Here is a 54,279-nt window from a genome sequence, read left to right as displayed (position 1 = left end):
GCACGCCGCATCGAGCCGGTCCGCGAGACGGACCGCCGGTCGCTGGAGCTCGGCCGGAAGGTTCAGCGCGTACACGGCATCGATCCCCGCGTCGGGGGGAGCCTCCGCGTCGGGGGAAGCTTCCGCGTCGGGGGAAGCTTCCGCGTCGGGGGGAGCTCCCGGGTTACCGATATCGACCGGGAGCGAGGCGATCGGGTCGGCCGCGTCCGCGAGACGAACGACATCGCCACGACACGTTCGATACGGTCGGTCCGCCGTCGACTCCGGCTCGACCGCCGCGTCGTCGATGTCGATGGCGATCACCTCGCAGCCGCGCGTTCCGAGCGCTCGTGCCACCGCCGGTCGGCGTCCGATGCCGACCTCGAGAAGACGGTCGAACGTTGCGAGCTCCGAGACGACGGCACGGTCCGACGGTGACATCACGGCGCGGGGTTTATGCGTTACGGGTTCAAAAACCGTTTCATGCTCGTGGACATCGTTCCCGTCGGGGAGGTTACCCCACGCGTGAAGCGTGAGGCCTCCGACGTGCTTCGGTCGGTGTATGACTGTGACGTCACGGTCCACGACGACCAGCCCGTACCCGAAACCGCCTACGACGAGGGGCGTGGGCAGTATCGGGCCGAGGAGCTCATCGAGACGGTGAGCCGGGTCGGCGGCGGCGAAAAGAACATCGGGATCACGCCGCGTGACCTGTACTACCGTCGTCGCAACTACGTGTTCGGGCTGGCGTACCTCAACGGAAGCGGGTCGGTGATATCGACCCATCGGCTCCAGACGTCCTCTGACGGCGGCATCTCCACGAAACCCTCCGTCGACGTGTTCGCCGACCGCGTGCGCAAGGAGGTCGTCCACGAGATCGGCCACACGCTCGGGCTGGAACACTGTGACAACTCGAAATGCGTCATGTCCTTTTCGCCGACGGTTCGCGAGGTCGACGTTAAAGAGGAGAACCTCTGTGGCTCCTGCTCGCGGCTGGTTCGGTGACGCCTCGTCGCGAAACGACTCGAACCGCCGGTAGAGGTAAACCCCGCCCGACCCATATCCACGAACATGGCCGCGAAGCCGGAGTTCCGTGATCGGTCCGACGTCGAGGTCGCCCTGCTCGACGCGTTGGTCGACCGCGGAGAGGAGGGGATGACGGTGCTGGAGCTTCGGGCGGCGGTCGATGCCGACATCGACGCCGTCGAGGAGGCGCTCGAATCCCTGAAAGCCGACTCGCTCATCACGGTCGAGCGCCACGACCGCGTCCGCGTGTACCCACACGACCAGGTCGTCCCCGATCCTGAGGCCGACGGCGGCCGGCCGGACCGAAGCATCATCGACGTTATCCGAGACCGTATCGGCCTGTGACCGCCACACCCGACCGTATCAACTCGTAGCGACCGAGCAACGCTGCACCCAAGACGACCAGCCCACGCCTCCCTCGGAGATCCCTGCCCGAGTGCGTTCGCAACGACTCGGGGCGTCCCGAGCCGAGTTCGTGCGCAACGACTCTGACCGACGCGTATCCAGCGACCTTTTGACGCTGCCGCGACTTCGTTCGGTATGACTCTCGTCTCCGACGCCCACTCGGACCACGGGGCGACGTACAGGGACCGCGGCGGCCGCGAGGTCGTCGACCACTACCGAAAACCCGAGCGCGTCGGGCGGGCGGTGCGGAACGTCGTGGGCGCGATCGAGATGGGGTACGGGATTCTCGCCGTCACCGGCGCTGACCGCGTCGAGTTCGTCGACAACGCCGTCTCCAACCGCGTGCCGGCCGAGGACGGACGGGGCGTGTACGCGCTCCTCCTCGACCCGCAGGGAGGCATCGAGACGGATATGTACGTGTACAACGCGGGCGAGCGACTGCTCGTCTTCTGTCCGCCCGAGCGCGCCGCCCCGGTCCTCGAGGACTGGTCGAGCAAGGTGTTCATCCAGGACGTCGAGATCCGCGACGCTAGCGAGGAGTTCGGCGTGTTCGGCGTCCACGGCCCCAAATCGACCGAGAAGGTCGCGTCCGTCCTCAACGGGGCGGGCGCACCCGAAACGCCGCTGTCGTTCGTCCGCGGATCGATGGTCGACGCCGGCGTGACCGTGGTCGCGACTGACGCACCCCTCGGCGAGGAGGGGTACGAGATCGTTTGTGCGGCGGCGGACGCCCCCGACGTGTTCGACACGCTGCTCAACCGTGGGCTCAACGCCGCCCCGTTCGGCTACCGGACGTGGGACGCGCTCTCCGCGGAGGCGGGTACACCCCTCTTCGAGTACGAACTCGACGGCACGGTGCCGAACGTCCTCGGGATCCGAAACGCACTCGACTTCGAGAAGGGGTGTTACGTCGGACAGGAGGTCGTCTCCCGCGTGGAAAACCAGGGGCGGCCGAGTCGGCGACTCGTCGGCCTCGAACTCGAGGGGCTCGGCGACGCAGTCGGCGACATCGACGGCGACGCCACCCCCGAGCGATACGATGAACTGCTCCCGGCTCCCGGGGCTGCCGTCTTCACGGGTGACGAGGCGGTCGGCGAGGTGACCCGGTCGGTCGTCGGCCCGACGGCCGGCGAGCCGATCGCGCTCGCACTCGTCTCGTTCGACGCCGGCATCGACGACTGTGCCGTTCGCGTCGACGGCGCGGAGACGGCTGCGCGCCGAGTCGATCTCCCGTTCGTCGAGGGGAGCGCTCGGTCGGACCGGCTACCGACGTACGACGCGGACGACTGACTTCGGCGGCACGCGGGGGCCGTCCCGCGCCGGCCTACTCCTTCTTTAAGAAGATCCGGTAGAGCCCGTCGCCGGATTTCCACACCTTCGCGTCTGCAGCGTCGCCGACCGCCTTTGGGACGTTCTCCGTGCTCGGAACGTGGTCCGTCTCCTGAACGAGCCACTCGCCGGGATCGAGCCCCTGAATCGCCTTCTTCGCTTCGACCTGCGGATACGGACAGACCTCTCCGGTCATATCCTGCGTCTCCGCAGCTCCCTCCAGCAGCGTCTCCGCCGTGTCGTCGTCAAGCTCGTCGGGAATCTCCACGACGTCTTCCCAGGATGCGTTCGACATGGACGGGAGGACGCTCTCCGGACCCCTTGTCGCGTCGGTCGGGACAGTATTCTCCCCTATCTCGGAGATGTATCCGGGCCGCACAACCGCTGAGACGCGGGAAGACTCGGTTTCGGTCTGTCGAGGAACCGCCGATTTCGTCGGAGTAATACGCACGCGCGCCGAGCCGTCACGTATGAACGACTTCGTCGTCGACGAAGCGACGATCTTCGAGACGCCGCTCGTCAAGCTCGAGTTGGATCTCTCGGTCGACGCCGACGTGTACGGCAAGGTCGAGTGGTTCAACCTGCACGACGCACCTTACGGTGGCGGGTCGGTGAAATCCCGGATCGCCAAGGAGATGCTCGACGGCGCGGAAGCGCGAGGCGAGCTCGACGGCGACGCCACCGTCATCGAGCCGACGTCGGGAAACACCGGCAGCGAGGTCGCACGCCTCGCCGCGGCTCGCGGCTACGACGTGGAGATCGTCATGCCCGACAACGCCTCGGGGGGGAAGATCGACGCGGTGCGGGACGCGGGCGCGGAGATCCACTTCGTCGACGCCGATCGCGGCTACGACGCCGTTATCGAGCGCTGCGAGGCGCTCATCGCTACCGACCCCGACCGCTACTACCGACCGAACCAGTACGAAAACCCCGACAACCCGGGGGCCCACGAACGGACCACCGCCCCGGAGATCTGGGATGCGACCGACGGCGATGTCACCCACTTCGTCGCCGGCGTCGGCACCGGTGGCACGATCACCGGCACGGGCCGCGGGCTGACGGGGCTGTCCGACGGCGCGGTCGAGGTCGTCGGCTTCGAACCGGACGAGCCGCTCCACGCCATCGACGGGCTGAAGTTTCTCAAAACGGGCGACCACTACCACCCCGACACGTACGACGAGTCGGTGCTCGACCGCAAGGTGTACGTCTCGACGTCGACGGCGTACGACCGGGCGCGCGAGCTCCGCGACCGCTACGCCGACCGCGACCCCGCCGTCACGGACCCCGGGCAGCACGATCCGGAGACGATCGAGACCCGCCTCCGCGTGGACGGCCAGTTCGTCGTCGGCACCTCCTCGGGTGCCGGCGCGCAGGCGGTTCACCGGCTCGACGAAGCCGATCATCTCGACGACGACTCCGTCGTCGTGTTCATGCTGTGTGACCGCGGCGACAAGTACGCGGACATCCCGCTGTGGGACGCGTACCTCGACGTCGAGTGACTACGTGCAGATCGGAGTGCGGGGCAGAACGGGGGCGAAACGGACCGGGGGACCGGACCGCGCTGAACGCCTGAGTCACGTCGTTGCAACACTGGGATTATGCTCCGATGCGTTTCCTGAGTGCATCCGTGTACGCGCCAAGATACATCCGGAGTGCTTTGGAGCCGTTTTCGAGAAGAGTGTACGCTCGCGGATATCGGCGACGAACTGGAGATCGATACCTCGACAGGAGCACGATCCTGCGGCGCGGCCAAGCACGCATCGTCAAATCCTACCTCGTAGGTGCGATCCTCGCCGGCCCGCAAGATACGCTTCGAACGGAGTCGACGACTGCTACTCCACGCGAACCGTTTCCTGCTCGAACGTCTCCGCCTCGCCACGCCAGCGCCACGACCCGACGAACGGGTAGCCGTCGAGCGCGCAGATGACGTACGAACGGTCGGGCCACGTCGCGCGTGCGGCGTCGGTCTCGCTCGGGGTCGTGCCGCCGGTCGGGTGCGAGTGGTAGAAGCCGACGATCTCCCGGCCGGCGTCCTCGATCGCCTCGACGATCTCGAACTGCTCTTCGGGGTCGATCCGATAACGGATCTGCGGCGTCTCGGCGACGTTTTCCGCGCGGTGCGTCGCGAGGACGCGACTCGTTTCCTCGCCGTACTCGCCAGCGAGCACGCCGCACACCTCCTCGTCGTCGCCCTCGTAGGCGTGGTAGACGATCTCGTCGTACGCCGCTCGGCTGATCTCGATCATGGAGACGGGGTCACGCCTCGTCGGATTCGAGGTCGAACTCCCACTCTCGGTAGCCGCCCTCCATGCTGGCGACCGTCACCGAGTCGTCGACCCCCTCGTAGCTTTGGATCAGCTTCGCGGCCTGTATCGACGACTGGCCGACCGGACACGCACACACCACGTCGGTGTCGTCCCAGTCGATCTCGTCGACGCGGGCGGGCAGCTCCGTGAGCGGCACGTTGAGCGCGCCGGGGATGTGTCCACGCTCGTACTGCTCGGGCGGTCGCGTGTCGATCACGCGAACGTCGCCGTCCTCGACGCGCTCGTTGACCTCCGCCGGAGTGAGCTCTTCGACCATCGTTACACCGACCCGTCGTCGGCGACCGTCCACTCGCCGGGTTCCGTCCCACCGCTGGCGGCCGGAATGATTCGGATCTTCGCGTCGTCGTCGACCTCGACATCGAGGCTCTCGGCCGGGGAGCCGTCGACGTACACGTTGATGAACTCCTTGATCGCTCCGTCCTCTATCACGCTGTCTCTGAGGTCGGAGCCGTGTTCCGTCGCGTGGTTGTCGAACACCGCACGGACCGTCTCGCCGTCGACGTCGATGCGTTCCGTCGCCGACCCGTCCCCGAGCACCGCGGGGATCTTGATCGTTGGCATACCTTCATCGTGGGCTCGGCCATGTATAAGCCGCGTGTCGACGGCAAGCTCGGGCGCAAGCTCTGACGACCGTGGGTGCGAGAGCGTCAGTGATACCGGCAGAAGCTACCCGTCGGAGCGAGGTTATGCGTCCGGAGCCGTTTCATCACGGCATGAGCGGACTCGATCTCGATCCGACCCAGCTCGACCGGTACTCGCGACACATCATCATGGACGACGTGGGACCGGACGGACAGAGCGCTCTGCTCGACTCGCGCGTGCTCGTGCTCGGCGCGGGCGGACTCGGCTCGCCGATCATCCAGTATCTCGCCGCGGCGGGCGTCGGAACCCTCGGCATCGCCGACGACGACGAGGTGGAGCTGTCGAATCTCCAGCGACAGATCATCCACGGCGACGACGACGTGGGACGCAAGAAGGTACGCTCGGCCAAGGAGTACGTCAACGGGCTCAACCCGGACGTGGACGTCGTGACGCACGAGCTGCGAGTCACGCCCGATACCATCGAAGAGCTGATCGCGGACTACGACTTCGTCGTCGACGGGACGGACAACTTCGAGACCCGATATCTCGTCAACGACGCGTGTACGCTCGCCGGCGTTCCGTTCTCGCACGGCTCGATCCTCCAGTTCGAGGGCCAGATCACGACGTTCGCGGGCACCGACGACTCGCCGTGTTACCGCTGTCTGTTTCCCGAAGCGCCACCGGCCGGGATGATGCCGAACTGTGCGACCGCCGGGGTACTCGGCGTGCTCCCCGGCACCGTCGGCTGTATTCAGGCGACGGAGACCGTGAAGTCGCTCATCGGGGCGGGCGAACTGCTCGACGGCGAACTGCTGTTTTACGACGCGCTTAACATGGAGTTCGACCGTGTCGAGATCGACAAGCAGGACGACTGTCCGGTGTGTGGTGACGACCCCGAGATCGAGTCCGTCCACGACGTGGAGTACTCGGCGTCGTGTGCGATCGACGTGAGCGGCGAGGACGAGACCGAAGCGGACGCCATCGAGGCGAGCGACTGATACCGAACCCCGCGATCCCGTTGATCGTCCCCGCCAGCGCGACGACCGCGGCCACGAACAGAACGCTCTCCGGCGACGGGTCGACGACCATACGCGACCGTCACACGGCCGGAGGTTAAAGCAGGGTCGCCGATGCGCCTCCCGCGCACGGCCGGAGAGCGATCCATCGCCTGGCGGGATTTTTCGCTTACGTCGGCGTGTCATCGACCCGTTGTCAGGGTGTGTCCGTGACCGTATACCCGGCTCAACTGTGCGACGCTGCTTGGGTCGTGATCGATCTCGGGCGTACGTCTCTTATTAGGGTGACTGGGTTGTTTATAACGAATCATGTAAGGGGATCGGATTTGGTTTATAAGTGAGTCGCGGGAGCGATAGCTCCGCGACGAACGATCTGAAAGCCCCAGCCGCGACGGCTCGCGCGCCTTGCTGCGCTCCTCGGTCGCTCGCGGTGCTCGCTCCCTGTGGTGCTTACAGCGGCGGGCGTCGCCCCACCGGGAGACTGCGTCTCCCGAGCCCCCGCTCGCTCCGCTCGCGGGGATCACGGCTGCCCCTTTCAACCCCACCCGACCGCACCGCAACCGCACCTCACGCCTCCCCAGCCTCGCGGTTCGCGCTCTCCGAGCGCTCACCGCGTCCCTCGCACGCGCTCCTCGCGCTCTTTCCAGAGCGCTCGGAGGCGCGCGCCGACCGCCCGCCGTCACCTGATAACCGAACAATGCTCTGCTTGTGGTTGCGGTGGCGCGCGCCGCGAGCGGGCCTTCGGCCCGTGAGCGAGCGCGCGAGGGAGACCGGAGGGGCCGCCGAGCGTTCCGGCGGCCCCTCCGGTCGAGGCTGGGGCGGTCCGAGGCTGCGGTGCGGGGCGGGACTGGAAGGGGCAGCCGCGAGGGCGACGCACGGCGAAGCAAGCACTGCAAGGAGCGAGCGAAGTGAGCGACTGAAGCGCGCAGCGAGCCGCGCGAGCCGTCGCGGCTGGGGCTTCCAAGTCGGTCTCTGCCTCACCGCTCACTTATATACCACTCCTCACCACGCTGAATACACCTTTATAAACCACACATCGATTCTCGTATGCGCAATATACGCCCGATATCGATCACTACGGTGGCTGCACTGCGCAGTTCCCGTGTATGTGTGTGAACCGTTCTATGAGCGCCATCAGCGTACGGTTGGTGCTCCGGCGAGCGAGAGGTGCTCCGGTATGGGCGGATCGAGGTCGCGGATGGATGATCGGTCGTCCGGTGTGAATCCTTGGGGCACTGGGCGAGTCGTCCGTACGCTTTCGCAAACACCTTATACGTCGCTCGTGCAGGTTATCACGATTAGAGAGTATGGCGAGACCAGAGGTGCTCGACCGGATCAAAGAGGCAGAACGAGAGGCCGAGGAGATCATCGACGCGGCGGAGGCCGACGCCGACGAGCGCCTCGCCGAGGCTCGGACGCGCGCGGACGAGATCCGTACGGAGGCCGAGGAGGAGGCGGCAGCCGAGGCCGAAGCACGGATCAAGGCGGCCCGTGAGGAGATCGAGGAGCGTCGCGAGGAGATCCTCGAGTCGGGTCGCGCCGACCGCGACGAGCTCGAACGCGAGGCTCGCGACCGCATCGACGACGCCGTCGACTACGCGGTCGAGCAGTTCGAGGAGGCGATCAGAGAACGCGCAACGGAGGCATGAATGGGGCTTAGACCCGAGCAAATGAGCAAGGTGTCGGTGACGGGCTCGAAGCGCGTCATCGACGACGTCATCGAGGCGGCGTACGACCACCATTCGCTGCACGTCACGGACTACGACGAGCGGTACGAGGGGTTCGAGCCCGGATCCTCTCTCGACGGCGCCGAGACCGTCAACGAACGGCTCGTCACGGTGCGGGCGCTCGAGAGCATTCTCGACGTCGAGGGCGATGAGGTCGACGCCGCGGAACCGGTCGACGATTCGGAGCTGACCGCCGAGCTGACGCAGCTCCGTGACCGCGTCAACGACCTCAACGACCGCGGGGACGAGCTCCGTGCGTCGATCCGCGACCGACAGGACGAGATCGATCGCATGGAGCCGTTCGCCGACCTCGGGATCGACCTTGATCTCCTTCGCGGGTACGACTCGCTGGAGGTCGTCGTCGGGCAGGCGAAACCCGACGCGATCGAGACGGCGCTGGCAGACGCCGAGGGGATCGAGGCGTTCGAGACGTTCGCGGGCGGCGACGTCGTGGCGGCGTTCGCCCGGCCGACCGCGGATGCCGACGACGGCGTCGTCCAGGACGCGCTGGTCGGCGTCGACGTCGCGCTCCTCGAGGTGCCGGAGGCGAGCACGACGCCGACGGAGTACGTCGAGGAGCTGGAGCGCGAGCAGGCGGAGCTCCGTGCCGACCTCGAGGAGATCGAGTCCGAGCTCGACGCCATCAAGGAGGAGGCGGCCGGCTTCCTGCTGCGTGCCGAAGAGCAGCTCACCATCGAGGCGGAAAAGAAACAAGCGCCGTTGTCGTTCGCGACGACGGAGAACGCGTTCATCGCCGAGGGGTGGATCCCGACGGAGACGTATCCGGCGTTCGAGGCGACGCTCGACGACGCGGTCGGCGACCACGCGGAGGTCGAGGAGCTCGAACGGGCCTCCTTTACCCCCGACGGCAACCACCACACCGAGGCCGTCCACGACGACGATGGCGCGACGGTCGCCACCGACGGCGGCCACGCACACGACGATCGGGACGAGCCGCCGGTCGTGCAGGACAACGGCAGCGCGTCCGGCCCGTTCGAGCTGCTCGTGCAGGGGTTCGGACGACCGAAGTACTCGGAGTTCGACCCGACGCTTCTCGTCTTCCTCACGTTCCCGCTGATGTTCGGGTTCATGATCGGCGACATCGGCTACGGACTGCTGTACGCCGGCATCGGCGCGTACCTGTATCGCTCGTATGACGGCGCGATGCGCGAGATGGGCGCAGTCGCGATCTGGGCCGGCATATTCACGATCCTGTTCGGGATCTACTACGGTATCGACGTGTTCGGCTACCACGCGTACCCGTGGTTCGGCATCGAGGCCTGGGAGGTCTCGAAGGGGCTCTCGCCGGGTGCCACCGAGTGGGCGCTGGCGTGGCTCGTGGTGAGCGTGCTGTTCGGCATCCTCCATCTGAACGTGGGGTACCTGCTCGGCTTCGTGAGCCGCTACCAGCAGCACGACCTCAAACACGCCGTCTACGAGGGTGCGTCGTGGCTGCTGCTGCTCAACGGGATCTGGATCTGGATCTTCAGCCAGCACGTCCCCGGCCCGAAACCCGAGTTCATCTTCGAGTCGGTGTCGGTCCTCACGTTCGGCGCGGTGAGCTTCGGTGGCTTCCCCGCTGCGGTCGGCATCGCCGGACTCGTCGCCGCCGCGGTCGGCGTTCTGCTGATCGCGATCGGCGAGCCCGCGGAGCTCCCCGAAGTGCTCGCACCGGTCGTCAACGCCGTGTCGTACGCCCGTATCATGGCCGTCCTGCTCGCGAAGGGGGGGATGGCGCTGGCCGCGAACCTGCTCGCGTTCGGTGCGTACATCGACGACGGCGGCGCCGGGAGCTTCAACTTCATCTTCACGCCGAGCAACCTCGCGAACGCACAGGAGCGTGCTGCCGCCGGCGAGGTCGAGCTCGTCTTCGCCGGTATGACGACGAGCCCCGACTTCACAGCGATCGGCGTCGTGGCCGGGATCCTCGTCGCCATCATCGGCCATATCGTCGTCCTGCTGCTCGGCATCACGGCCGCCGGCATTCAGGGGATCCGTCTCGAGTACGTCGAGTTCTTCGGCAAATTCTACGAGGGCGGCGGGGACGAGTACCGGCCGTTCGGCTACGATCGGACGTACACCGCCGACGAGTAGACCGGCCTCCCCGCAGTCCGGTGGTCGACCGAGCCCGCGGCGATTCCCGTCCGGTGGTCGACCGAGCCCGTTTCGATCGCGCCGCAGAGATGGATCGACCGCTCGGTCCGCGGGTGGCGCTTTTATATATCCATTCGTCCGTGATCGGACAGGCGATCGGGTGTGAAAACGACCCATAGACCGAGGTTTGCGCCGGCCTCACGGTCGTTCGCGTTCGTTCGTTTTGGGAAGCTTTATGTCCGCTGTGGCAGCTACTACGCACTGTTCGGAGACGAGCAACCGCAACTACTACCAATGCTTGAAGCTACCAACGAACTCGGGAACGTCGTACTGCAGGAAGGAACGCTGACCGACGGTGAGGCCGCGGCCGCGCTCGCGGTCGGGCTCGCGGCGCTTGGTGCGGGTTACGCCGAGCGTGGGATCGGATCCGCCGCCGTCGGCGCGATGGCCGAGGACGAGGATCTGTTCGTCAACGGTCTCATCCTGACGGTCCTGCCCGAAACGCTCGTTATCCTCGCGCTGGTCGTCGTCTTCCTGGTCTAACCAGCCTCCCTTCCAACAATGAGTTTGGACACCGTCGTTGAGGACATTCGAGACGAGGCCCGCGCGCGTGCGGAGGAGATCCGCTCCGAGGCCGAGGCACAAGCCGAGGAGATCCGCTCCGAGGCGGAAGCCGACGCCGAGCGGATCCGCGAGGAGCGGCTCGCGGAGGCCGATCGAACGATCGAACAGGAGCGCGAGCAGACGCTGTCGTCGGCCAAACTCGAGGCGAAACAGGCGCGGCTCGGTGCACGCCGGAACGTCCTCGAGGACGTCCGTGACCGCGTCGAGGAGTCGATCGGCTCGCTCGAGGGCGACCGTCGACGCGAGCTCACGGAGACGCTTCTGGACGCGACCCTCGCGGAGTTCGACGACGATAGCGTCGCCGTCTACGCTCGCCCGGAGGACGCCGACATGGTCGAGGAGCTCCTCGAGGACCGTCCCGGCGAGCTCGACGGCGAGGTCGACTGCCTCGGCGGTGTCGTCGCCGAGAGCGACGCCTCCCGCGTTCGCGTGAACAACACGTTCGACTCGGTGCTCGAGACCGTCTGGGACGACGAACTGAAGAACCTCTCGGAGCGACTGTTCGACCAATGAGCGCCGTCGGCAGCTCGAACCCGGAGTACGTCGTCGCGCGGGTTCGCGCCCGCCGCGGCTCCCTGTACGGGGACGAGGAGTATCGCAAGCTGACGCGGATGAGCGCCGCGGAGATCGCTCGCTTCATGGAGGAGTCGACCTACGAGACGGAGATCAACGCGCTGGGTACCCGTCACGCCGGCGTCGACCTGATCGAGTACGCGCTGAACCAGAATCTCGCGAAGCAGTTCGAGGAGATCCTCGCGTGGAGCGAGGGCGAGCTGTACGAGCTGATCGCGCGGTACCTCCGTAAGTTCGACGCGTGGAACGTGAAAACGGTGATCCGGGGCGCGTACACGGATGCGAGCCGGGACGCCGTCGAGACCGACCTCATCCGGGCCGGCGAGTTCGACGACCGCCGGATACGTCGGCTGCTGGAGGCCGACTCCATCGAGGCCATCGTCGAGGTGCTCGAGGACACGATCTACGGCGACCCGCTGCGTGCGGCGTACACGGAGTACGAGGAGACGGACGTGCTCGTCCCGCTGGAGAACGCCGTCGACCGCGCCTTCTATGAACGTCTACTGGAGAATCTGCCGAGCGACGAGCCGACACAGCAGTACGAGGCGTTTCTCAAAGCCGAGGTCGACTTCCGAAACGCGGCGAACGCGCTTCGGCTGGCGCGTTCCGGCGCGGAGATCGACCCGGCCGAGTACTTCATCGAGGGCGGCGAGCTGTTCACTCGCGACGGACTGGCCCGGCTCGCCCGCAACCTCGATGAGCTCGTCGAGTACATCGCGGACAGCCAGTACGGTGACGACCTCGGCCCGGCGTTGCGCGACCTCGAGGAGGCGGACAGCCTCATCGCGTTCGAGCACGCGATCGACGCCGCGCTGTTGGCGTACGGAGACCGACTCGGAACGATTCATCCGGTGTCCGTGACGCCCGTCATCTCGTACATCCTCGCGAAGGAGCGCGAGGTGGAGAACATCCGGGCGATCGCCCGTGGCAAGGAGGCGGGACTCCCGGCAGCCGAGATCGAAGAGGAGCTGGTGATAACATGAGCCAGGAGATAGCCGTCGTCGGCAGTCCGGAGTTCACCACCGGGTTCCGGCTTGCCGGCGTCCGGAAATGCGAGAACGTTCCGGACGACGAGAAGCCGGAGGCGCTCGACGACGCCGTCGAGCGCGTGCTCGACGACGACGACACCGGTATCGTCGTGATGCACGACGACGACCTCGAGTATCTCTCGCGGGGGACCCGCGAGCGAGTCGAGGGAAGCATCGAGCCCGTTCTCGTGACGCTCGGCGCAACGGGCGCCGGCAGCGGCGGGCTCCGCGACCAGATCAAACGAGCCATCGGGATCGACCTGATGGAGGAGGACGATTAATATGAGTAAGGCAGAATCCACGGAGACCACCGAAGACGGTGTGATCCAGAGCGTGAGCGGTCCGGTCGTGAGCGCCCGCGATCTCGACGCCCGCATGAACGACGTCGTCTACGTCGGCGACGAAGGGCTCATGGGGGAAGTGATCGAGATCGAGGGCAACGTTACGACCATTCAGGTGTACGAGGAGACCTCCGGCGTCGGCCCCGGCGAACCCGTCGAGAACACGGGCGAGCCGCTGTCGGTCGACCTGGGTCCGGGGATGCTGGACGCCATATACGACGGCGTGCAGCGCCCTCTGGACGTGCTGGAGGGCAAGATGGGCAGCCCCTACCTCGACCGCGGCGTCGACGCGCCCGGCATCGACCTCGAGACGGAGTGGGAGTTCACTCCCGAGGTCGAGGTCGGCGACGAGGTCGGCCGCGGCGACGTCGTCGGGGTCGTCGAGGAGACGGTCACCATCGACCACAAGGTGATGGTGCCGCCGGACGCCCTCGACGAGGGCGAGACTGCGGAGGTCGTCGCCGTCGAGTCCGGCTCCTTCGACGTCACCGAGACGGTGGCCGAACTCGACAACGGCGTCGAGGTGAGCATGCACCAGGAGTGGCCGGTGCGCGAGCCGCGCCCCGCCGAGAACAAAAAGACGCCCCGGACGCCGCTGGTGTCCGGTCAACGGATTCTCGACGGGCTGTTCCCGATCGCGAAAGGTGGGACGGCCGCGATTCCGGGGCCGTTCGGCTCCGGGAAGACGGTCACCCAGCACCAGCTCGCGAAGTACGCCGACGCGGATATCATCGTCTACGTCGGCTGTGGGGAGCGTGGCAACGAGATGACCGAGGTTATCGAGGATTTCCCCGAGCTGGAAGACCCGGAGACGGGCAACCCGCTGATGGCGCGAACGTCGCTCATCGCCAACACCTCGAACATGCCCGTCGCGGCGCGTGAGTCCTGCATTTACACGGGGATCACGATCGCCGAGTACTACCGGGATATGGGGTACGACGTCGCGTTGATGGCCGACTCCACCTCGCGGTGGGCGGAGGCGATGCGCGAGATCTCCTCCCGGCTGGAGGAGATGCCCGGCGAGGAGGGGTATCCGGCGTACCTCGCAGCGCGGCTGGCGCAGTTCTACGAGCGTGCCGGCTACTTCGAGAACGTCAACGGGACTGAGGGCTCCGTCTCCGCGATCGGCGCGGTGAGCCCCCCCGGCGGCGACTTCTCGGAGCCGGTGACCCAGAACACGCTGCGTATCGTCAAGACGTTCTGGGCGCTCGACGCGGATCTCGCCGAGCGTCGCCACTTCCCGTCGATCAACTGGAACGAGTCGTACTCGCTGTATAAAAACCAGCTCGACCCGTGGTTCCAGGAGAACGTCGAGGAGGACTGGCCCGAGAAGCGCCAGTGGGCGGTCGACGTCCTCGACGAGGAGACGGAGCTGCAGGAGATCGTCCAGCTCGTCGGGAAGGACGCGCTCCCGGACGACCAGCAGCTCACGCTCGAGGTCGCTCGCTATCTGCGCGAGGCGTACCTCCAGCAGAACGCGTTCCACCCGGTCGACACGTACTGCCCGCCCGAGAAGACGTACCTCATCCTCACGACGATCCAGACGTTCCACGACGAGGCGTTCGACGCGCTCGAGGCTGGCGTCCCGATCGAGGAGATCATCGACATCGACTCCGCGCCGCGGATCAACCGTATCGGCGTTCAGGAGGAGTACGAGGAGTTTATCGAGGAGCTAAAAGCGGCAATCACCGACGAGCTCCGGAGTCTGTACTAACATGAAAGAGTATCAAACCATCACGGAGATCAGCGGCCCGCTGGTGTACGCCGAGGTCGACGAGGCCATCGGCTACGACGAGATCGTCGAGATCGAGACGGCACAGGGCGAGACGCTGCGCGGCCAGGTGCTCGAATCCTCGGAGGGCGTCGTCGCCATCCAGGTGTTCGAGGGCACCTCCGGTATCGACCAGCAGGCGTCGGTTCGCTTCCTCGGCGAGACGATGAAGATGCCCGTCACCGAGGACCTGCTCGGGCGCGTGCTCGACGGCTCCGGGCGACCGATCGACGACGGCCCGGAGATCGTTCCGGAGGAGCGTCAGGACATCGTCGGCGCGGCGATCAACCCGTACTCCCGGGAGTACCCGGAGGAGTTCATTCAGACGGGCGTGTCGGCGATCGACGGCATGAACACGCTGGTTCGCGGGCAGAAGCTCCCGATCTTCTCCAGTTCGGGCCAGCCACACAGCGAGCTGGCGATGCAGATCGCCAGGCAGGCGAGCGTGCCCGAAGAAGAGGAGGGCGACGACGAGGAGGGGTCGGAGTTCGCCGTCATCTTCGGCGCGATGGGGATCACCCAGGAGGAGGCGAACGAGTTCATGGAGGACTTCGAGCGCACCGGTGCCTTAGAGCGCTCCGTCGTGTTCATGAACCTCGCGGACGATCCCGCCGTCGAGCGGACGGTCACCCCGCGGATGGTGCTCACCACGGCCGAGTATCTCGCGTTCGAGAAGGATTACCACGTGCTCGTCATCCTGACGGATATGACCAACTACTGCGAGGCGCTCCGCGAGATCGGCGCGGCTCGCGAGGAGGTTCCGGGTCGGCGTGGCTACCCCGGATACATGTACACCGATCTGGCGCAGCTGTACGAGCGCGCCGGCCGGATCCAGGGTCGTGAGGGGTCGGTCACGCAGATCCCGATCCTCACGATGCCGGGCGACGACGACACGCATCCGATCCCCGACCTGACCGGATACATCACGGAGGGACAGATCTACGTCGACCCCGACCTGAACAGTCAGGGGTTAGAGCCGCCGATCAACGTGTTACCCAGCCTCTCGCGGCTGATGGACGACGGGATCGGCGAGGGGCTCACTCGCGGCGACCACGCGGACGTGAAAGACCAGATGTTCGCGGCGTACGCGGAGGGCGAGGACCTCCGCGACCTCGTGAACATCGTCGGTCGCGAGGCGCTCTCCGAGCTCGACAACAAGTATCTAGACTTCGCGGACCGGTTCGAGACGGAGTTCATCGACCAGGGGTTCGCGACGAACCGCGATATCGACGAGACGCTCGAGATCGGCTGGGACCTGCTCTCGATGCTTCCGAAGGACGCGCTCAACCGCATCGACGAGGAGTACATCGAACAGCACTACCGCGAGGACGACTCCGAGCGCGAGATCATCGAGGCGGCCGACTAACGACCATGGCAAAGGACGTCAAACCCACGCGCAAGAACCTGATGGAGATCGAGGACCGTATCGATCTCTCCGAGCGCGGCCACGACACGCTCGAGCAGAAGCGTGACGGGCTCATCATGGAGTTCATGGATATCCTCGATCAGGCGCAGGACGTCCGGTCGGATCTCTCCGACGACTACGAGCGCGCCCAGGGGAAACTCGATATGGCGCGTGCGATGGAGGGTGACGTTGCCGTTCGCGGTGCGGCGGCGGCGCTGAAAGAGCATCCGGAGATAAGTACGCGCTCGAAGAACATCATGGGTGTCGTCGTCCCGCAGATCGAGTCCTCGAAGGTCCAGAAGGACCTCGACGAACGCGGATACGGGCTGCTCGGCTCCTCCGCGCGGATCGACGAGGCGGCCGACGCGTACGAGGAGCTACTGGAGACGATCATCCTCGCGGCCGAGGTGGAGACGGCGATGAAGAAGATGCTGGAGGAGATCGAGACGACGAAGCGTCGCGTCAACGCCCTGGAGTTCACGCTGCTTCCGCAGCTGTACGAGAACCAGGAGTACATCGAGCAGAAGCTGGAAGAACAGGAGCGCGAGGAGATATTCCGGCTGAAAAAGATCAAGGGCAAAAAGGAAGCCGAGGAGAAAGCCGAACGCGAGGCCGAAAAAGAAGAGGAGGCGGACGCGGAGTCGGCAGAGACCGCCTCCGCCGACTGAGCTCGCCGATCCATCGATCTTCGGCCGTTCGTTCGGGTCGACCGTTTTTGTTTCGGCAGGTCGGTAGCTCCGGGTATGGCCTGTCCACGCTGTGGATCGTCGGTCGTCGCGTTCGTCGTTCCTGACGAGCTTCTCGAGCACGCTCCAGCACGCGAGACGGCGATCTGTACGCGGTGTCTGTCGACAAGTCCCGCGAACGCGGCCGGCGGTAACCGCAACGGGAGAGCGCCCGCCGATCTCGCCGCGGTCGATGCCGCGTTTCCGGACGGCGAGGCGGGGGTCGCGCTCGCGCTCGCATGTGGCTTGCTGGGGTCGTTCGCGCTGCACCGCGCGTCGATCGAGACCCTGCTGGAACATGCTGAGCGGAACGGCGCGGACGTGTTCCTCTTCGTCGACCGACTCGACGCCGACGACGCCCACTTCGATCTGGAGCGCCGCCGCGCAGCGCTGCTCGACATCTTATAAGCGAGCTCGTCTGGTCGCTCTTTACTGGAGGACGATGGACCGGGAGTCCCGGAGCACAACCGTGACCGCATCTTCGATCCGGGGTACTCACGAACCGCCGACGGCACCGGCTTCGGGCTGGCGATCGTCTCCGAGATAATCGACGCCCACGGCTGGGAGATCGATCTCACTACGAGCCATAGCGGCGGTGCACGCTTCGAGATATCCGGCGTCGAAACCGTCGAGTGAACCGTTCGAGCATCGCTGCCTGCACAGCAGTCGGGGGCGGACGTCGGCCTTTCGGTCTCGACCGTTCCCACCTCGCGGGAGTCGAGCGAGAGGCTTTTCGTGCGAGAACTCGAACGAGAGTTCATGGCGCAAGCGACCCAGGAGTTCGGCGAGTGGCCCCTCAAACGGCTGATGACCGAGGTGTGTGGCTCCGGTCACAAATCCGCTGACGATCTGACCCGTGCCCAGGCGACGGAGGCGTTCGAGCGCATCCTCGCTGACGAGCCCGACCACACGACGCTCGGTGCGTTCTGGCTCGCTAACCGCTGGAAGCGAAACAACCCGGAGGAGCTGGCGGCGTACACGGACGTGATGTGCGACCGCGTCGAGTACGCCGAACCCGACTGTGATCCGGTCGACTGCGGCGCGAACTACGACGGGAAAGGCCGGTCCGCGATCCTCGGCGTCGCCGCCGGCGCGGTCGCGGCCGCGGCGGGCACGCCCGTCGTCGTCCACTCCGGGGACCGCGTTCCCACGCAGAAACAGGACGCGTACAAACACGTCCTCGACGAGCTCGGCGTGGCGACGGAGCTCACCCCCCGCGACTCCGCCGCGATGGTCGACGAAACCGGCTTCGGCTTCTACTACCAGCCCGCGTTCAACCCCGCGATCGACGACCTGTTCGAGCGCCGCGACATGATGGGCGTCCGTACGTTCGTCAACACGATCGAGACGCTGGCGAACCCCGCCGGAGCCTCGACGCATCTCGGCTCGTTCTATCATCTTCCGTTCGCCAAGAAGGTCACCGACACGTTCGCGGAAAGCGAGTTCCACGACCTCGACCGCGTGCTGATGTTCCAGGGAATGGAGGGGTACGACGACGTCCGTCCCGGCTACACGAAAGTCGCCGAGTGGGACGCCGACGGCGACGACGGCGAGCCCGCGTTCGACGACTTCGAGATCGAGACCGCGGAGTACGGCATGGACTTCGAGACCGAGGATCTCGGCGTCGACGACGTCGCGGGCGACTCCGCGCGGATCACCGAGGCGGTGCTTGCTGGCGAGCGCGACGACCGGTTCGCGGACGCCGTCGCGCTCAACGCGGCGCTCCGGATCTACGCGGGCGAGGACGCCGACTCGATCGAGGAGGGCCTCGAGATCGCCCGCGAACACCTCGCTGACGGCTCCGCCCACGACGTGCTCGACGCGATGCGCGCGTTCTAGGCCGCCTCTCGCGAGCTCGACGCGGCATTCTCTCGTGAACTCGACGCGGAGTCGCTACCGCTTCGGCGCTGGCGGCATCGACCGTTTGTGAGCGCTCCGCTCGTACAGCTCCACGACCCGATCGACCGCCTCGGCCGGAACGTCGAGCTCGCGGACGGTCGCATCACGGGAGAGCCCGCCGTCGACGTGAACCGCGAGGATCGCGTCGACGGTGTCGTAGTCGAGCCCCATCTCCTCTGCGTCCGTCTGTCCCTCCCACATGCCGGCGCTCGGCTCCTGCATCACTACATCGTGGGGAACGCCGACGTGGGCGGCGAGCTGGCGCACCTGCATCTTGTACAGATTTCCGATCGGATTACAGTCGACGGCCTGGTCGCCGTACTTGGTGAAGTACCCCGTCATCGCCTCCGCGCGGTTCCCGGTGCCCAACACGACGCGGTTCTCCGCGTTGGCGACGAAGTAGTTGAGCACCGCGCGCGTCCGCACGAACACGTTCCCTTTCGCCATCCGGTCCGCCGCGGCGTCCGGAAACGTCTCGAACACGGCGTCGGCGATCGGCTGGATCTCGACGACGTCGTACTCGATATCGAGCGTCTCCGCGACGCGCTCGGCGTCGCTCATCACGTCGGGGTCGTTCACCTCGGAGGGCATCGTGATCCCGTAGAGCCCGTCCGTGCCGAGCGCCTCGACCGCGAGGTACGCGGTGAGCGTCGAGTCGATCCCGCCCGAGAGGCCGAGCACGGCCCCTTCGGCTCCCGCCTCGTCGACGATGTCGGCGATGAACGAGACGATCCGCTCGCGGGTCGCCTCCAGCTCCGCTTCGGACAGTCGCAGGTCGAGCGGGGGGTCCTCGGACAGTAACACCGACTGCTCCGTGGTTCGGCTCATGAACGGATGGAGGGGCTCGGACGACTAATACCTCCCCGTCTCCCCGCCGAACTGGACGTGCGTACGGTTATTCCGGATGCGAGAACCTGTTCGTATCATCGTCGCGGCGGTTCGACGGTTCGTGTGTGGGTTCGCCAGTTCGTGTGTGGGTTCGCCAGTTCGTGTGTGGGTTCGTGAGACGTTCGACGGGTCGTGAGGCGGTTCGAGTCCACTCACGTCGTGTCACGCGTTTCCGCGTCGATCCGCTGCCGAAACCGCACGAGATGCGCCGCGCGGAGCCCGCCGTGGACGGCGAGCGAGGAGGCGAACGCGATCGTTCCGAGCTTTCCGCCGGACCCGGAGAGGTACGGCGCGGTGAACACGACGAGCACCCCGACAACGACGCCAGTCACGGCGAGCCAGCGCTCGTCGGGGATCCGAGCCGGCTCGGTCATACCGGCGAACGACGCCGCGAACACGACGGCCGCGACCAGCCCCCCGCCAGCGCCCAGCACGACCGGCGCGGCGACCCCGCCGACGAGTCCCACCGCTCCGGACGCGAGGACCGGACTCGCCCCGAGACGAGCGTGGACCGTGAACGTCACGGCGGCCGCAACGCCGCCGGCGACGACGGCGATCGTCGCGAGCTCGGGGCCCGCGATCGAGCCGCCCGGGAAGGGTCTCGACGTCGAGACCGCGGTGAGGACGACTCCGACGAACGCGCCGCAGTACGCGGGTACCGCCCGCGTCGGCATCGCGAGCGCGGCGACGACGCCGACCGCCCCAGCACCGACGATCGGTGACGCTCCGCCCTCGACCGCCAGTCCGTACGTCACGAGCGCGCCGCCGACCAGCGCCGCTCCGACCGGCGCCGCCTCGGCCGGATCGAACCGTTCCCGTGACGCGGTCCCGCGAGCTGCCGCTCGCGCCAGCGACGTCCTGAGCGCCCACCACTCCGCGCGGATCCCCACAGCGAGCGCGCCGAGCGTCCCGACGAGCGTGACGCCCGAGACGAGGAGCGCGACCGTCGCGACGACGGATGTGACCCCGGCGACGTCCCGAGTAGCCGCCGGGAACCCGAGGACGACTCGGTTCGGCCCGCCGGCGGTTCCCGTCGTCACCGTGCCGGCGATCCCGAGCGCGACGAGCAAGAGCGCAGGAACCGCGAGCGCGACGAACCCGGCCAGCGTCTCGACACCGACCGGGTGTCGCAGCTCCGCGCTCTCGCTGGATGGTGGGGTCTCCGTGCTCTCGCTGGATGGTGGGGTCTCCGTGCTCTCGTCGGACGGTTGCGTCTCCGGCTTCGTCATCGCCCACGAGACATCGGGTTACGGAGAATCGAGGAGAAAGCCTCGCGCTTCAGCGCGGGGATGAATCCAACACCTCCTTTCACACCCCACCGGTCGATGGCACAACTGGATATTCCACGCTAGCTCCAACCCAAGCCTTCAAGTAAGTTTGTCTACATAGGTTACGTGTGGCGAAACAGGTCGTTACTCGCACCTACACTGCTTCCATTCGGAACCAGTCTCGGGTGCAGGACGATCTTGATTCGCTCGGGTTCGCCGCCTCAAAACTCTGGAACGTCGGACGGTGGACGTGCAGTCGGATCTGGGATGAAATCGATCACATCCCTAACCACAACGAACTCACCACGTACCTCAAGAGCCACGACCGCTACGATGACCTGCATTCGCAGTCAAGTCAGCGAGTCCTCCAAGAACTCGCTGAGGCGTTCAACGGCTGGTACGGCAAACGACAAAACGGAGACCAGCGGGCGAACCCGCCCGGCTACCGCAAACACGGCGACAACCACCCACGTTCCACAGTCACGTTCAAAGCCGCTGGGTTCAAGCTCGACACCCAATACCACCGCGTTCGACTCTCAAAGGGGTCGAATCTCAAGGACTACTGGTCGGACTTCATCCTCTGTGAATACCAGACTCGCCCCGACGTTGACCTCTCCACCGTGGAGAACGTCCAACAAGTTCGGGCAGTTTGGACGGGTAACGAGTGGGAGCTGCACTTCGTCTGCAAAATCGAGATCGATGTGGCCGACACACCGGGGGAAAAGACGGTGGGTGTTGACCTCGGCATCAACAACTTCGCGGCACTCGCCTACGAGGACGGCCACGCCGAACTGTACCCGCTCAACTGTCTGAAGCAGGACGACTACTACTTCAGCAAGCGGATCGCTCAGTGTGACGACTCGAACTCCAAGCAGGCCACGCGGCTGAACCACAAGAAGTCGGCTCGCCGCACACACTACTTCCACACGCTCTCGACGCACATCGTTCAACGATGTGTTGAGGAGAGAGTCGGAACTATTGTGACCGGTGACCTTTCCGGCATCCGCGAGAATGAGGAGACCGACGAGGCACAAGACTGGGGCAAACACGGCAACCTTGACCTCCATTCGTGGGCGTTCGACCGATTCATCGACCTACTCAAATACAAGGCCGAGATGGAGGGCATCGCGGTCGAAGAAATGCCCGAGCGAGATACCTCGAAATCGTGTTCGTGTTGTGGTCGCAAACGCAAGGCGAATCGTGTTGAACGTGGGCTGTACGTCTGCGATGAGTGTGGTATGGTGGCGAACGCAGATGTGAACGGTGCGGAGAACATCCGACAGAAAGTAACTCCGAGTCCCGCTACGGATGGCGGCGATAGGAGTACCGGCTGGTTGGCACAGCCATCGACGTTCCTGTTTGACAAGGAAACTGGTGCATTCGCACCTCAAGAACAGGTACCGTCGTAAACCACAATATCCCAACCCAGCGGTGCGGTACCGTGGGAATCCTCGCGCTTCAGCGCGGGGAGGATGTCAAAGCAGCCCCTCGCGCTCCGCCAGAAGCAGCCCTTCGAGCGTCGCGTCGTTCGTCGGCGGCTCGCGGGCGACGTCGATCGCGTCCTCGATCGGCACGGTCCGAGGGACGAGAAACTCGTTGTCGTCGAGCTCCACGTCGACGGGGTCGAGCCCCTCGGCGAACACGTAGCCGCGCCGATGCCGGAGCACGCCGGTCGAACACCACACCTCCTGTACGAGCGTCGTCGAGCTCGGCTCGAACCCGGTCTCCTCGGCGAGTTCTCGCGCGGCCGCGGCGGTGTACGACTCCCCCGGCTCGACGATCCCGGCCGGTAGCTCCATATCCGTCTCTCGGATCGTGGGCCGGTACTGCTCGACGAAAAGCACCGCGTCGTCCGCGACCGCGACCACGACCGCCGCGGGTGGCAGCTCCGCCCAGTAGTAGCGTTTCAGGGATCCGTCCGGCTGCTCGACCCGGTCGTAGCCGCCGACGTACCAGTCCGTGTCGTACTCGACGACGACCTCTCGAACGGGCCACTCCGGCTCGCCCGGCAGCGAGTGGGTCCGTCCGTCGTCGAACGCCGGATGGCTCCGGAGATCGCTCGCAGCGGTCTCGTCGTCCTCGTCGCTCATGTCTCCGCTTGCGTCACCTCGGCGTAATACGTTTCTCCATCGAACTCGACGCGGACGCCGTCGTCGGTCCCCGCCTCGGGGACCTGCTGTGTCAGCGCGTCGACCTCGTCGAAGGGTGTGTGTGTGAACCACTCTTTGATCCCGTACGGGCCCATCCGATACCCCTCCGAACGACCGTCGTCGCTCTCGAGCGCGCCGGTGAGGTACGGGTACCGGCGCTCCGAGACGTCGTCGACGTTCGCCGCCGGCTCGTCGGTTTCGATCGACTCGACGGTGAGGTGGTAGGGGTCGCCGCTTCCGAGATAGCTCGGCAGCGCACCGAGCGCGAGCAGCGCGACGAGCACCAGTGCGATGACGACCAGCAGGTTTCGGGCGACCGGGCGCATATCCGAGGTAGGGACCCCCGCCGAATACCCGTTTCGACCGCGATGGTGATCGAGATGGCGATCGAGAGCCTCGTCGCCGACGCGCTTTAGCGCCTCGCGCCCGTCGCCCGCACATGGAGTTCCGGTTCGAGCTTGCGTTGTGTGCGGCGCTCGAATCCCCGGACCGGATCGTCGCCAGACAGCTCGGTGCGGGCGTCACCCGCCCCGGCGGTCGGATCGTCGACGTCTGTGTGCTCGCCCCCGGACCGGGGTTCGATCGGCGGGCGGCGATCACTCCCGAGCGGATCCCGGCTCCGGCGGTCGAATCCCCGGTCGGTCCCGGCGAGGCAGTTCCGGTCGCGGACGCGTTCGACCTCCCTCCGGAGCGTGCGGCCGCGGTCGTCGACGCCGCCGTCGAGGCGAGCTATCTCGAACGGGAGCGTTGGGACGGCCGGCCGGTCGTCCGCGCGACCGCCCGCTATCCGGACGATTGGATTGGATCGCTCACGGCGATCGAGAACAAGCCCGATCTCGCCGAACCCGGCGGTCTGCGCGCGCAGCTGCGGTACGATGTCGCGCTCGGGCTGTTCGACGAGGTGATTCTTGCGACCGCGTCGTACGTCACCCGCGCGCACCTCAACCGGATCCCGGACCCGGTCGGAGTGTGGCGATTCGATCCGGAAACGGGCGACTGCGAGGTGGTTCGGGAGCCAACGCCGCTCGATCCGACGGTGTCCGGCGTGGAGATCCGCGAGGAGCGGTCGCTGCGCACGGACGTCTCGTTGGTCGATCCGGACGCCAAGACGCGCAAGCGACGACGGATCGCCGAGCGTGCGTACGGGAAGGGATGGCGGCCGGAGCCGCCCGGCTGCGCCCATGCGACGGCGACGGACGACGGCCGCCCCTACTGCGAGCGGTTCGACCGCGTCGTCGATCCCGGCCGCGACTGCGGCGCCGACTGTGGGGAGTACGAGCCCGCCGATCCGCCGACGGTCGACCGCGACGGACTCCGGGACGATCGGACCGCGTGGGTCGCGGAGTCCGGCGGCGGCCCGCGGCGGCAGTCGGGACTGTCGCGGTTCCAGTGAGGGCGGGCCGTGAGCACGGCCAGCCGCGTTCCTGTCGCTGGAAGAACCTGACGATCCGGAAGCGAACCGGGCGTCGGACGATACGTGGTTGAATATACCACGGTAACCCTTATATCCCGGGCGAAAAACCGTCCAGTATGGACGACATCGAGGATATCTTTGTCGCACGACTGATGACCACCGATCTCCACACGGTAACGCCGGACACGCTCGTCGAGGACGCGGCCGCTGTCCTGCTCGACAACGACATCAGCTCCGCGCTGGTCGTCGAGGACGACACGCTCGTCGGGATCCTCACGACGACCGACTTCGTCGACATCGTCGCGAAGAGCCAGCCGAAAGCGGAGACGACCGTCGAGCGGTATATGAGCACCGACCCGGTTACCGCGGAGGCGCAAGACACGGTGACGTCGGTCGCGGCGCTCATGGTCGATCACGGCTTCCACCACGTCCCCGTCGTCGACGACGACGGCACCGCGATCGGGATCATCACCACCTCCGACCTCGCCGCGTACGTCTCGACCGCCGAGGCAGAAGCGTCAGCGTAGCGGAGTTCGTGTGCAAGCCCGTAGCCGGTGCGTCGAGTCGGCCCCATCCAACGAGTTAAACCGGATCCGGACCCAATCGCGTCCAATGCAACCGAGTTCGCTCTCCGGGCTCCCCGCGGGCGTCGGCGAGGCGCTCGAGTCGGAGGGCGTCACCGAGCTGTACCCCCCACAGGCGGCCGCCGTCGACGCGGGCGTCCTCGACGGTGAGAGTCTCGTCGCGGCGGTGCCGACCGCCTCCGGGAAGACGCTGATCGCCGAGCTCGCCATGCTCTCGGCGGTCGTCCGCGGCGGCAAGGCGTTGTACATCGTCCCGCTCCGCGCGCTCGCCTCGGAGAAGAAGGCGGCGTTCGAGCGGTTCGAGGAGTTCGGCGTCACCGTCGGCGTCTCGACGGGCAACTACGACTCCGACGGGGAGTGGCTCGCTACGCGGGACGTCATCGTCGCCACGTCGGAGAAGGTCGACTCGCTGATCCGTAACGGCGCGCCGTGGATCGACGAGCTCACCTGCGTCGTGAGCGACGAGATCCATCTCGTCGACGACGCCTCGCGCGGCCCGACGCTCGAGGTGACGCTCGCGAAGCTCCAGCGCGTGAATCCCGGACTGCAGACGGTCGCGCTCTCCGCGACGGTCGGCAACGCGGAGACGATCGCCGACTGGCTCGACGCCGAACTCGTCGTATCCGACTGGCGACCGATCGACCTCCGGATGGGCGTCCACTACGGCGACGCGATCAACTTCGACGACGGGAGCCAGCGGGAGGTTCCCGTCGATCGCGGCGAGGACCAGACGGCGGCGCTCGTCGCCGACGCCCTCGACACGGAGGCGGACGGACAGGGCGGCTCCTCGCTCGTGTTCGTCAACTCCCGGCGGAACGCCGAAAGCGCCGCCCGGAAGCTCACGGACGTGACTGGTCCCCGACTCACCGACGACGAGCGGGACCGGCTCCGCGAGCTGGCCGACGACCTCCGGGACGTCTCCGATACGGAGACCGCAGCGGATCTCGCGGCCGCAGTCGAGGCCGGGGCCGCGTTCCATCACGCCGGGCTGCGCAGCGAACATCGGAGCCGCATCGAGGCGGCGTTCCGGGACCGGCTCGTCAAAGTCGTCTGTGCGACCCCGACGCTCGCGGCCGGGGTCAACACGCCAGCCCGTCGCGTGATCGTCCGCGACTGGCGGCGCTACGACGGCTCCTACGGGGGGATGAAGCCGCTCGACGCCCTCGAGATCCACCAGATGTGTGGTCGAGCGGGCCGCCCCGGGCTCGATCCGTACGGCGAGGCGGTCCTGCTCGCGAACGACGCGGAGACGATGGACGAGCTGTTCGACCGGTACGTCTGGGCGGATCCGGAGCCCGTCAGATCGAAGCTCGCCGCCGAACCCGCGCTCCGGACGCACGTCCTCGCGACGGTCGCTTCCGGCTTTGCCTCCACGCGTGGAGGACTCCTGGAGTTTCTCGAGAACACCCTCTATGCGACCCAGACGGACGACGAGGGTCGGCTCGCCACGGTCACCGACGCCGTCATCGACTACCTCGTGGTCAACGGCTTCATCGAGCGTGACCGCGACGGCGGCGTGGAGAGCCTCGCTGCGACCGGGATCGGCCACACCGTCTCCCGGCTCTATCTCGATCCGATGAGCGCCGCGACGATCATCGACGGACTGCGGGACGCCTGTACGACACCGGGCGAACGAACGTTCGAGCGGTCCGTCGAGGCGGACGAGGCCGGGGACGACGGCGAGCCCGAACTCGCGTTCGGCACGTACAGCAAGGTCGATGGCGACGGGAGCGGAGGTTCGGACGGGGACGGGAGCGGAGATTCGGACGGCGGACGCGAGGATCAAGATGACGCCGACACCCCCGATCGCGAGATCACGTCGCTCGGACTGTATCACCTCGTGTGCCGGACGCCGGACATGTATCAGCTGTACCTGAAATCGGGCGACAGAGAGACGTACGAGGAGATCTACTACGAGCGCGAGATTGAGTTTCTCGGCGACGCGCCGTCGGAGTACGAGGACGTCCGATTCGAGGAGTGGCTCGCCGCGCTCAAAACCGCGCGCCTGCTGGAGGACTGGGCGAGCGAGGTCGACGAGGACCGGATCACGGAGCGGTACGGCGTCGGCCCCGGCGACATCCGCGGGAAGGTCGACACCGCCGAGTGGCTGCTTCGGGCGGCCGAGACGCTCGCCCGCGACGTCGAGGCGGTCGACGGAGACGCCGTCCTCGCCGTGCGGGAGGCGCGCAAACGGGTCGAGTACGGCGTTCGCGAGGAGCTTCTGGATCTCGCGGGCGTTCGTAACGTGGGCCGAAAGCGTGCGCGTCGACTGTACGAGGCGGGCATCGAGAGCCGAGCTGATCTCCGCGAGGCCGAAAAGGGCGTCGTGCTCGGCGCGCTTCGTGGTCGGGAGCGCACCGCAGAACGGATCCTCGAGAACGCTGGCCGGGAGAACCCGTCCATGGACGGCGTCCGCGCGGACAGCTCGGCGTCCGCCGCGGCGACCGCGGGAAGCGATCCCGATGGCGACGACGGCGAGGGACAGGCGAGTCTGGGTGATTTCCAGTGACCGAGAGGGCCGATGGATCGGATGTAGAACCCGATCCGAGTCCGCGAGTCGAGCTCGTCGAGGGGACGACGCGGATCGCCGACCTCGACGAGTTCCTCGACGAGATCGGGACGATCGGCGAGGAGACGGCTGCAGTCGTGCAGGCGTTCGACGCCGACCTCGTCGTCTCCGCGGACCAGCTTCGACTCGCGACCCGGCTGGCCGCTCGCTCGATAGCGAGAGACGAGGCCGTCGCTCGCGATCCGGCCGTCGAGATCCTGCTGTACGCGGCGGGTGACCGACAGATCGAGCGTGCCCTCGAGCTCGGCGTCTCCGAGGGCGACGCGCGGATCGTGGCGGTCGTCGCTGATTTCGGCGCGGTGTCGGGGCTGGACCGGCCGGTGGCCGACCTCGATGCCGCGGTCGGGTCGCTCGAGGCGCTCGTCGATCCGGCCGAGACGCTCGGGACGTTCGACGAGACGGCGGTGCGAGCGTTCTACGGCGTCACCGACCGCGAGCTGGCGGCAACGGTCGGCGACGTGACCGACGCAGTTCGGGAGCGAGTCGCGCTTCTCGACGTGGAGAAGTGAGCGGCTCGCCGTCGTCCCGTTCACTCCCGTTCGCGTTCGGCCTGTAGTAACTGAAGTGCCTGTCGCACGTGATACCGGCCCTGCTCGTCGTCGATTGCGCCGAGCGCCGCTTCGAGATGCTGCTCAGTTTTGACGAGTTCATCGTCGGACTCCGATGACGTCATCGGCCTCTCACGCACCGTTTTCGTACGGGAACTCCCCCCGTTCGTTCGCTACGTTGGCTCACGTGATCCGATGGTTCGTTCTCATTGATAAGTTGTGGGTCCGATCGACCGGGCTGGAGCGCGGGACGGCTCGCATCGAGAAACCCCTTCGTTTCGCATGGAGACCGTGTTATAGCAGGCGATTATGACTCCAGTTGAAACAAAGGTGTGGATGAGACCGGTCGAGGAGATATCGAGACACTCGTGACGATGCCGACGCGAGGAGTAGTCCATCCTGGATTCGAACCAGGGTCGTTGCCCCCAGAAGGCAACAGGATTGGCCACTACCCCAATGGACTGTGCACTTATTCGTACTCCGTGGGTGTTTGTAAGCGTTGCGCGTCGGCGTCGCCGTGCTACGAGTTCACAGATCCGCCCGCTGGCGTGTGTCAGGATCGTCGTCAGTCCAGCCGGCACGCGGTTGCCGTTCGTCCGCTCTCCGCAGATCCGGATCGACGAACGTGCGCATATCGGCGCTTTTAAGCGCGCGAATAGCCACGGTCGTGTATGTACATCGGTCGCTTCGTCGTTGTCGGCCCCGGAATCGGTGCGTATCGCGTCTCCTCCCGTTCGTTTCCGAACCGTCGTGTCGTCGACCGTGACGGCATCTTGACCGTCGGGCCGACGCCGGACGCACCCGAGACGGATAATCCGTACATCTCGTACAACTGCGCACGCGCGGTCGACGCGCCGACCGGAGAGGCGTTCGCGGTCGTCGGCAACGGCTCGCACGTCGATCCGATCGCGGAGAAGCTGGAGCTCGGCTATCCGCCTCGCGACGCCCTGGCGACGCCGCTTCTCGCGCTCGATTTCGAGAAGGACGACTACGACACACCTCGGATCGCGGGAGTCGTCGGCGCGGAGTCGGCGACGATCGGCACGGTCCGACGGGACGGGCTCCACGTCGAGGCGGTTTCGGAGCCGACGCTCGTCGCCACCTACGAGATGGACAGCCCGGAGCCGTACGAGCTGTCGGCGACTGACGCCGAATCGGCAGCAAGCGAGCTGCTCGGAGCCGACTTCGAGCACGCGGTGTGTGCGGCAGCCGCGACCGTCGACGACGGCGGCGTCACACTCGCGTTCGACAACGACGAGGCGTAACGAGACACCCGCGGACGGCTCCGGCTTCAGACCGCTTTTGAGGCCGGCGACCGAGTGACGGGTATGCAGCGCGTCACCGCCGCCGACTACCACGACATCGCCACGCCCGCCGACCCACGGCTCTCCCCTGATGGCACCCAAATCGCGTTCCTCCGTGCCCAGCCGCTCGACGACGAGACGTACGAGTCGACCGTCCATCTCGTCGACGCCGACGGTGACGACGACCCGCGGCGGCTCACGCTCGCCGAGGGGCGCGACGCCGAGCCCCGGTGGAGCCCGTCCGGTGACCGGATCGCGTTCGTCTCCACGCGCGGGGAGGACGACGACCGGACGCAGCTCTGGGTGCTCCCGGTCGACGGAGGGGAGGCCCGTCGGGTGACGGACGTGGTGGGTGGCGTCTCGGATATCGTCTGGTCGCCGGACGGCGAGCGGATCGCGTTCGTCCAACCGGTCACGTCGGCGGACCGCGAGGCCGACCGTGACCTGCGCGTCCCGGACGAGTACGAGCCGGCTGACCACCCCGATCCCCGGGTGGTCGAACGAACCGTCTACCGGTCGGACCAGCGCTATTTCGACGGGCGGCGACCGGGGGTGTATCTCGCCGACGCGGACGCGGCGGTCGACGGGGCCCGTGCGGACGAGGAGCCCGCAATCGTCCGCGTCACGGACCGCGAGGCCGACTTCGGCGGACCGGAGTTCGGCGACGCCGACACGCTGTACTACTGGGAGTCCGTCGGCGAGGACCCCGACGACTCCGACGAGGTCGCGATCCACGCGCTCGACCTCTCCGCGGCGCTACACGATGAGGCTGTCGACGCCGATTCGTCCGCCGTCGATCCCGACGCAGCCGAGCGGATCCACACGACGACCGCGTGGCAGCCGTCGCTGTCTGCAACCGCCAACGGTCGGATCGCGTTCCCGCATATCGAGCCGGATCGGGCGTCGCTCCAGCAGACGGACCTGCACGTGTTCGACCGTGACTCCGGATCTGTAACCGACGTCACCGCCGGGGTCGACCGCGGCCTCGACGTGGCAACGACCCCGCAGTGGGGACCGGACGCCGAGACGCTGTACTTCGCCACGCCGGACGAGGGAATGACCGCGCTGTGGCACGCGCCGGGTGACGGCTCCGTTGCCCCCGAGCGGCTCCTCCGGGAGGGAACGGTGTCGAGCGCAACGGTCGGCGTCGACGCGAGCGCCGGCTCCGACGCCACCGCCGACGCCGACGCCGTCCGCCTTGCGATCGCGCGAAGCGAGTGGGATCACCCCGGCGACGTGTTCAGGTACGACGCCGCAACCGACGAGAGCACCCGACTCACGGAGCTGAACGAGGCGTATCTCGCGGACCGGCACGTCGTACAGCCCGAGGAACTGTGGTTCGAGTCCGCCCAGGGGCCGGTCCATGGCTGGGTGTTGACGCCGCCGGAGTTCGACGCACACGGCGATGAGCGGATCGATCCAGAGGCGAACGACGAGACGGACGAGGAGTACCCCCTCGTGGTGGAGATCCACGGCGGCCCCCACGCGATGTGGTCGACATCGGGAACGATGTGGCACGAGTTCCAGACGCTGGCCGCACGCGGCTACGTCGTCTTCTGGTCGAACCCCCGCGGATCGACGGGGTACGGCGAGGCGTACAAACGGGCGATCGAGCGCGACTGGGGCGAGGTGACGCTAACGGACGTGATGGCCGGCGTCGAGGAGGTGGCTGCCCGCCCGTACGTCGACGAGTCGAACGCGTTCGTCACCGGCGGCTCGTTCGGCGGGTTCATGACCGCGTGGACGGTGGGTCACTCCGACTACTTCCGTGCGGCCGTCGCCCAGCGCGGCGCGTACGACCTCACCGGGCTGTGGGGGACGACCGACGGGGCATACAAGCTGGTCGAGGGTGATTTCGACACGACTCCCTTCGAGGAGGCCGGATGGCTGTGGGAGCAGTCGCCAACCAGCCATGCCCACGAGGTCGACACCCCGACGCTGCTGATCCACGCCGAGGACGATACGCGGACCCCGGCCGCCTCCGCCGAACTGTTCTACCGGATCCTCCGCAAGAACGGCGTCGAGACGCGGTTCGTCCGGTACCCCCGTGAGGGCCACGAGCTGTCGCGGTCGGGCGAGCCGGGTCACATCGTCGACCGCATCGAGCGTATCGTCCGGTGGTTCGACGGCTACTCCGACCATCACGACGCCCCGAAGGCGCTCGACCGCCCCGATGACGACGGGCTGACGGCGAGCGCCGCCGACGACAAGTAAGGTGTGCAGACGAGCGGTCTCGTTACTCGACCAGTCGTTCTATCTCGGTGACGAGGATCCCGGTCGCGCCGACCGACTTCAGCTCCGCGATCGCCTCGAACACGTCGCGCTCGTCGACGACGGCGTGGACCGCCACCATCCCGTTACCGTTCTCGTCGGCCTCGACGTCCATCACCGTCGGGCCGCCGAGTCCGGGGATCACCTCCTTTACCGCGTCGAGATTCGCCTTCGGCGCGTTCATCATCAGGTAGCGTCGGCCGTCGGCGGCGAGCACGGACTCGAGAGCGGTGCGAACCTGATCGACTTTCGGGTCGTCGACGACGTCACGGCGGGCAAACAGTCGCACGGAGGAGTCGAGCACGTCGTCTATCACCGCGAGCCGGTTCACTTTCAGGGTCGTTCCCGTGGAGGTGATGTCGACGATCGCGTCGGCCATGTCGACGTGCGGCGTGAGCTCGGTCGCGCCCGTCACGGTGACGATGTCGGCGTCGACGCCGACCCGCTCGAAGTACGCGCGGGTGACGTTCGGGAACTCCGTGGCGACCGTCGCACCCGCCAGATCCGCGACCGACTCGACGTCGCCGTCCTCCGGTGCGGCGAGCACTAACCGGCAGGAGCCGTACTCCAGATCCAGCAGATCGACGAGGTCGTCGTCGGCTGCGCTGGCGACGTCCGCCGCGACGCCGCCGGACTCCTCTGCCTGGTCGAGCCCCGTGATCCCGAGATCGGCCGCGCCGTCGCGGACGTACTCCGGGATGTCCGCCGCCCGTGCGAACAGCACGGAGACGTCGGGGTCGACCGTGTCGGCGTACAGCTGGCGGTCGGCGGTGTTCTCGATGTGTAACCCTGCGCGTTCGAGAAGCGACAGCGTCGGATCGTGGAGACGGCCCTTGTTGGGCACGGCGATTCGCATACGTGAGCCTCCGCGGGCGGCGCGGGAAACGTTTTCGTCCGCGCTCGCTCGTGGCTCACGCGCCGGGGATCCCGAACGCGCCGATTCCGAGCCGAAACACCGTGTTGACGGCGAAGAGGATGACCAGCGCGGCGAGCCACGCGACCACGCCGATCTTCGCGGCGCTCACCCAGCCGCCGGGGTATCGCCAGTTGATGACGCCGACCCAGACGACCAGTGCGACCACGGTCCCGATCAGCGGGATCCACGACGTCAGCGCCCACGCGACCGCGCCGATGAGCGCCGTGAGCAGCGCTCGCCCGTAGTCGTCGACGTCGGCGATCAGCCGAGCGCTCACGTATATCGCGAGCCCGCCGACGAACAGGGCAACGAGGAATGCGACGATCGAGCCGAGGAACGGAACTACCATGGATTCGTCTCTTCCGCTAGCCGGGTAGTAGTACCGGCTCGGGTCGGGCCGCGGTCGACACGGCACTCGAGTGGTTCGCAACGGCGTCCGACGTTACGCGTCCGACGCCTCACCATCGTCGTTAGCATCGGTGTCGTCCTCGTCGTTAGCATCGGTGTCGTCCTCGTCGGTCGCCTCCTCGTCACCGAGCAGGTCGCTCAGCAAGTCGCCGAGGCGGTCGATCGATCCGTCGAGGTACGCGTCGATCGTCTCGTGGATCTCGGTCACGCGATCGGATGCCTGCTCCGGCAGCCCATCGCTCGGTCCGACTCCGTCGGCGTCGTCGTCGGTTGCATCCGCCGGGGCGTCTGCCTCGTGTGCGTCCGTCGCGTTCTCGTTCGCCTGGTCGGTCGGGGTGGCCGCACCGACCGCCGCCACGCCGCCGATCAGGAACATCGCCGCGACCGCTATCGTGACCAGTCGTTTCGTGTTCATTGCGGTCCGTGCTCCGCTCGCCGACCCCTTAACAGGGCAAAACCGTACTCCCGAGTTCCGGGCTGTTTGAGCGCTTTCGTCCCCGATTTCGTCCGAGTTGGTTCCGGATTCATTCGGGTTGTGCCGCGCCGTCCAGCTCATCGCCGACGGACGCGCGGACGTCGGCCGACGAGCGCGCGGACGACGACGGCTCTCCTCGTTCGGTGCGGAGTCCGTGACGAACCGACCGGCTTAATCCGCACCCGAACCACCGGCTCACGTATGAGCCAGTTTCCTTCCTTCGAGGTGATCCCTGCGGTCGACGTGCAGGACGGCGAGGTCGTCCAGCTCGTCGGCGGCGAGCGCGGCACCGGCAAGCGCTACGGCGACCCGGTCGAGGCGGCAGAACGCTGGATCGAGGCGGGGGCGTCGACGCTTCACCTCGTCGATCTCGACGGCGCGTTCGAGGGCGATCGCGTCAACGCCGCCGCGATCGAGGCCGTCGTCGGCGCGGTCGGCGAATCGACCGCGCTCCAGCTCGGCGGCGGCATCCGCACGGCCGAGGGCGCTCGCGACCTGCTCGAGGCCGGCATCGACCGCGTCATCCTCGGCACGGCCGCGGTCGACGACCCGGATATCGTCGCCGACATCGACGACACCCACCCCGGAAGCGTCGTCGTGAGCCTCGACGCGAAAGAGGGCGAGGTCGTCGTCTCCGGGTGGACCGAGGGGACCGGACTCGACCCGGCCGAGGCCGCCGCCCGCTACGAGGCGCTCGGCGCGGGCGCGATCCTCTTCACCAACGTCGACGTCGAGGGACAGCTCGAGGGGATCAACCGCGAGGCCGTCGCCGCGGTCGTCGACGCCGTCGACATCCCCGTGATCGCCTCCGGCGGCGTCGCGAGCGTCGACGACGTGGTCGCGTTACAGCAGGCGGGTGCGGCCGCGGTCGTCGTCGGCACCGCCCTCTACGAGCGCCGGTTCACGCTGCGGGAGGCGCAGGCGGCCGCGGATGACGACGTCTGAGTCACCGACGCGAGTCGCTCTCGACGATGCCCACGTCGACGCGGTCACTCCTCCGACTCCTCGTCGGCCTCCGGACGCTCCCGCTGCACGACGAGCACCGGACCGAGGAACCGCTCCGCGACCTGTTCGGACGGCATGCCGAAGACGAACGTGGTGACCGTGGGGTCGGTCTCGCCCATGACGACCGCGTCGTGTGTCTCCCCGAGTTCCGCGATCGCGTCGATGGGGCTCCCCTCGGTCGGCGTCTCGATACGCACGTCGATGGCGTCTCGATCCATCCCGCGGTCGACGAGCTCGCTCCGCACCCCGTTCATTAGCGTCTCCGCGTCGTCTTCGAGCTCCTCGTCACCGAGAATATGGTACAGCGTGACATCGACGCCGGTTCCGGCGAACAGTCCGGCGACGACGCGCGTGTTCCGGCCGATACCGACGGTTCCGCGCACGGCGACGAGGACGGAGTCGAGGCGCTCGACGCTGTTCGGCACCAACACCGCGAGACAGTCGTACTCGTAGATGAGCCGGTCGATCGTGGTCTGCTCGTCGTGTGTGAAGACGAGCCGTTTCTCGACGGTCGATCCCGCGTCGGCGAGCGTGTCCGCGAACCCGGCGAGCTTCGTCATCGCTTTTTCGCCGAACTGCGCGCGTGCCTGCTCGGCCGCCGTCTGTTCCGGAATCACGTGATAGCCGAGCAGGACGACGCGGGCGTTCGCGAGGAGATCCGGCGTCCCTGCGGGAAGCGACTCCCCTTCCAGCACTTCTAGCGGCACGAGCACCGTCGGGCGTTCGGGGTCCCGATCCGGCTTCTCCCGGTCCGACTCCGCCTTCGGCTCCCGTCCGCCGTCTGTCATCGGCTGTGCGTCCGTCGTCCGTGTGTGTGTCGGTGTCATCTCAGAACTCTCCCTTGAGGTCGACGTCGGTCGCGTAGTAGCGGTACCACGCGTAACTCAGCGCCATCACAACGAACCCGATCACGATCGAGGCCGGCTGCATGAACGCGATCAGCGCGAAGCTCGCGACCGCGCCGACCCCGGCGACCGCAAACCCCGCCGGACAGCGGAACGTCGGCGTGTACCAGTCCGGTCGCTCGCGGCGGAGCTGGATCAGCGCGACGCAGATCAGTCCGTACATCACCAGATGGAGAAAGGAGGCGACCTCCGCGAGCAGCTCCACCTGTCCGGTCGCGGTGAGCACGACGATCGGGCCGCCCGCGAGCCCCAGAGCGACGTGCGGCGTGCCGTATTTAAGGTTGATCCGGCTCGCCCGCTCGGGGATGAGGTCGTCGCGGCTCACCGCGTACACCGCCCGCGACGCGCTGAGGATCGATGCGTTCGCGCTGGAGAACGTCGCGAGCAGGCCGGCGATCAGGATCGCGATCGCGCCGGGGAAGCCGACGAACTCGCGGGCGACCTCCACCATCGCCGTCTCGCCGAACTCGCCGAGCTGAGCGCTGCCGAACGCGCTCGTCGCGACGAAGATGGTGACGACGTAGAACACGCCGACGATGATCACCGAGCCGACCATCGCCAGCGGGAGGTTTCGACTCGGCTGCTTGATGTCGCCGGCGACCGTCGCGATCTGCGCGAAGCCGAGGTACGAGGTGAACACGAGCGCCGCGGTCTGGAGCACGGGGAGCATGCCGCCCGGCGGGAAGAAGCGCTCGGGGGTCGTCTCCCCGCCGAACACGCCGAGCGCGTCGAGACTCCCGTAGCTCAAAAACAGCGTGAGAATGACCAGAAGCAGGATCACGATCCCGTTCTGCAGCGACGCCGTGTTCTCCGTCCCGAACAGGCTGAGAACGGTGAGACCGATTCCGAACGCGACGCCGAGCGGGACCGCGGGGCTCACTGGGAGGGCGATCCCCGCCTCGGCGAACACCTGTCCCGCGTAGCTGCCGAGCCCGACGAGGTAGAACGCCGACGCGAACACGAGCCCGAGCCAGAGTCCGAGTCCGACGATCGCGCCCGATCCCGTCCCGAGCCCGCGGGAGATGAAGAAGTAGCCGCCGCCGCTGCGGGGCATCGCCGTCGCCAGCTCGGAGGTCGGCAGCGCCACCAAAAGCGCGATCACCGCGCCGATCGCAAAGGAGAGCGCCGCGGCGGGGCCGGCGTTGGCGGCCGCGAGACCGGGAAAGACGAAGATCCCCGCACCGATCATCGTCCCGATACCGATCGCGAGGCCACCCGTGAGCCCGATCGTCCGTTCGAGCTCTCCCTCCCCCTGATCGACGTCGTGGTCGATCGGTGGCTCCGTCGTGTCAGGGGGCTCATCCGGAGGATCGACCGATCCTGTCGGAGACTCGTTCGACGGTCCGCCGTCGGATGCCATGCGAGTACGTCACGTCGGGCGGCTGAAATAGCCACCGCCCGCAACCGCCTTAAGAGTCGCCCACGAGTGGCCGGTATGAGCGACACCGATCGGAGCGCGGCCGTCTCCCGCGAGACCACGGAGACGACGATCGACCTCACGCTGGCGCTCGACGGCGACGGCGACAGCGAGGTCGACACGGGGATTGGCTTTTACGACCACATGCTCGCATCGTTCGCGAAACACGGTCTCTTCGATCTCACCGTTCGCTGCGACGGCGACACGCATATCGACGACCACCACACGGTCGAGGACGTCGCGATCTGTCTCGGCGAGGCGTTCGCGGAGGCGCTCGGCGAGAAGCGCGGCATCCGGCGGTACGCCGACCGGCGCGTGCCGCTCGACGAGGCGGTCGCGAGCGTCGTCGTCGACGTCGCCGGCCGCCCGCACTACGAGTTCGCCGGCGAGTTCTCACAGGAGCGGGTCGGGGAGTTCACGAGCGTCATGGCCGACCACTTCGCGATGTCGCTCGCGCACAACGCGGGACTCACGCTGCACGTCGAGGTCGAAACGGGGGAGAACGCCCACCACGAGGTGGAGGCCCTATTTAAGTCGCTGGCGCGCGCGCTCGACGACGCGACGCGGATCGACGACCGACGGAGCGACACGCCGAGCACGAAGGGGACGCTGTAGCGCCGCGGACGTTCCGTCCGGGTCGCCCGGAGGCGTTCGTTCATCCAGTGTCGATGTCGAGGATGGCTCCCCGACCGATCCGGACGGGTATTTACTTCGCCCGGCCGAACGACCGATCATGCACGTCGGTGTCGTCGTAAATCCCATCGCGGGGATGGGCGGTCGAGTCGGCTTAAAAGGGACCGACGGGAAGCTGGCTGAGGCGCTCGAGCTGGGCGCGGAGCCTCGCGCACCGGACCGCGCTCGCCGCGCGCTCGGTCGCCTCGTCGAGATCGATATGGAGATCACCGTCTCGACGGTCCGGGAGCCGATGGGGGAGCGACTCGTCCGCGAGGCGGGACTCGACCCGGTGCGTGTCGTCGACCCGTTCGAGGCGGCTATCTCCGGGACCGAGTCCACCGCAGATGATCCGACAGGCCCCGCCGAGAACGAGTCGACAGGCCCCGCCGAGAACGAGTCGACAGGCCCCGCCGAGAACGAGCCGGATCGCCGCTCCGCCGTTCCCGACGTGCGATCGCTTCGCGCCGAGCACACGAGACGCGCCATCCGCGCGTTCCTCGACGGCGATGATGGTGTCTCGGCGGTCGACGTCGTGCTGTTCGTCGGCGGCGACGGCACCGCGGCCGACGTCGCGGAGGCACTCGAAGGCACGGAGACGCCGATGCTCGGCGTTCCCGCCGGGGTGAAAGTGTACTCCTCGGTGTTCGCGGTGTCGCCCGAGGATGCAGCCGAGGTCGTCGCGACGTTTTCACGGACGGAGCGCCGCGAGGTGATGGACATCGACGAGGACGAGTACCGCGAGGGGGAGGTGAACCCGGAGCTGCGGGCGGTCGCACACGTTCCGGTGGCGGAGTCCCTTCAGTCGTCGAAACAGACCGGTGGGGGAACGGTCGAGTCGATGGCCGAGGGGGTCGCCGAGGATATACGCGCACGCGAGGGGGCGGGCGTCACCTACGTGCTCGGACCGGGGTCGACGGTCGGCGCGATCAAGGACGCGCTCGGGTTCGAGCCGTCGCCGATCGGCGTCGACGTCTGGCGAGATGGCGCGGTGGTCGCCCGGGACGCGACGGAGTCGGAGATCCTTTCGACGCTCGGGGCCGAGAACGTGATCGTCGTCTCGCCGATCGGCGGACAGGGGTTCGTGTTCGGTCGGGGAAACCCACAGCTCTCGCCGGCCGTGATCCGGGAGTGTGACGTCCGGATCGTCGCCTCACGAGAGAAGCTCGACGACGTCCGAACCCTCCGCGTCGACACCGACGACCCCGAACTCGACGCTGAGCTCGCCGGGTGGGTCAAGGTTCGCGTCGGCAAGTTCGAGACGCGGATGATGAAGATCGCGTGACTCGTCCGGTCACCCGGAGCGGTCGATCGCGTCCAGCAGCTCCCGTTTCGTGTACGGCTTGACGAGGAACGCGTCGACGCCGATCGCCTCCGCATCGGATCTGACCGTCTCGGAGACGACGGCGGTGCTGAGAACGACTCCGATGGCCGGCCGCTCCGCGAGGATTCGCTCGCTCGCCTCCAATCCGTCGATCCTCGGCATGTTCACGTCTAGCACGGCAACGTCAGGATCGTGTTCCCGTACCAACTCGACCGCTTCGGCGCCGTCGCTGGCGCTTCCCACGACCGTGTGCTTCGGCTCGATGAGACCACGGACGAGGGCTCGTTGGAGATCGGTGTCCTCCGCGATGACGATATCGGCCATCTGAGTGGGTCCCCCGAAGACGGGATCGCCTCCGGTGCGGATCGATCACACTGGCGTTCGGTTATGAATGTCGCGTTCCGCTTTCATTTTCATGGGCCGAGCGCGGCGGCGAGTACGGACGCGACGCTGACGACGCTACATCCTCGTTCGACGGTGTCGGTGCCGACGACCTCGTCGACCCCCGCGGCCCGTAGCTTCGTCACCGCGTTCGCGACCAACATCGGATGGACGCAGGCGGCGACGATCCGATCCGCTCCTCGGTCGGTTAACACACCGACCGCCTCGCTCATCGTCGACCCGGTGGCGATGATGTCGTCGACGACGACGACGTCGCGGTCGACCACCGGCGAATCCGAGGGCGTGATCTCGACTGCACCCGTCTCGCGGTCGCGATGTTTCTCGAAGAAGTCCGTCTCGCCCGCTCCGTACGCCTCGCGGACGGTTTCGGCGATCCCGATCGCGCCCTCGTCCGGCGCGAGGAACAGCGGATCATCCAGCTTCGGCAGCGCTTTTGCGAGCACACCTGCGGCGTCGACGGTGACCGTCGGCACCTCGTAGTAGTCGGTGACGGTCGCCTCGTGTGGGTTCACGAGCACGACGCGGTCGGTGCCGGTGGAGATCGCTTTCGCCATCGCTCGTGCGGACACCGGCTGGCCGGGTTCGAACGCCCGGTCCTGTCTGGCGTACCCCATGTACGGGATCACGGTCGTCACCTGCTTTGCCCCGGCCTCGCGAACGGCGTCCTGTAGCTGGAGCAGTTCCACCCACGCTTCGTCGGAGTCCGTCGTCGCGACGACGACCGCCTCCGTTCCCTCGAACCCGGGGGCGGCAGCCAGTCCCTCGCCGTCCGGGAATCGGTCGTACGTCACCGTCGCCAGCGGTCGCCCCGTCTCGTCGGCGAGTGCGGCCGCGAGCGTTTGGGAGCTCGACCCGGATACGATCATGGGAGTCCGTTTCCGAGACTCGGATAAACCAGTTTCCTTAGCTCCCGGCGAGCATCTCCGCCTCGACGGTGGAGGTCCGGATGCGACGATGACCCGCGGGGTCCCCGCGACAGCGATCCGCACACGACGGTCACAGGGGCGGATATTTACGCGCGCGGCGGGAACGACGCCGTATGACTGAAACCGGAGACCGGGTCGGTCTCGCCTGTCCGTCGTGTTCCCCTGGCGAGCCGACCGTCCACGAGGTGTTGCGGCCGGGCGGGCAGGCGACCGTCCGCTGTACGGAGTGCGGGCACACGCATAAAACCGAGATCCCCGAGACGGAAACCGTCCCGCTGCGAATCGTCATCTCCCAGGACGGCGAATCGTTCACGACGGAGATGGACGTCCCGATCGACACGTCCGTCTCCGAGACCGAGGAGTTCGTCGTCGACACGCCGGACGCGCTGATGCAGGTGCGGATCACCGGCATCGAGGTCGGTCCCGAGCAGCGCGTCGAGGAGGCGGGCGTCGAGGACGTCGAGACGCTGTGGACCCGCGCGGTCGACAACGTCGGCGTCGACGTGACGCTCCACCCGAAGGACGGCGACGCCGACCGCACCAGGTCGCTACGCGTGAACGTCCCGGGCGACTACGAGTTCGAGGTCGGCGAGACCGTCGAGTTCGGCGACGAGGAGTTCACGATCGAGGGAGTCCAGATCCGTGACGACGCTCCCGAGTACCGGCACGGCAAACTCGATCATCCCGGCGACATGGCGTACGCGAAGGATCTCAAGCGGGTGTACGCCCGCGACGAGACTCTCACCGCGTGGTCGGCGTGGTGAACCCGTTCCGACGCGAACTCCTCATATAAGCGAGCGGCCAGGGCGTCCACCACCACATTCCGAGCCGGTCCGACTACCGGATCCGCACGAGCACCTCACGTCGCCCGCGTTCAGCGGCGAGTCCGACGCCGAGAAGCACGAGACCGGCGGCGACGAGCGCCAGCGGCCCGGAGACGACGTCGACCACGGGACCGACGAGGAAGGCGAGCACTCCCGCCACGAACCCGAGCGTCGCGACGTTCACCAGCGCGGGCTCCCCGAGCCCGACGGCCGCGACGACGAGCGCGAGGAGGAGGACGAGCAGCGACGCGAGCACGATCAGGGCCGCCCCGACCTCCCCGACCCCCGCGGCGTCGACGCCCCACGCGACCGCGAGGGCGGCGAGCGCGGCGGGAGCCGGGGCGCTCGCGAGGCGCGCGCGTCGGTCGTCCCAGGCGCTCCCGACGGCGACCGCGGCGGCGACAGCCGCACCGGCCGTGAGGAGGAGCGTTCCCGGCTCGGTGTCTGCCCACGGCGGTGCGCCGGCGGCGGCGACCACCGCGAGCGTACCGACCGCGAGGAGCGCGCCGAGCCAGCGCATCGTGGCTGCCACTCGCGGGGCGACCTCACCCGACGTGGTCCGGCCGCCGCGTGCGGACTCCCGTGCGCCGACGAGCAGTCCGGCGACGTGCGTGAGCACCCCGTACGCCCCCGCGAGCAGCGCCGGATTCGGTGGCTCGACGGCGGCCACGAGCGTCGCGAGTCCGAGGACCGTCGCCACGCCTCCGATCGGTCGGGAGTCGATCCACGTCGCGAGCGCGATCGCCACGGCGGTCCACGAGAGCCAGAGCCACGCCTCGATGTCCGCTGCGTCGGCGACGGAGAACAGCTCCGCGAGCTGGAACAGCGTGACGCCGGTGAAAATCGCGGCGAGCAGCCACAGGCCGTGTGCGGTGCGCGGGGCGCGGCCCCGGAGTCGACGTGCGCCGGCACCGGCCGCGAGCGGCACGCCCAGGAGGATGGCGGCGCGGATGACGACGGGGATCGACTCCCACCGCTCGAGGAGGAACGTGCCGACCCCGACCGCGACGAGCGCGCCGCCCATCAACGCCACGGCGACGACGACCCGCCGATCCGTCAGAAGGTCGCCATCGGAGTCGTCGGTCTCGCCATCGCGGGCGCTGGCTTCGCTATCCGATCGGTCAACCCCGTCCGGTTCCGTGGTCGGGTCGAGCCCCTCGAACTCGCGGATCTGGTCGGCGGTCCGGTCGTCGATCACGGACTCATCGGTCCAGCGACGGAGGGCGTCGCGGAGGTCGTCGGGGTCCATACGTCGACCCACCGGGGCCGGTTCAAAGAGCGTTGCCCCGACGAGCGTCGGAGCGATTCACAGGCCGGCGACGTCCTCGATCGCGTCGGTGAGCTCCTCGACGCTCTCGACGGTGTGTTCACCCATGTGGCCGATCCGGAACGTTTTCTCGCCGAGCTGTGAGCCGTACCCGTTCGAGAACACCATGTCGTACTCCTCGCTCACCTCCTCGATCGTCGCGGCGACGTCGATCCCCTGCGTGTTCTCGATGCAGGCGACCGTCTGGGACTCGTACCCCTCCTCGGGAAACATCGCGAACTGTTCGTCGGCCCAGTCGTGGACGTACTCCATCATCTCGCGGTGGCGCTGGTCGCGTGCCGCGTGACCCTCCTCGAGCATGCGTTTCATCTGCTTGCGGTACGCTAACATGACGGGGATCGCCGGCGTCGAGTGGGTCTGCCCCTTCCGGTCGTAGTAGTCGAGACAGCGCCGAAAGCCGCCGTACCACGAGGAGTCGCCCTTCTCGACCTCGCGGTCGTAGGCGTCCTCGCTGACGACACACACCGCGAGCCCCGGCGGCATCGCGAACGCCTTCTGGGTGGACGCAAAGATGACGTCGATCCCGTGTTCGTCGATGTCGACGTAGTCGCCACCGAGCGCAGACACCGCGTCGACGACGAAGTACGTGTCCGGGTACTCCGCGACCACGTCGCCGATCTCCTCGATCGGGTTGCGGACGCCGGTCGAGCTCTCGTTCATCACGGTCGCGACCACGTCGTACTCCTCGTCGCTGGACTCGAGCGCCTCGCGGATGTCCTCGGGTTTCACCGCGTTGCCCCACTCGTACTCCAGCCGGTCGACGTTCTTCCCGAGCCGTTCTGCGACGTTCGCGTGGCGTTCGCTGAAGCTGCCACAGGTCGGCACCAGGATGTTCTCGTCGACGAGGTTGAGCGTCGACGCCTCCCAGAACTCCGTCCCGGAGGCGGTGAGGATGATGACGTCGTTGTCGGTGCCGAGGAACTCCTTCGTGTCCTCGACGATGGTGGTGTAAAGATCGGTCATCCGATCCATCCGATGGCCGAACATCGGCTCGGCCATCGCCTCGATCACGTCCGCTCGCACTTCGGTCGGCCCGGGAATGTACAGCGTCTTCTCCGGATAGTCGCCGGTGTATTCGCGTTTCTTCGTCATGGGAGCTCTCAACGGATCGATACCGCGTAGCGAGACGGCAAGGCCCTTTTGATACCGCCGCGTGGCTGGCTCGTCTCGACACCCCGATATCGGGGGTGACGACGGTGACGGGACGCGTGCCGTGTGCCGTCACCCCCAGTGCCAGAACGAGCCGTCCTCCTCCTCGACCGGGTCGGTTCGGGCTCGGAGCGCCTCGACGTCGTCGGCGGTCGGCTCCCGTTCCTCGGGAAGCCGCTCCATGCAGTCGAAACAGAGGAAGAACTCGGAGCCGTCGACCAGCTCGAGGGTTAATCCCTGCGTCGACTCGAACGCGAAGTTCCACAGGTCGCCGATACCGCCGGCGATCCGCACGTTACGCTCGCAGACGTCACACGGCTCCGAGGCCATACCATCCGTACGGGACGCTCGCTCATAAGAGACCACCCGTGCGGGAATGGTCACTGATAAGACACTACTCGCGGGAACGATCATTCAGACGTGTCGACGACGTGCGCGTCCCACGGATCGAACCCGACGGCGACCTCGCCGGTCACGGGTTCGCGGGTCCGGACGAGCAGCTCTCGGCCGCCCCAGTCGAGATGGACCCGGGTCGTCTCGCCGAGGAACTCAGCGCTCTCGACGGTCGCACGCAGCGCGTTCGGCCCGCCCTCAACGCCGACCCGGAGCGCTTCCGGGCGCACGCAGAACGTCACCCGATCGCCGACCCCACCCCCCTCGCTCCCGTTCGGTTCGTCGCCGACGCCGATCCGGAGGTGGTCCCCGTCGAGGTCCACGACCGCGATCCTCGGTTTCGCCGCCCGATCATTAACCCCCTTCGTTTCTTGTGGAGATTCGCCACCAGGACGCGTTTTGTCCCTCTCGATCGTCCGATCCGTTCCAGTCGAAACGTGGCTCTCGACGGACGAACGATCTCCATCCGAAGCGTCTCCTCCACCCGAAACTCGATCTGCAGTCGAACCACTGGAGCCGATTGGTCCGGGCGTCCCGCTCGGTCCCCGACGTTTCTCCTCGGCGGTTGGCTGCCGGTTCGGCTCCGTGATCTCGGTGACGGTGCCGTCGAACACGTTGTTGTCGCCGACGAACTCGGCGACGAACCGGGTCGCCGGGCGGCGGTACACCGTACGCGGGGGTGCGACCTGCTCGGTCGCGCCGGCGCGCATGACGGCGACGCGGTCGGAGACGGCGAGCGCCTCCTCCTGGTCGTGAGTGACGTAGACGGTCGTGATCGCGAGCTCCCGCTGGATCGCTTTGATCTGTACGCGGAGCCGCTCTCTGAGCTGTGCGTCGAGCGCGCTCATCGGCTCGTCCAACAGGAGCACGTCCGGTCCGGGCGCGAGCGCTCTCGCCATCGCGACCCGCTGTCGTTGCCCGCCCGAGAGACTGTCCGGATCGCGGTCGGCGGTTCCCGCAAGATCGACCAACTCGAGCAGCTCGCGGACGCGCTCCTCGCGGGAGACCCCGCCGGGCGGGTCGGTGAAGTTGAGTCCGTACGCCACGTTCTCTCCGACCGTCATGTGGGGGAACAGCGCGTAGTTCTGGAAGACGACGCCGACGTCGCGGTCCTCCGGCGGAACGCCGGAGACGTCCGCGCCGTCGAACCGCACCGTCCCCGCAGTCAGCGACTCGAACCCCGCAACCAGTCTGAGCAGCGTCGTCTTCCCGCAGCCGGACGGGCCGACCAGCGTGAAGAACTCCCCCTCGCGCACCGCGAGGTCGACCCCGTCGACCGCAGTCGTCTCGCCGTATCGCTTTCGCACCCCGTCGAGCTCGACCGCGACCGGCGCGTCCGAGGCCAGCTCGTCCGAGGTCGGCTCGTCCCGCTCCTCGTCGCCGTCGACGCGCCGCCCGCCGCGTCGCTCAGAGCCCATCGTACTCACCACCGAGCCGATCGATGACGACGAAGCTGAGACTCGTCACGACGAGCAGGACGACACCCATTGCGGTCGCCGGTCCGAGCCGACGACCGATGAATCGTTCGATGGCGACCGGCATCGTGTACGCGTCCGCGCCGGTCGCGAGGACGACTGTCGCCGAGAACTCCCCCATCGATATCGCGACGACGAACGCCGCCCCGGCGACCACGCCGGGCCACACGAGCGGGAGCTCGATGTCGCTGACGACCCGCGAGCGCGACGCGCCGAGCGCGCGAGCTGACTCGACGAGCGAGCGATCGAGCCCCTCCAGCCCGGGTGCGACCGTCCGTACGACGAACGGGTACCCCGCGACCGCGTGCGCGGCGACGATCGCGAGCGCCCCCGCGACCGTGATCCGCCATCCGGCGATCTCCACGCCGAAGACGAGCCCGCGAAGCAGCCCGAGTCCGACGATGATCCCCGACACCGCGAGCGGGGCCATCGCGACCGCGTCGACGAGCTTCCGGCCGCGGTAGCGCCGCGTCGTCAACACGGCGACGACGACGCCCATCGGCAGCGCGACGAGCAGCGCACCGGCGGCGAAAAGCAGGGAGTTACGCACTGCCGGCCACGGCTGCACCTGAAACGCGGCTCCCGTACGCTGGCGCTCGGCGAGAAATCGATAGTGGTCGAGCGTGAGCCCGCCGTCCCCGCCCGTGACGCTCGCGAGAAGCATCGAACCGATCGGCGCGAGAAACACGACCGCGGCTACGACCGCGTACGCCCCGAGACCGACCCGCGGCAGCAGCTCCCGGGGGGTCCACACGGGCGGGCGGATCGGGCGGCGCGGGAGCGTCCGGACGCCGCGGGAACGCACCGTGTGTCGTGCCTCGTATCGGAGGTACGCTAGCAGGATCGCAAGCGAGATGACGAGCTCGATGATCGCGAGCGCGGCCGCCTCGCCGTAGTTGAGGTCGCGGACGAGCCGGTAGACGAACACCTCGACGGTCGCGAGCTGGAACCCGCCGAGCGCCAGCACGATGGGGAACGTGCCGAACGTGAACACGAACGTCAGCGCCGCGCCCATCAGCACCGCGGGCGTGATCTGTGGGGCGACGACGTCGCGAAACGCCCGGAGCGGGCTCGCACCGAGGCTCCGGGCGGTTTCGACCGCCCGCGCGTCGACCGACTCCCACGCCGCCGTCGTCACGCGTGCGACGAGCGGGGCGTTATAAAACGCGTGAGCGATCACGATCGCCTCGAGCGTGAACATCAGCTCGACGGGACCGAGCCCGACCGCGCCGAGCGCCGTGTTCAGGGTCCCGTTCCGGCCGAACGTGGCGACGAACCCCACCGCGACCATGATCGACGGGAGCACGAACGGGAGGATCGTGAGCGACCGCAGGGTGCGCCGGCCAGGGAACTCGAAGCGTGCGAGCAGGTACGCGGCCGGGACGCCGAGCGCGACGCTGGCGATCGTCGACAGCGCCGCCTGGTACGCGGTGAAGCCGACGATCCCGAGCCGGCGGTCCGGGCCGAGGAGGTCCCGGACGACGGTCGGCGGCGACTCCCCGCGCAGCAGGCGAGCGAGCTCGCCGAAGTAGAACGGGTCACGGAGGATCTCGGCGAAGACGCCGAGCGTGACGACGCCGTCGACGACGACCGACTCCACGAGCACGGTGCCGACCGGGTAGTAGAAGACGACGGCGAGAACCCCGATCGTCGCGGCCGCGAGCCCGGCGAGCGCGTGCCGCTCGACCCCGCGGATCGTCCGGCGACGGGCGTCCCGACCGGAGCCTTCCCTCGCGTCGGTCACGGGGCGGCCTCAGTTGCTCGCGAACTGCCGCTCCCACTCGTCGATCCATCCATCGACCGCCCCCTGGAGCTCCTCGTAACTGAAAGTGACGGGGTCGTCCGGCTCCTGGGCCAGCTCCGCGTAGTCCGCGGGGAGGTCGGCGGTGTCGGTCGCGGGGAACTGCACGTTGCGCTGGGCGATCTCGCCTTGCACCTCGGGGTCGAGCAGGAACTGGACGAACTCCCGGGCGAGGTCGGGCTCGTCGGCGTCGGTGAACACCGCCGCAGCCTCGGGGTTGGCGTACGCCTGATCGTTCAAGAAGCGGACCTGATGCTCCGCCAGATCCGCGCCCTCCATGTCGGCGAACACCTGGTCCGTGGAGTACGAGACGACCATCGGGGCCTCACCCCCCGACCACGCGGCGTACGCGTCGTTCCACGACCCCAGCACGCGCACGTCGTTGTCCTGGAGGTCGGCCCAGAAGTCGAGGTAGTCGTACTCGTCGTCGCCGTCCGCGCCCCCCAGGTCGTCGGCACCGAATCGATGGACAGTGTGGAGCAGGAACGCACGGCCCGTCGTCGACGCGCCCGGGTTCTGGGTGATCAGCGCGCCGCGGTGCTCCTCGTCGAGGAGCCCCTCGAACGTCGCCGGCGCGTCCGTCTCCGTACCGTCGTACACCAGACTGATGTAGTTGGTCGCGTACGGGACGGCGCGGTCGCGGGGGTCGAACCACAGCCCCTCGCGGACGTCGTCGAGGCCGTCGATCCCGTCGAGCCCGCCGGTCGCGAAGAGCTCGTCGTCGAGGCGGTCGTCGATCCGGACGAGATCGTCGGTGTTGAGCCCGACGAACAGGTCGGCGTCGACGTCGACACCCGAGGCTCGACGCTCCACGTAGTGGTTGAGGCCGTTGTCCGGCGTCGCGAACTCGATCTCGACGTCGAACCGCTCCTCGAACGTGTCTTTGAGCCACGGACCGGGGCTGGTCGACGGAGCGTCGACGAACGACTCGTACGTCGCGACCGTCAGCGTCGGCGTCTCCTCCGTGTCGCTTTCCGCCTCGTCCGCCGTCGGCTCCGTGTCGTCCGACTCCTCGGCGTCCGACCCGGCGTCGTCATCGTCGGTCTGCTCGGCGGCACAGCCCGCGAGGGCGATCGCGCCGGTCACGCCGGCCGCGGCGAGGAAGGCACGGCGCGAGCGGTCGGTGTCGTCCGGCTGCGAGCGGTCGGTGCCGTGCGGCCGTGAACGCTCGGGACGCGTCGCGGTCGACGCCTCGTCGTCGGGTCGGGTCTCATCAGCCGTTTCACGTGGAGTAGTCATTACCGAGTGAAACAACTCGGTAGTTATAAGCGCTCCGTGTCGGATCGCTTCCGGGGTCGTCACCGTCGTGATCGGCCGGACCGACGCCGATGGAGACGCTCGGACCGACGCCGATGGAGACGCTCGGACCGACGCCGATGGAGACGCTCGGACCGACGCCGATGGAGACGCTCGGGGCGACGCCGATGGAGACGCTCGGACCGACGCCGATGGAGACGCTCGGACCGACGCCGATGGAGACGCTCGGACCGACGACGAGTATTTAAAACGCGACGGCATCCGGATCCGTATGCACGAAGGAGAGTCGGACTCGGCGGACAGGGGCGTCACGCGGCGGGGACTGCTGGCGACTGGTGCGACCGCCGGCGTCATCGCCACCGCCGGCTGTCTCGGCACGCGTGACGGCGCGGTCCCCGACCCGGTCGTGACGGACGACCGGATCGACGACGGCTGGCGGCTGATCGACGACTCCGCGGGCGTCGCGTTCGAGGAGTCGTTCGGGCCCGTCACCGTACGCGCGCTCGAGCGTACCGACGTGTACGAGTACGTCGACCTCGCGGAGGCGTTGACCGAGACGTTCGACGCCGAGGGGTCGCCAGTGGTGTTTTTCGCCTCGCGGATCGACCTCCGGCCCGCGATCGACGGGTTGCCCGGCGGTATCGGCCGCGACCGCCTCATGGAGGAGATACGTCCCGCCGCGCGCGACGCGTTCCGTGAGCAGCTCGCGGCCAGCGGACTGTCGGACGTCGAGCGGGTCGACGCCGAAACCGTCGAGGTGACCGGCGGACACGCCGCCGCGGCCGACCGGTTCACCGCACGGTTCGCGCTCGAAGGGGAGACCACCCTCCCCGACGGCACCACGGACCCGATCGCCGACGTCGTCGAGACGGAGGCGCGTCTCGCCGTCTGGCACGACGGCACGGACGTGTTGCTCTCCGGTGGCGCGTACCCGACCGAGCCCGTGAGCGACGTACTCGACCGGGCGCTCACCGGTCCCGTCGACGCCGACGACGCACTGGCGGAACTGACCGACGGTGACGACGCCGAGATCCTCGCGACGGAGCCCGAAACGTTCGCCGAGGAGGTCGACGCGCTGCTCGTCTCCGTGGAGTGACGTGGGCGTCGCAGCTCACGGAGATTTCGCGGCGGTTCGACGGGCCGGGAGGGATTCGAACCCCACTCACACGTTCGCCTCGCTTCGCTCGGCGCTGCGTGTTCCCTGGTTCGAATCTTCCCTCATTCGACGGCACCGCCGCTCGCGAAATGCTCGCGGCGGTTCGACGGGCCGGGAGGGATTCGAACCCCCGACCGTCCGGTTAAAAGCCGGACGCTCTCCCTAACTGAGCTACCGGCCCGCACCCGTTGTTAGCGCCACGGCCCTGATAAACGTTTAGAAACCCCGGCCGTGAGGGCGTCGTCTCGGAACTGGCGACCGCCTCCCGTCGCGCCCGCCGGTTCGGTGGCCGCTGCCCGCGAACGCGACGCTCCCGGTCCGTGAGGCGGTACGGGATCCGAAGACGTTACGCCGGGTGCCGTCGTTCCGGGGAGCATGCAGTTCGATCTCCGCGAGTTCACCGACCGGCTCTGTCGGTTCCGGTCGACGGCGGGCCGGGAGGCGGTCGCCGCCGAGTGGGTTCGCGAACGACTCGACGCGCTCGGGTTCGAGACGTACGCCTGGGACGCCGACGCGGAACTCCTCGCCGGCCATCCATCGTTTCCCGACGACCCGGCCGCGATCGACGTGGACGGCCGTCGAAGCGTCGCCGGCGTCCTCGAACTCGGTCCGGCCGGCGCGGACGCTCCATCCGCATCGGACGACCCCGCCGTCGGGGATGCGTCCACCACCGAACCCGATCACCCGACCGTCGTGTTGAACGGCCACCTCGACGTCGTCCCCGCGGAGGCCGACTCGTGGTCGAGCGACCCGTTCGAGCCGACGCGGCGGGGCGGTGAGAAAACGGCCTCCGGAAGCGACGACGGGGAGACGCTCACCGCACGCGGCGCAGCCGACATGAAATCCGGACTGGCGGCGTGTGTCGGAGCCGCACTCGACGTGCGCGACGCGGTCGCGGACGGAGCACTCGCGACGGACGGAGCGGTTGCGGCGGACGAGTCGCCGGGAGTGAGAGTCGTCGTCGAGGCGGTCGCGGGCGAGGAAGACGGTGGCTACGGCGCGGCGACCGCCGCGCTCTCGAACCCGTACCCGTTCGACCGTGACGCCGCCATCGTCGCCGAACCGACCGATCTCCGTCCGGTGGTCGCGACCGAGGGGAGCCTGATGGTTCGGCTCGAGTTAACCGGCCGGAGCGCCCACGCCGCGACGCCCTGGCACGGCGAGGACGTGCTCCCGCGGTTCGAGCGTATCCGCCGAGCGTTCGCCGACCTCGAAACCGAGCGCGGCGAGCGCGTCACCCACCCCCTCTACGACGCGTTTCCCGTCCCGTGGCCCGTCGTCTGCGGCACCGTCGAGGCGGGGTCGTGGACATCGACGGTTCCCGCGTCGCTGACCGCGACGTTCCGAATCGGCGTCGCCCCCGGAGAGACGGTTCGATCGGTCGAGTCGACGTTCGCCGATCGGCTCGCCGAGGTCGTCGACGCCGACCCGTGGCTCCGTGCGCATCCGCCGACGTTCGAGCGCGTTTCCGTCCAGTTCGAGCCCGCGGAGATCGCTCCCGACGAGCCGATCGTCGAGGCCGTCCGCGCGGGGCTCGACGCGACCGGGCTGCCGGACGCGGAGCCGGAGGGTGCGACGTACGGCGCGGACTCTCGGCATTACGTCGCGGCTGGGGTCCCAACGGTCGTGTTCGGTCCCGGGTCGATCGCGGAAGCACACTACCCTGACGAAACGGTCGTCTGGTCGGCCGTCGAACACGCCCGGTCGGCGATCGCGGCCGCAACGCTTCGATACGCGCGCGACCATCGGCGCACGACCTCGGGGTAGCCAGTTGACACCGTTCTGATTTTCAGTAGTATTTGGTAGCATTCAACCGTGATCGGTAGCACTGGCGAGGATGTACTTTGTGATGCTACCGCTGGGCTGCCGCAGGCCCGTGTTACTACCGCGAGTTTGATGCAGTCCACCCGTGTCTGTCCCGCCCCGTTTCGCGGTGAGTGACGGGGAACGGAACTGGGACAGCTGGGTCTGACGACCGCTCGCCTGCTCCTGTTGATCGGTCGCGGACTGAACGCCAGACTGCGGTGCAGTTTGTGACGCTGCACCGCCGTCAGAACGGGCACCTGACCGTGGTGATGGAAAGCTGGCGTGGTTCCCCTCCGAGATGTACTCGGCGGGGTTCGCCCCTTCCATTTTGCACTCATCGAGGTGCTTCCGTCCGACATTGATCGCCCCGACCACGTCCCGGTCACACTCGTAGCCACATGATTGACACTGGAAGTGTCCGCCGTGGCGCTGCTCGATGTGGTCGTCCGGTGCCTTCACCGTCCGCCCTTTCTCGCTACACCGAGGACAGTGTCGGCTCGTTCCCCACGGATTCACCGTCTCGAAGTCCATCCCGAGCAGGCCGGCCTTGTACTCGACGCGGTCGAGGAGGTCGCCCCGAGCCCACGAGGAGATCGACCACGCAACGGACCCGCTCGTGTCACCCGAATTCATTTGGCCGAGCGACTCGAACACGATGGTTTCGCAGCCGTGTTCAGCTGCCAGCCACACGAGTTGGTTGGCGACATCATGCTGGATTTGCTCGCGAAGCCGGCGCTCTTTCCGGCGAGTGCGTCGGTGCTCACTGAGCAGATGATCGAACCGTTCAGTGTGTGCCTTCCCCTGCCGGCGAAGCTCCGCCAATCGGTCGTTGATTCCCTCTGCGTCGGCTTTCAGGCGGAACAGCTTGTCCTTCGAGGGGTGGTCGATGAACTCCGGCGGTGCAATCTGCTCGTGGTGATCGCCTTCGCCGGCATCGAGAACAACCGCCGTGGCCTGTTTCTTCACGCCGAGATCGACCGACAACACACGGTCACTAACCGTTTCAACATCCTGTTCGGACACGGACACAGGTACGTCAATCGTGTACCCATGCTCGGAAGTGTGGAGGGTTGGAGCCTTCACGTCCCCGTTTTCGACCAGTTCGTGGAACCGGGTATGGGTGGAGAATCGGAGCTCGTGCTTCGTCCAGTCGTGATAGCTGTCCGGTGACAACGTGTCCGGTACATTCAACACGAACACCACATCACCGTCGTCACTGTCGATTTCGTGGATGTGGTAGTCGCCCTTGTCCGGCGCATACGGCAGTGTGCCGTTTGGCTCCGGTGTGCCTACCAGTTCAGTGTACTCGTCGGGAAACCGCCCGTGTCGGTCGTAGTAGTCGTTGAGTTGCTCGACGACAGATTCCAATACTCCCCACTCAATGTACGGGGAGTCCTCGTCGAACAACCGAGTACGGAGGCGGTGCCAGCCAATCCGTCGAATCTTTCGTTCTTCGACCGTGTCGAGCACGAACTGGAACGCCCGGAATTCGTCGACGTGAGCGTCGAGAACCTGCGTGACGCGGTGATACACGCACCGCTTGAACCGCGAGTACACATATTCGTCGCTGTCCTCAAAGTAGTCCCACTCGTCATCGCGGATATACGTGTAGGACTGACCAGCGTGATCGTCGATTGCACCGATGTGTTCGTCACCCCAGTACTCTTGGGCGAGCAGTCGCCGGGTGTGGCTCTGGACGAGTGTAGTGAGGTGGTCGCACGCCTCGTGGTACTCGCCCGGAACGTGGAACTGTTCGGTGAGTTGCATCGTTACTCGTCGTTGGTGTATTGCTGGTTTTTCCACTCTTTGAACGGTGTTCCGGCTTTCAGGAGACCTTCCCATGTCAGCCCCATCTCGTCTTTGTAGTCTTTCAGGAACTCGAAGTCCTCCTGCGGGAGTTCGATGTTCACATTAGTCGAATCGCCGTCAGCCATCACTTAGTAATAAATTAGTCTTAGATAAGTATTTTACGGTAAGATAGAACTCCTGAATATGTCCGAATACTACTAAATGCTACTGAATTTGGGAACAGTTACGAACCCTAGTACGCTGCAGGCCAGCCACGCGCCGGAGCGCCGGCCACACGCCGGATCCCGCCGATCCGCGCGTACCTTTAAGTATCAGTCGTCGGACCCTGACGGTATGGTAACGGTGTATGCGGTCGCTTCGGCGAAGGGTGGAGTCGGGAAGACCACCACGACCGCGGCAGTGGCGACGATACTCGCGGAGTCGGGAGCCGACGTCGTCGCGGTCGACGCCGACATCGGCATGGCGAACCTCGCCGGCGTACTCGGCGTGGAGGTCGGCGAAACGACGGTTCACGACGTGCTCGCCGGACGAGCCGATCCGTTCGACGCGATCCACGACGGCCCGGCGGGGCTGCGCGTCGTTCCGGGCGAAACCGACCTCGACGCGTACGCCGAGGCGGACCCCTCGGGGATCCGGGACGTGATCCGGGCGTTCGACGGCGTCGATTACGTTCTCGTCGACGCCGGAGCCGGCCTCTCACACGACTCCTCGCTCCCGCTCGCGCTGGCCGACGAGACGCTGCTCGTCTCCACATCCGAGCGCGGGGCGCTCGGCGACACGGAGAAAACGCGTCAGCTGACCGAGCGGCTCGGCGGGAGCGTCGCCGGCGCGGCGATCACCCGCGTCGATCCGGACGACCCGGATCTGACGCTCGTCGACGAGCTGCTCGAGACGACGGTGCTCGGACGAGTTCCCGAAGACGAGTCGGTCGCGGCAGCCGAGCGCGCCACCGAACCACTCGTGACGTTCGCGCCGACCGCACCCG

The 54,279-nt window shown here is 67.3% G+C and carries 56 protein-coding genes, 2 tRNA genes and 1 pseudogene (2 of these 59 only partly in view); 32 read left to right on the top strand and 27 right to left on the bottom strand.

Annotated features, from left to right (window positions below):
* Positions 1-420: the 5' portion of a UPF0146 family protein gene (locus tag ACYQ0R_RS13460; protein WP_459824685.1), read on the bottom strand. The gene continues 132 nt to the left of window position 1, outside the view; the window shows 420 of its 552 coding nt (coding positions 1-420); the start codon lies at positions 418-420; its stop codon lies off the left edge, out of view.
* Between the two features lie 42 nt (positions 421-462).
* Between ACYQ0R_RS13460 and ACYQ0R_RS13455 the strand changes: the two genes are divergently transcribed.
* The 3 genes from ACYQ0R_RS13455 (at position 463) to ygfZ (ending at position 2,700) form a co-directional block, all read left to right on the top strand.
* Entirely contained in the window at positions 463-984 is a 522-nt protein-coding gene (locus tag ACYQ0R_RS13455; RefSeq protein ID WP_459824682.1) for an archaemetzincin family Zn-dependent metalloprotease, read from the top strand.
* Between the two features lie 66 nt (positions 985-1,050).
* Positions 1,051-1,350, top strand: coding sequence for a DUF6432 family protein (locus tag ACYQ0R_RS13450; RefSeq protein WP_459824679.1), 300 nt, complete (start codon positions 1,051-1,053; stop codon positions 1,348-1,350).
* Between the two features lie 195 nt (positions 1,351-1,545).
* Entirely contained in the window at positions 1,546-2,700 is a 1,155-nt protein-coding gene (ygfZ, locus tag ACYQ0R_RS13445; RefSeq protein ID WP_459824676.1) for a CAF17-like 4Fe-4S cluster assembly/insertion protein YgfZ, read from the top strand.
* A 34-nt stretch (positions 2,701-2,734) separates the two neighbouring features.
* On the opposite strand, the gene ACYQ0R_RS13440 is transcribed toward ygfZ, so the two are convergent.
* Positions 2,735-3,034: a sulfurtransferase TusA family protein gene (locus ACYQ0R_RS13440; RefSeq protein WP_459824673.1), complete on the bottom strand. Its 300-nt coding sequence runs from the start codon at positions 3,032-3,034 to the stop codon at positions 2,735-2,737.
* A gap of 175 nt (positions 3,035-3,209) precedes the next feature.
* Here ACYQ0R_RS13440 and ACYQ0R_RS13435 point away from each other — a divergent pair, with 175 nt between their 5' ends.
* Positions 3,210-4,238 (top strand): PLP-dependent cysteine synthase family protein, encoded by a 1,029-nt coding sequence (locus tag ACYQ0R_RS13435; RefSeq protein ID WP_459824670.1) that lies wholly within the window; start codon positions 3,210-3,212, stop codon positions 4,236-4,238.
* A gap of 333 nt (positions 4,239-4,571) precedes the next feature.
* Here the strand turns inward: ACYQ0R_RS13435 and ACYQ0R_RS13430 are convergent, their stop codons facing one another.
* From ACYQ0R_RS13430 to ACYQ0R_RS13420, 3 genes are read right to left on the bottom strand one after another with little or no spacing between them, the layout of a single operon-like run.
* Complete coding sequence (locus ACYQ0R_RS13430) at positions 4,572-4,985, bottom strand: desampylase (protein WP_459824667.1); 414 nt, start codon at positions 4,983-4,985, stop codon at positions 4,572-4,574.
* Between the two features lie 10 nt (positions 4,986-4,995).
* Complete coding sequence (locus ACYQ0R_RS13425) at positions 4,996-5,322, bottom strand: rhodanese-like domain-containing protein (protein WP_459824665.1); 327 nt, start codon at positions 5,320-5,322, stop codon at positions 4,996-4,998.
* Between the two features lie 2 nt (positions 5,323-5,324).
* Complete coding sequence (locus ACYQ0R_RS13420) at positions 5,325-5,627, bottom strand: MoaD/ThiS family protein (protein WP_459824662.1); 303 nt, start codon at positions 5,625-5,627, stop codon at positions 5,325-5,327.
* A gap of 152 nt (positions 5,628-5,779) precedes the next feature.
* Between ACYQ0R_RS13420 and ubaA the strand changes: the two genes are divergently transcribed.
* The 13 genes from ubaA (at position 5,780) to ACYQ0R_RS13355 (ending at position 18,791) form a co-directional block, all read left to right on the top strand.
* The gene (gene ubaA / locus ACYQ0R_RS13415; RefSeq protein WP_459824660.1) at positions 5,780-6,646 is read left to right on the top strand and encodes an SAMP-activating enzyme E1; all 867 of its coding nucleotides are present in this window, start codon (positions 5,780-5,782) and stop codon (positions 6,644-6,646) included.
* A gap of 1,325 nt (positions 6,647-7,971) precedes the next feature.
* Positions 7,972-8,313 carry an ATP synthase archaeal subunit H gene (gene ahaH / locus ACYQ0R_RS13410; protein WP_459824658.1) on the top strand — a complete coding sequence of 114 codons (342 nt, stop codon included), beginning with the start codon at positions 7,972-7,974 and terminating at the stop codon, positions 8,311-8,313.
* Positions 8,314-8,334: 21 nt separating this feature from the next.
* Positions 8,335-10,485 carry a V-type ATP synthase subunit I gene (locus tag ACYQ0R_RS13405; protein ID WP_459824656.1) on the top strand — a complete coding sequence of 717 codons (2,151 nt, stop codon included), beginning with the start codon at positions 8,335-8,337 and terminating at the stop codon, positions 10,483-10,485.
* A 294-nt stretch (positions 10,486-10,779) separates the two neighbouring features.
* Complete coding sequence (locus ACYQ0R_RS13400) at positions 10,780-11,028, top strand: hypothetical protein (RefSeq protein WP_159487692.1); 249 nt, start codon at positions 10,780-10,782, stop codon at positions 11,026-11,028.
* An 18-nt stretch (positions 11,029-11,046) separates the two neighbouring features.
* Entirely contained in the window at positions 11,047-11,622 is a 576-nt protein-coding gene (locus ACYQ0R_RS13395) for a V-type ATP synthase subunit E (protein ID WP_459824654.1), read from the top strand.
* A complete protein-coding gene (locus ACYQ0R_RS13390; RefSeq protein WP_459824652.1) occupies positions 11,619-12,665 on the top strand; it encodes a V-type ATP synthase subunit C in 1,047 nt (348 codons plus the stop codon). The genes ACYQ0R_RS13395 and ACYQ0R_RS13390 overlap by 4 nt, the downstream gene beginning before the upstream one ends.
* Positions 12,662-12,991, top strand: a complete 330-nt coding sequence (locus ACYQ0R_RS13385) for a V-type ATP synthase subunit F (RefSeq protein WP_459824649.1) — start codon at positions 12,662-12,664, stop codon at positions 12,989-12,991. The genes ACYQ0R_RS13390 and ACYQ0R_RS13385 overlap by 4 nt, the downstream gene beginning before the upstream one ends.
* 1 nt (position 12,992) lies before the next feature.
* Positions 12,993-14,765: an ATP synthase subunit A gene (locus ACYQ0R_RS13380; RefSeq protein ID WP_459824647.1), complete on the top strand. Its 1,773-nt coding sequence runs from the start codon at positions 12,993-12,995 to the stop codon at positions 14,763-14,765.
* 1 nt (position 14,766) lies between these two features.
* Complete coding sequence (locus ACYQ0R_RS13375) at positions 14,767-16,188, top strand: V-type ATP synthase subunit B (RefSeq protein WP_459824645.1); 1,422 nt, start codon at positions 14,767-14,769, stop codon at positions 16,186-16,188.
* Positions 16,189-16,193: 5 nt separating this feature from the next.
* The gene (locus ACYQ0R_RS13370; protein WP_459824643.1) at positions 16,194-16,895 is read left to right on the top strand and encodes a V-type ATP synthase subunit D; all 702 of its coding nucleotides are present in this window, start codon (positions 16,194-16,196) and stop codon (positions 16,893-16,895) included.
* A 75-nt stretch (positions 16,896-16,970) separates the two neighbouring features.
* Positions 16,971-17,360 carry a DUF6276 family protein gene (locus ACYQ0R_RS13365; RefSeq protein ID WP_459824641.1) on the top strand — a complete coding sequence of 130 codons (390 nt, stop codon included), beginning with the start codon at positions 16,971-16,973 and terminating at the stop codon, positions 17,358-17,360.
* A gap of 24 nt (positions 17,361-17,384) precedes the next feature.
* On the top strand, positions 17,385-17,588 hold the full coding sequence (locus ACYQ0R_RS13360; RefSeq protein ID WP_459825779.1) for an ATP-binding protein: 204 nt from the start codon (positions 17,385-17,387) through the stop codon (positions 17,586-17,588).
* A 123-nt stretch (positions 17,589-17,711) separates the two neighbouring features.
* Positions 17,712-18,791 (top strand): anthranilate phosphoribosyltransferase, encoded by a 1,080-nt coding sequence (locus tag ACYQ0R_RS13355; RefSeq protein ID WP_459824638.1) that lies wholly within the window; start codon positions 17,712-17,714, stop codon positions 18,789-18,791.
* Positions 18,792-18,845: 54 nt separating this feature from the next.
* Here ACYQ0R_RS13355 and ACYQ0R_RS13350 read toward each other — a convergent pair whose 3' ends face one another.
* Positions 18,846-19,679 (bottom strand): NAD+ synthase, encoded by an 834-nt coding sequence (locus tag ACYQ0R_RS13350; protein WP_459824635.1) that lies wholly within the window; start codon positions 19,677-19,679, stop codon positions 18,846-18,848.
* Between the two features lie 212 nt (positions 19,680-19,891).
* On the bottom strand, positions 19,892-20,968 hold the full coding sequence (locus ACYQ0R_RS13345; RefSeq protein ID WP_459824633.1) for a hypothetical protein: 1,077 nt from the start codon (positions 20,966-20,968) through the stop codon (positions 19,892-19,894).
* A 167-nt stretch (positions 20,969-21,135) separates the two neighbouring features.
* Between ACYQ0R_RS13345 and ACYQ0R_RS13340 the strand changes: the two genes are divergently transcribed.
* Positions 21,136-22,416 (top strand): RNA-guided endonuclease InsQ/TnpB family protein, encoded by a 1,281-nt coding sequence (locus ACYQ0R_RS13340; protein ID WP_459824630.1) that lies wholly within the window; start codon positions 21,136-21,138, stop codon positions 22,414-22,416.
* A 66-nt stretch (positions 22,417-22,482) separates the two neighbouring features.
* Here the strand turns inward: ACYQ0R_RS13340 and ACYQ0R_RS13335 are convergent, their stop codons facing one another.
* Complete coding sequence (locus tag ACYQ0R_RS13335) at positions 22,483-23,097, bottom strand: NUDIX hydrolase (protein ID WP_459824627.1); 615 nt, start codon at positions 23,095-23,097, stop codon at positions 22,483-22,485.
* Positions 23,094-23,483: a hypothetical protein gene (locus ACYQ0R_RS13330; RefSeq protein ID WP_459824624.1), complete on the bottom strand. Its 390-nt coding sequence runs from the start codon at positions 23,481-23,483 to the stop codon at positions 23,094-23,096. Before ACYQ0R_RS13330 ends, ACYQ0R_RS13335 begins: the two co-directional genes overlap by 4 nt.
* Positions 23,484-23,596: 113 nt before the next feature.
* Between ACYQ0R_RS13330 and ACYQ0R_RS13325 the strand changes: the two genes are divergently transcribed.
* The 4 genes from ACYQ0R_RS13325 (at position 23,597) to cgi121 (ending at position 28,233) form a co-directional block, all read left to right on the top strand.
* Entirely contained in the window at positions 23,597-24,550 is a 954-nt protein-coding gene (locus ACYQ0R_RS13325; RefSeq protein ID WP_459824622.1) for a DUF5787 family protein, read from the top strand.
* Positions 24,551-24,687: 137 nt separating this feature from the next.
* Positions 24,688-25,098 (top strand): CBS domain-containing protein, encoded by a 411-nt coding sequence (locus ACYQ0R_RS13320; protein WP_459824620.1) that lies wholly within the window; start codon positions 24,688-24,690, stop codon positions 25,096-25,098.
* Between the two features lie 85 nt (positions 25,099-25,183).
* Positions 25,184-27,664: an ATP-dependent DNA helicase gene (locus ACYQ0R_RS13315; protein WP_459824618.1), complete on the top strand. Its 2,481-nt coding sequence runs from the start codon at positions 25,184-25,186 to the stop codon at positions 27,662-27,664.
* Positions 27,661-28,233, top strand: coding sequence for a KEOPS complex subunit Cgi121 (gene cgi121, locus ACYQ0R_RS13310; RefSeq protein ID WP_459824615.1), 573 nt, complete (start codon positions 27,661-27,663; stop codon positions 28,231-28,233). Before ACYQ0R_RS13315 ends, cgi121 begins: the two co-directional genes overlap by 4 nt.
* A 20-nt stretch (positions 28,234-28,253) precedes the next feature.
* On the opposite strand, the gene ACYQ0R_RS13305 is transcribed toward cgi121, so the two are convergent.
* Complete coding sequence (locus tag ACYQ0R_RS13305) at positions 28,254-28,397, bottom strand: hypothetical protein (protein ID WP_459824612.1); 144 nt, start codon at positions 28,395-28,397, stop codon at positions 28,254-28,256.
* 265 nt (positions 28,398-28,662) lie between these two features.
* Positions 28,663-28,735 (bottom strand) — tRNA-Gln (locus tag ACYQ0R_RS13300).
* Between the two features lie 208 nt (positions 28,736-28,943).
* Here ACYQ0R_RS13300 and ACYQ0R_RS13295 point away from each other — a divergent pair.
* Both ACYQ0R_RS13295 and ACYQ0R_RS13290 read left to right on the top strand, forming a co-directional pair.
* Positions 28,944-29,537 (top strand): IMP cyclohydrolase, encoded by a 594-nt coding sequence (locus tag ACYQ0R_RS13295; RefSeq protein ID WP_459824609.1) that lies wholly within the window; start codon positions 28,944-28,946, stop codon positions 29,535-29,537.
* Positions 29,538-29,600: 63 nt separating this feature from the next.
* Positions 29,601-31,790: a S9 family peptidase gene (locus ACYQ0R_RS13290; protein WP_459824607.1), complete on the top strand. Its 2,190-nt coding sequence runs from the start codon at positions 29,601-29,603 to the stop codon at positions 31,788-31,790.
* Positions 31,791-31,812: 22 nt separating this feature from the next.
* Here the strand turns inward: ACYQ0R_RS13290 and hisG are convergent, their stop codons facing one another.
* From hisG to ACYQ0R_RS13275, 3 genes are all read right to left on the bottom strand, one after another.
* Positions 31,813-32,703: an ATP phosphoribosyltransferase gene (hisG, locus tag ACYQ0R_RS13285; RefSeq protein WP_459824605.1), complete on the bottom strand. Its 891-nt coding sequence runs from the start codon at positions 32,701-32,703 to the stop codon at positions 31,813-31,815.
* Positions 32,704-32,758: 55 nt separating this feature from the next.
* Positions 32,759-33,112 carry a hypothetical protein gene (locus tag ACYQ0R_RS13280; RefSeq protein WP_459824603.1) on the bottom strand — a complete coding sequence of 118 codons (354 nt, stop codon included), beginning with the start codon at positions 33,110-33,112 and terminating at the stop codon, positions 32,759-32,761.
* 93 nt (positions 33,113-33,205) lie between these two features.
* Positions 33,206-33,586: a hypothetical protein gene (locus ACYQ0R_RS13275; RefSeq protein ID WP_459824600.1), complete on the bottom strand. Its 381-nt coding sequence runs from the start codon at positions 33,584-33,586 to the stop codon at positions 33,206-33,208.
* A gap of 261 nt (positions 33,587-33,847) precedes the next feature.
* On the opposite strand from ACYQ0R_RS13275, the gene hisA reads away from it, so the two are divergent.
* On the top strand, positions 33,848-34,591 hold the full coding sequence (gene hisA, locus ACYQ0R_RS13270) for a 1-(5-phosphoribosyl)-5-[(5-phosphoribosylamino)methylideneamino]imidazole-4-carboxamide isomerase (protein WP_459824598.1): 744 nt from the start codon (positions 33,848-33,850) through the stop codon (positions 34,589-34,591).
* Between the two features lie 44 nt (positions 34,592-34,635).
* Here hisA and ACYQ0R_RS13265 read toward each other — a convergent pair whose 3' ends face one another.
* Together ACYQ0R_RS13265 and ACYQ0R_RS13260 are read right to left on the bottom strand one after the other, a co-directional pair.
* A complete protein-coding gene (locus ACYQ0R_RS13265; RefSeq protein ID WP_459824595.1) occupies positions 34,636-35,478 on the bottom strand; it encodes a universal stress protein in 843 nt (280 codons plus the stop codon).
* Position 35,479: 1 nt separating this feature from the next.
* Positions 35,480-36,916 (bottom strand): APC family permease, encoded by a 1,437-nt coding sequence (locus ACYQ0R_RS13260; protein ID WP_459824592.1) that lies wholly within the window; start codon positions 36,914-36,916, stop codon positions 35,480-35,482.
* Positions 36,917-36,991: 75 nt separating this feature from the next.
* On the opposite strand from ACYQ0R_RS13260, the gene hisB reads away from it, so the two are divergent.
* Both hisB and ACYQ0R_RS13250 read left to right on the top strand, forming a co-directional pair.
* Entirely contained in the window at positions 36,992-37,588 is a 597-nt protein-coding gene (hisB, locus tag ACYQ0R_RS13255) for an imidazoleglycerol-phosphate dehydratase HisB (RefSeq protein ID WP_459824589.1), read from the top strand.
* Between the two features lie 118 nt (positions 37,589-37,706).
* Complete coding sequence (locus ACYQ0R_RS13250) at positions 37,707-38,930, top strand: ATP-NAD kinase family protein (protein ID WP_459824587.1); 1,224 nt, start codon at positions 37,707-37,709, stop codon at positions 38,928-38,930.
* 9 nt (positions 38,931-38,939) lie between these two features.
* Here the strand turns inward: ACYQ0R_RS13250 and ACYQ0R_RS13245 are convergent, their stop codons facing one another.
* Positions 38,940-39,293, bottom strand: a complete 354-nt coding sequence (locus ACYQ0R_RS13245) for a response regulator (protein WP_459824584.1) — start codon at positions 39,291-39,293, stop codon at positions 38,940-38,942.
* Between the two features lie 89 nt (positions 39,294-39,382).
* Complete coding sequence (prs, locus tag ACYQ0R_RS13240; RefSeq protein ID WP_459824582.1) at positions 39,383-40,237, bottom strand: ribose-phosphate diphosphokinase; 855 nt, start codon at positions 40,235-40,237, stop codon at positions 39,383-39,385.
* 173 nt (positions 40,238-40,410) lie between these two features.
* On the opposite strand from prs, the gene ACYQ0R_RS13235 reads away from it, so the two are divergent.
* Positions 40,411-41,061, top strand: coding sequence for an HVO_0476 family zinc finger protein (locus tag ACYQ0R_RS13235; protein ID WP_459824580.1), 651 nt, complete (start codon positions 40,411-40,413; stop codon positions 41,059-41,061).
* A gap of 73 nt (positions 41,062-41,134) precedes the next feature.
* On the opposite strand, the gene ACYQ0R_RS13230 is transcribed toward ACYQ0R_RS13235, so the two are convergent.
* The 6 genes from ACYQ0R_RS13230 to ACYQ0R_RS13205 form a co-directional block, all read right to left on the bottom strand.
* Positions 41,135-42,370: a DUF2157 domain-containing protein gene (locus ACYQ0R_RS13230; protein ID WP_459824578.1), complete on the bottom strand. Its 1,236-nt coding sequence runs from the start codon at positions 42,368-42,370 to the stop codon at positions 41,135-41,137.
* Positions 42,371-42,427: 57 nt separating this feature from the next.
* Positions 42,428-43,540: a pyridoxal-phosphate-dependent aminotransferase family protein gene (locus ACYQ0R_RS13225; RefSeq protein WP_459824576.1), complete on the bottom strand. Its 1,113-nt coding sequence runs from the start codon at positions 43,538-43,540 to the stop codon at positions 42,428-42,430.
* 129 nt (positions 43,541-43,669) lie between these two features.
* Positions 43,670-43,927, bottom strand: a complete 258-nt coding sequence (locus ACYQ0R_RS13220) for a DUF7561 family protein (RefSeq protein WP_459824575.1) — start codon at positions 43,925-43,927, stop codon at positions 43,670-43,672.
* Between the two features lie 80 nt (positions 43,928-44,007).
* A complete protein-coding gene (locus tag ACYQ0R_RS13215) occupies positions 44,008-45,408 on the bottom strand; it encodes an ABC transporter ATP-binding protein (RefSeq protein ID WP_459824572.1) in 1,401 nt (466 codons plus the stop codon).
* A complete protein-coding gene (locus tag ACYQ0R_RS13210) occupies positions 45,398-47,209 on the bottom strand; it encodes an ABC transporter permease (protein ID WP_459824569.1) in 1,812 nt (603 codons plus the stop codon). Before ACYQ0R_RS13210 ends, ACYQ0R_RS13215 begins: the two co-directional genes overlap by 11 nt.
* A gap of 9 nt (positions 47,210-47,218) precedes the next feature.
* Entirely contained in the window at positions 47,219-48,505 is a 1,287-nt protein-coding gene (locus ACYQ0R_RS13205) for a thiamine ABC transporter substrate-binding protein (RefSeq protein ID WP_459824566.1), read from the bottom strand.
* An 89-nt stretch (positions 48,506-48,594) separates the two neighbouring features.
* Here ACYQ0R_RS13205 and ACYQ0R_RS13200 point away from each other — a divergent pair, with 89 nt between their 5' ends.
* Positions 48,595-48,771 (top strand): hypothetical protein, encoded by a 177-nt coding sequence (locus ACYQ0R_RS13200; RefSeq protein WP_459824563.1) that lies wholly within the window; start codon positions 48,595-48,597, stop codon positions 48,769-48,771.
* A 23-nt stretch (positions 48,772-48,794) separates the two neighbouring features.
* Entirely contained in the window at positions 48,795-49,619 is an 825-nt protein-coding gene (locus ACYQ0R_RS13195) for a DUF6517 family protein (protein WP_459824560.1), read from the top strand.
* 167 nt (positions 49,620-49,786) lie between these two features.
* Here the strand turns inward: ACYQ0R_RS13195 and ACYQ0R_RS13190 are convergent.
* Positions 49,787-49,860: transfer RNA gene (locus ACYQ0R_RS13190), tRNA-Lys, on the bottom strand.
* Between the two features lie 194 nt (positions 49,861-50,054).
* Between ACYQ0R_RS13190 and ACYQ0R_RS13185 the strand changes: the two genes are divergently transcribed.
* Positions 50,055-51,446, top strand: a complete 1,392-nt coding sequence (locus ACYQ0R_RS13185; RefSeq protein WP_459824557.1) for a M20/M25/M40 family metallo-hydrolase — start codon at positions 50,055-50,057, stop codon at positions 51,444-51,446.
* Between the two features lie 42 nt (positions 51,447-51,488).
* Here the strand turns inward: ACYQ0R_RS13185 and ACYQ0R_RS13180 are convergent, their stop codons facing one another.
* Positions 51,489-53,252 carry a zinc ribbon domain-containing protein gene (locus ACYQ0R_RS13180; protein ID WP_459824554.1) on the bottom strand — a complete coding sequence of 588 codons (1,764 nt, stop codon included), beginning with the start codon at positions 53,250-53,252 and terminating at the stop codon, positions 51,489-51,491.
* A 2-nt stretch (positions 53,253-53,254) separates the two neighbouring features.
* Complete coding sequence (locus ACYQ0R_RS13175) at positions 53,255-53,419, bottom strand: hypothetical protein (RefSeq protein ID WP_459824552.1); 165 nt, start codon at positions 53,417-53,419, stop codon at positions 53,255-53,257.
* Positions 53,420-53,627: 208 nt separating this feature from the next.
* Here ACYQ0R_RS13175 and minD point away from each other — a divergent pair.
* Positions 53,628-54,279 (top strand): annotated as a pseudogene (gene minD, locus ACYQ0R_RS13170) (cell division ATPase MinD) (its annotated part continues 434 nt past the right edge of the window); the annotation flags it as partial.

This window comes from Halorubrum luteum (genome assembly GCF_054652935.1).
This window is presented reverse-complemented; position numbering and strand designations above follow the sequence as displayed.

Excerpts from the sequence above, each read along its gene's own strand:
- ACYQ0R_RS13370 (WP_459824643.1), top strand. The coding sequence starts at position 16,194 with ATGGCAAAGGACGTCAAACCCACGCGCAAGAACCTGATGGAGATCGAG.
- ACYQ0R_RS13420 (WP_459824662.1), bottom strand. The coding sequence starts at position 5,627 with ATGCCAACGATCAAGATCCCCGCGGTGCTCGGGGACGGGTCGGCGACG.
- ACYQ0R_RS13250 (WP_459824587.1), top strand. The coding sequence starts at position 37,707 with ATGCACGTCGGTGTCGTCGTAAATCCCATCGCGGGGATGGGCGGTCGA.
- ACYQ0R_RS13400 (WP_159487692.1), top strand. The coding sequence starts at position 10,780 with ATGCTTGAAGCTACCAACGAACTCGGGAACGTCGTACTGCAGGAAGGA.
- ACYQ0R_RS13180 (WP_459824554.1), bottom strand. The coding sequence starts at position 53,252 with ATGCAACTCACCGAACAGTTCCACGTTCCGGGCGAGTACCACGAGGCG.
- ACYQ0R_RS13290 (WP_459824607.1), top strand. The coding sequence starts at position 29,601 with ATGCAGCGCGTCACCGCCGCCGACTACCACGACATCGCCACGCCCGCC.
- ACYQ0R_RS13380 (WP_459824647.1), top strand. The coding sequence starts at position 12,993 with ATGAGTAAGGCAGAATCCACGGAGACCACCGAAGACGGTGTGATCCAG.
- ACYQ0R_RS13245 (WP_459824584.1), bottom strand. The coding sequence starts at position 39,293 with ATGGCCGATATCGTCATCGCGGAGGACACCGATCTCCAACGAGCCCTC.
- ACYQ0R_RS13195 (WP_459824560.1), top strand. The coding sequence starts at position 48,795 with ATGCACGAAGGAGAGTCGGACTCGGCGGACAGGGGCGTCACGCGGCGG.
- ACYQ0R_RS13405 (WP_459824656.1), top strand. The coding sequence starts at position 8,335 with ATGAGCAAGGTGTCGGTGACGGGCTCGAAGCGCGTCATCGACGACGTC.
- ACYQ0R_RS13430 (WP_459824667.1), bottom strand. The coding sequence starts at position 4,985 with ATGATCGAGATCAGCCGAGCGGCGTACGACGAGATCGTCTACCACGCC.
- ACYQ0R_RS13305 (WP_459824612.1), bottom strand. The coding sequence starts at position 28,397 with ATGACGTCATCGGAGTCCGACGATGAACTCGTCAAAACTGAGCAGCAT.
- ACYQ0R_RS13230 (WP_459824578.1), bottom strand. The coding sequence starts at position 42,370 with ATGGACCCCGACGACCTCCGCGACGCCCTCCGTCGCTGGACCGATGAG.
- ACYQ0R_RS13390 (WP_459824652.1), top strand. The coding sequence starts at position 11,619 with ATGAGCGCCGTCGGCAGCTCGAACCCGGAGTACGTCGTCGCGCGGGTT.
- ACYQ0R_RS13350 (WP_459824635.1), bottom strand. The coding sequence starts at position 19,679 with ATGAGCCGAACCACGGAGCAGTCGGTGTTACTGTCCGAGGACCCCCCG.
- ACYQ0R_RS13260 (WP_459824592.1), bottom strand. The coding sequence starts at position 36,916 with ATGGCATCCGACGGCGGACCGTCGAACGAGTCTCCGACAGGATCGGTC.
- ACYQ0R_RS13455 (WP_459824682.1), top strand. The coding sequence starts at position 463 with ATGCTCGTGGACATCGTTCCCGTCGGGGAGGTTACCCCACGCGTGAAG.
- ACYQ0R_RS13325 (WP_459824622.1), top strand. The coding sequence starts at position 23,597 with ATGGAGTTCCGGTTCGAGCTTGCGTTGTGTGCGGCGCTCGAATCCCCG.
- ACYQ0R_RS13385 (WP_459824649.1), top strand. The coding sequence starts at position 12,662 with ATGAGCCAGGAGATAGCCGTCGTCGGCAGTCCGGAGTTCACCACCGGG.
- ygfZ (WP_459824676.1), top strand. The coding sequence starts at position 1,546 with ATGACTCTCGTCTCCGACGCCCACTCGGACCACGGGGCGACGTACAGG.
- ubaA (WP_459824660.1), top strand. The coding sequence starts at position 5,780 with ATGAGCGGACTCGATCTCGATCCGACCCAGCTCGACCGGTACTCGCGA.
- ACYQ0R_RS13185 (WP_459824557.1), top strand. The coding sequence starts at position 50,055 with ATGCAGTTCGATCTCCGCGAGTTCACCGACCGGCTCTGTCGGTTCCGG.
- hisG (WP_459824605.1), bottom strand. The coding sequence starts at position 32,703 with ATGCGAATCGCCGTGCCCAACAAGGGCCGTCTCCACGATCCGACGCTG.
- ACYQ0R_RS13330 (WP_459824624.1), bottom strand. The coding sequence starts at position 23,483 with ATGCGCCCGGTCGCCCGAAACCTGCTGGTCGTCATCGCACTGGTGCTC.
- ACYQ0R_RS13320 (WP_459824620.1), top strand. The coding sequence starts at position 24,688 with ATGGACGACATCGAGGATATCTTTGTCGCACGACTGATGACCACCGAT.
- ACYQ0R_RS13395 (WP_459824654.1), top strand. The coding sequence starts at position 11,047 with ATGAGTTTGGACACCGTCGTTGAGGACATTCGAGACGAGGCCCGCGCG.
- prs (WP_459824582.1), bottom strand. The coding sequence starts at position 40,237 with ATGATCGTATCCGGGTCGAGCTCCCAAACGCTCGCGGCCGCACTCGCC.
- ACYQ0R_RS13435 (WP_459824670.1), top strand. The coding sequence starts at position 3,210 with ATGAACGACTTCGTCGTCGACGAAGCGACGATCTTCGAGACGCCGCTC.
- ACYQ0R_RS13225 (WP_459824576.1), bottom strand. The coding sequence starts at position 43,540 with ATGACGAAGAAACGCGAATACACCGGCGACTATCCGGAGAAGACGCTG.
- ACYQ0R_RS13440 (WP_459824673.1), bottom strand. The coding sequence starts at position 3,034 with ATGTCGAACGCATCCTGGGAAGACGTCGTGGAGATTCCCGACGAGCTT.
- ACYQ0R_RS13200 (WP_459824563.1), top strand. The coding sequence starts at position 48,595 with ATGGAGACGCTCGGACCGACGCCGATGGAGACGCTCGGACCGACGCCG.
- ACYQ0R_RS13295 (WP_459824609.1), top strand. The coding sequence starts at position 28,944 with ATGTACATCGGTCGCTTCGTCGTTGTCGGCCCCGGAATCGGTGCGTAT.
- ACYQ0R_RS13215 (WP_459824572.1), bottom strand. The coding sequence starts at position 45,408 with ATGGGCTCTGAGCGACGCGGCGGGCGGCGCGTCGACGGCGACGAGGAG.
- ahaH (WP_459824658.1), top strand. The coding sequence starts at position 7,972 with ATGGCGAGACCAGAGGTGCTCGACCGGATCAAAGAGGCAGAACGAGAG.
- ACYQ0R_RS13280 (WP_459824603.1), bottom strand. The coding sequence starts at position 33,112 with ATGGTAGTTCCGTTCCTCGGCTCGATCGTCGCATTCCTCGTTGCCCTG.
- ACYQ0R_RS13265 (WP_459824595.1), bottom strand. The coding sequence starts at position 35,478 with ATGACACCGACACACACACGGACGACGGACGCACAGCCGATGACAGAC.
- ACYQ0R_RS13365 (WP_459824641.1), top strand. The coding sequence starts at position 16,971 with ATGGCCTGTCCACGCTGTGGATCGTCGGTCGTCGCGTTCGTCGTTCCT.
- ACYQ0R_RS13450 (WP_459824679.1), top strand. The coding sequence starts at position 1,051 with ATGGCCGCGAAGCCGGAGTTCCGTGATCGGTCCGACGTCGAGGTCGCC.
- hisB (WP_459824589.1), top strand. The coding sequence starts at position 36,992 with ATGAGCGACACCGATCGGAGCGCGGCCGTCTCCCGCGAGACCACGGAG.
- ACYQ0R_RS13375 (WP_459824645.1), top strand. The coding sequence starts at position 14,767 with ATGAAAGAGTATCAAACCATCACGGAGATCAGCGGCCCGCTGGTGTAC.
- ACYQ0R_RS13220 (WP_459824575.1), bottom strand. The coding sequence starts at position 43,927 with ATGGCCTCGGAGCCGTGTGACGTCTGCGAGCGTAACGTGCGGATCGCC.
- ACYQ0R_RS13335 (WP_459824627.1), bottom strand. The coding sequence starts at position 23,097 with ATGAGCGACGAGGACGACGAGACCGCTGCGAGCGATCTCCGGAGCCAT.
- ACYQ0R_RS13275 (WP_459824600.1), bottom strand. The coding sequence starts at position 33,586 with ATGAACACGAAACGACTGGTCACGATAGCGGTCGCGGCGATGTTCCTG.
- ACYQ0R_RS13235 (WP_459824580.1), top strand. The coding sequence starts at position 40,411 with ATGACTGAAACCGGAGACCGGGTCGGTCTCGCCTGTCCGTCGTGTTCC.
- ACYQ0R_RS13205 (WP_459824566.1), bottom strand. The coding sequence starts at position 48,505 with ATGACTACTCCACGTGAAACGGCTGATGAGACCCGACCCGACGACGAG.
- ACYQ0R_RS13315 (WP_459824618.1), top strand. The coding sequence starts at position 25,184 with ATGCAACCGAGTTCGCTCTCCGGGCTCCCCGCGGGCGTCGGCGAGGCG.
- ACYQ0R_RS13175 (WP_459824552.1), bottom strand. The coding sequence starts at position 53,419 with ATGGCTGACGGCGATTCGACTAATGTGAACATCGAACTCCCGCAGGAG.
- ACYQ0R_RS13345 (WP_459824633.1), bottom strand. The coding sequence starts at position 20,968 with ATGACGAAGCCGGAGACGCAACCGTCCGACGAGAGCACGGAGACCCCA.
- ACYQ0R_RS13355 (WP_459824638.1), top strand. The coding sequence starts at position 17,712 with ATGGCGCAAGCGACCCAGGAGTTCGGCGAGTGGCCCCTCAAACGGCTG.
- hisA (WP_459824598.1), top strand. The coding sequence starts at position 33,848 with ATGAGCCAGTTTCCTTCCTTCGAGGTGATCCCTGCGGTCGACGTGCAG.
- ACYQ0R_RS13425 (WP_459824665.1), bottom strand. The coding sequence starts at position 5,322 with ATGGTCGAAGAGCTCACTCCGGCGGAGGTCAACGAGCGCGTCGAGGAC.